The 57,671-nt window shown below is 44.1% G+C and carries 58 protein-coding genes and 2 tRNA genes (2 of these 60 cut by a window edge); 24 read left to right on the top strand and 36 right to left on the bottom strand.

The window, feature by feature from the left end:
• Together ydiJ and GZN30_RS06100 are read left to right on the top strand one after the other, a co-directional pair.
• Positions 1–186, top strand: the 3' portion of a protein-coding gene (gene ydiJ, locus GZN30_RS06105; protein WP_075649554.1) for a D-2-hydroxyglutarate dehydrogenase YdiJ. 2,841 nt of this gene lie to the left of the window's left edge; the window shows 186 of its 3,027 coding nt (coding positions 2,842–3,027); its start codon lies beyond the left edge, outside the window; the stop codon is at positions 184–186.
• On the top strand, positions 186–647 hold the full coding sequence (locus GZN30_RS06100; RefSeq protein WP_075649553.1) for a methyltransferase family protein: 462 nt from the start codon (positions 186–188) through the stop codon (positions 645–647). The genes ydiJ and GZN30_RS06100 overlap by 1 nt, the downstream gene beginning before the upstream one ends.
• Positions 648–665: 18 nt before the next feature.
• Here GZN30_RS06100 and GZN30_RS06095 read toward each other — a convergent pair whose 3' ends face one another.
• From GZN30_RS06095 to GZN30_RS06010, 18 genes are all read right to left on the bottom strand, one after another.
• Positions 666–1,517 (bottom strand): helix-turn-helix transcriptional regulator, encoded by an 852-nt coding sequence (locus tag GZN30_RS06095; RefSeq protein ID WP_075649552.1) that lies wholly within the window; start codon positions 1,515–1,517, stop codon positions 666–668.
• A gap of 522 nt (positions 1,518–2,039) precedes the next feature.
• Positions 2,040–2,678 carry a sugar transferase gene (locus GZN30_RS06090; RefSeq protein ID WP_075649551.1) on the bottom strand — a complete coding sequence of 213 codons (639 nt, stop codon included), beginning with the start codon at positions 2,676–2,678 and terminating at the stop codon, positions 2,040–2,042.
• Between the two features lie 11 nt (positions 2,679–2,689).
• Entirely contained in the window at positions 2,690–3,871 is a 1,182-nt protein-coding gene (locus GZN30_RS06085) for a glycosyltransferase family 2 protein (RefSeq protein WP_075649550.1), read from the bottom strand.
• 1 nt (position 3,872) lies between these two features.
• Complete coding sequence (locus GZN30_RS06080) at positions 3,873–5,024, bottom strand: glycosyltransferase (protein WP_075649549.1); 1,152 nt, start codon at positions 5,022–5,024, stop codon at positions 3,873–3,875.
• Positions 5,025–5,129: 105 nt separating this feature from the next.
• Positions 5,130–6,569 (bottom strand): GumC family protein, encoded by a 1,440-nt coding sequence (locus GZN30_RS06075; protein WP_075649548.1) that lies wholly within the window; start codon positions 6,567–6,569, stop codon positions 5,130–5,132.
• Positions 6,566–7,696: a glycosyltransferase family protein gene (locus GZN30_RS06070; protein ID WP_075649547.1), complete on the bottom strand. Its 1,131-nt coding sequence runs from the start codon at positions 7,694–7,696 to the stop codon at positions 6,566–6,568. The genes GZN30_RS06075 and GZN30_RS06070 overlap by 4 nt, the downstream gene beginning before the upstream one ends.
• On the bottom strand, positions 7,689–8,405 hold the full coding sequence (locus GZN30_RS06065; protein ID WP_075649546.1) for an acyltransferase: 717 nt from the start codon (positions 8,403–8,405) through the stop codon (positions 7,689–7,691). The genes GZN30_RS06070 and GZN30_RS06065 overlap by 8 nt, the downstream gene beginning before the upstream one ends.
• Before the next feature lie 108 nt (positions 8,406–8,513).
• Positions 8,514–9,878 (bottom strand): O-antigen ligase family protein, encoded by a 1,365-nt coding sequence (locus GZN30_RS06060; RefSeq protein WP_075649545.1) that lies wholly within the window; start codon positions 9,876–9,878, stop codon positions 8,514–8,516.
• Positions 9,875–11,323 carry a lipopolysaccharide biosynthesis protein gene (locus tag GZN30_RS06055; RefSeq protein ID WP_161987036.1) on the bottom strand — a complete coding sequence of 483 codons (1,449 nt, stop codon included), beginning with the start codon at positions 11,321–11,323 and terminating at the stop codon, positions 9,875–9,877. Before GZN30_RS06055 ends, GZN30_RS06060 begins: the two co-directional genes overlap by 4 nt.
• Before the next feature lie 5 nt (positions 11,324–11,328).
• The gene (locus GZN30_RS06050; RefSeq protein ID WP_075649543.1) at positions 11,329–12,513 is read right to left on the bottom strand and encodes a glycosyltransferase family 4 protein; all 1,185 of its coding nucleotides are present in this window, start codon (positions 12,511–12,513) and stop codon (positions 11,329–11,331) included.
• Complete coding sequence (locus tag GZN30_RS06045) at positions 12,485–13,717, bottom strand: glycosyltransferase (protein ID WP_075649542.1); 1,233 nt, start codon at positions 13,715–13,717, stop codon at positions 12,485–12,487. The genes GZN30_RS06050 and GZN30_RS06045 overlap by 29 nt, the downstream gene beginning before the upstream one ends.
• Positions 13,718–13,898: 181 nt before the next feature.
• On the bottom strand, positions 13,899–14,918 hold the full coding sequence (locus GZN30_RS06040) for a glycosyltransferase family 4 protein (protein ID WP_075649541.1): 1,020 nt from the start codon (positions 14,916–14,918) through the stop codon (positions 13,899–13,901).
• A complete protein-coding gene (locus tag GZN30_RS06035; RefSeq protein WP_075649540.1) occupies positions 14,896–16,392 on the bottom strand; it encodes a sigma-54-dependent transcriptional regulator in 1,497 nt (498 codons plus the stop codon). The genes GZN30_RS06040 and GZN30_RS06035 overlap by 23 nt, the downstream gene beginning before the upstream one ends.
• 38 nt (positions 16,393–16,430) lie before the next feature.
• On the bottom strand, positions 16,431–16,787 hold the full coding sequence (locus GZN30_RS06030) for an Hpt domain-containing protein (protein ID WP_075649539.1): 357 nt from the start codon (positions 16,785–16,787) through the stop codon (positions 16,431–16,433).
• Positions 16,788–16,890: 103 nt separating this feature from the next.
• Entirely contained in the window at positions 16,891–17,577 is a 687-nt protein-coding gene (locus GZN30_RS06025) for a P-loop NTPase family protein (RefSeq protein ID WP_075649538.1), read from the bottom strand.
• Entirely contained in the window at positions 17,577–19,646 is a 2,070-nt protein-coding gene (locus GZN30_RS06020; RefSeq protein ID WP_075649537.1) for an SLBB domain-containing protein, read from the bottom strand. The genes GZN30_RS06025 and GZN30_RS06020 overlap by 1 nt, the downstream gene beginning before the upstream one ends.
• 13 nt (positions 19,647–19,659) lie before the next feature.
• Entirely contained in the window at positions 19,660–20,487 is an 828-nt protein-coding gene (locus GZN30_RS06015) for an OmpA family protein (protein ID WP_075649574.1), read from the bottom strand.
• 102 nt (positions 20,488–20,589) lie between these two features.
• Positions 20,590–20,910 (bottom strand): STAS domain-containing protein, encoded by a 321-nt coding sequence (locus GZN30_RS06010; protein WP_075649536.1) that lies wholly within the window; start codon positions 20,908–20,910, stop codon positions 20,590–20,592.
• 357 nt (positions 20,911–21,267) lie between these two features.
• On the opposite strand from GZN30_RS06010, the gene GZN30_RS06005 reads away from it, so the two are divergent.
• The 8 genes from GZN30_RS06005 to GZN30_RS05970 all read left to right on the top strand — a co-directional run bounded on the left by GZN30_RS06005 (position 21,268) and on the right by GZN30_RS05970 (position 28,833).
• Positions 21,268–21,786 carry an Hcp family type VI secretion system effector gene (locus tag GZN30_RS06005; protein WP_075649535.1) on the top strand — a complete coding sequence of 173 codons (519 nt, stop codon included), beginning with the start codon at positions 21,268–21,270 and terminating at the stop codon, positions 21,784–21,786.
• Positions 21,787–21,811: 25 nt separating this feature from the next.
• Positions 21,812–21,949: a hypothetical protein gene (locus GZN30_RS06000; protein ID WP_161987035.1), complete on the top strand. Its 138-nt coding sequence runs from the start codon at positions 21,812–21,814 to the stop codon at positions 21,947–21,949.
• Positions 21,942–24,002, top strand: a complete 2,061-nt coding sequence (locus GZN30_RS05995) for a type VI secretion system Vgr family protein (RefSeq protein WP_161987034.1) — start codon at positions 21,942–21,944, stop codon at positions 24,000–24,002. The genes GZN30_RS06000 and GZN30_RS05995 overlap by 8 nt, the downstream gene beginning before the upstream one ends.
• Complete coding sequence (locus tag GZN30_RS05990) at positions 23,999–24,772, top strand: DUF4123 domain-containing protein (RefSeq protein ID WP_075647887.1); 774 nt, start codon at positions 23,999–24,001, stop codon at positions 24,770–24,772. The genes GZN30_RS05995 and GZN30_RS05990 overlap by 4 nt, the downstream gene beginning before the upstream one ends.
• Before the next feature lies 1 nt (position 24,773).
• On the top strand, positions 24,774–26,882 hold the full coding sequence (locus GZN30_RS05985) for a phospholipase effector Tle1 domain-containing protein (protein WP_075647888.1): 2,109 nt from the start codon (positions 24,774–24,776) through the stop codon (positions 26,880–26,882).
• A complete protein-coding gene (locus GZN30_RS05980; RefSeq protein WP_161987033.1) occupies positions 26,860–27,621 on the top strand; it encodes a DUF2931 family protein in 762 nt (253 codons plus the stop codon). Before GZN30_RS05985 ends, GZN30_RS05980 begins: the two co-directional genes overlap by 23 nt.
• A 91-nt stretch (positions 27,622–27,712) precedes the next feature.
• A complete protein-coding gene (locus tag GZN30_RS05975; protein WP_075647890.1) occupies positions 27,713–28,015 on the top strand; it encodes a type VI secretion system PAAR protein in 303 nt (100 codons plus the stop codon).
• 116 nt (positions 28,016–28,131) lie between these two features.
• Positions 28,132–28,833, top strand: coding sequence for a hypothetical protein (locus GZN30_RS05970; protein WP_075647891.1), 702 nt, complete (start codon positions 28,132–28,134; stop codon positions 28,831–28,833).
• 77 nt (positions 28,834–28,910) lie between these two features.
• On the opposite strand, the gene GZN30_RS05965 is transcribed toward GZN30_RS05970, so the two are convergent.
• Positions 28,911–29,426, bottom strand: coding sequence for a macro domain-containing protein (locus GZN30_RS05965; protein ID WP_075647892.1), 516 nt, complete (start codon positions 29,424–29,426; stop codon positions 28,911–28,913).
• Between the two features lie 393 nt (positions 29,427–29,819).
• On the opposite strand from GZN30_RS05965, the gene GZN30_RS05960 reads away from it, so the two are divergent.
• The 4 genes from GZN30_RS05960 (at position 29,820) to GZN30_RS05945 (ending at position 33,400) form a co-directional block, all read left to right on the top strand.
• The gene (locus tag GZN30_RS05960) at positions 29,820–30,356 is read left to right on the top strand and encodes an outer membrane beta-barrel protein (RefSeq protein WP_075647893.1); all 537 of its coding nucleotides are present in this window, start codon (positions 29,820–29,822) and stop codon (positions 30,354–30,356) included.
• A gap of 86 nt (positions 30,357–30,442) precedes the next feature.
• The gene (locus GZN30_RS05955) at positions 30,443–30,898 is read left to right on the top strand and encodes a hypothetical protein (protein ID WP_075647894.1); all 456 of its coding nucleotides are present in this window, start codon (positions 30,443–30,445) and stop codon (positions 30,896–30,898) included.
• A gap of 52 nt (positions 30,899–30,950) precedes the next feature.
• Entirely contained in the window at positions 30,951–31,448 is a 498-nt protein-coding gene (locus GZN30_RS05950; protein ID WP_075647895.1) for a hypothetical protein, read from the top strand.
• A gap of 176 nt (positions 31,449–31,624) precedes the next feature.
• Entirely contained in the window at positions 31,625–33,400 is a 1,776-nt protein-coding gene (locus GZN30_RS05945) for an ABC transporter transmembrane domain-containing protein (RefSeq protein ID WP_232060463.1), read from the top strand.
• Between the two features lie 87 nt (positions 33,401–33,487).
• On the opposite strand, the gene GZN30_RS05940 is transcribed toward GZN30_RS05945, so the two are convergent.
• From GZN30_RS05940 to GZN30_RS05930, 3 genes are all read right to left on the bottom strand, one after another.
• Positions 33,488–33,564, bottom strand: a tRNA-Val gene (locus tag GZN30_RS05940).
• A 41-nt stretch (positions 33,565–33,605) separates the two neighbouring features.
• Positions 33,606–33,682, bottom strand: a tRNA-Val gene (locus GZN30_RS05935).
• A gap of 242 nt (positions 33,683–33,924) precedes the next feature.
• Positions 33,925–35,010, bottom strand: a complete 1,086-nt coding sequence (locus tag GZN30_RS05930; protein WP_075647897.1) for a glycosyltransferase family protein — start codon at positions 35,008–35,010, stop codon at positions 33,925–33,927.
• A 490-nt stretch (positions 35,011–35,500) separates the two neighbouring features.
• Between GZN30_RS05930 and GZN30_RS05925 the strand changes: the two genes are divergently transcribed.
• Positions 35,501–36,352, top strand: coding sequence for a DNA ligase (locus tag GZN30_RS05925; protein WP_075647898.1), 852 nt, complete (start codon positions 35,501–35,503; stop codon positions 36,350–36,352).
• A 2-nt stretch (positions 36,353–36,354) separates the two neighbouring features.
• Here the strand turns inward: GZN30_RS05925 and GZN30_RS05920 are convergent, their stop codons facing one another.
• Both GZN30_RS05920 and GZN30_RS05915 read right to left on the bottom strand, forming a co-directional pair.
• Entirely contained in the window at positions 36,355–37,335 is a 981-nt protein-coding gene (locus GZN30_RS05920; RefSeq protein ID WP_075647899.1) for a DUF3080 domain-containing protein, read from the bottom strand.
• Positions 37,336–37,447: 112 nt separating this feature from the next.
• Positions 37,448–38,818 carry an MATE family efflux transporter gene (locus tag GZN30_RS05915; protein ID WP_075647900.1) on the bottom strand — a complete coding sequence of 457 codons (1,371 nt, stop codon included), beginning with the start codon at positions 38,816–38,818 and terminating at the stop codon, positions 37,448–37,450.
• A gap of 156 nt (positions 38,819–38,974) precedes the next feature.
• On the opposite strand from GZN30_RS05915, the gene GZN30_RS05910 reads away from it, so the two are divergent.
• Positions 38,975–39,589: a riboflavin synthase subunit alpha gene (locus tag GZN30_RS05910; protein WP_075647901.1), complete on the top strand. Its 615-nt coding sequence runs from the start codon at positions 38,975–38,977 to the stop codon at positions 39,587–39,589.
• A gap of 71 nt (positions 39,590–39,660) precedes the next feature.
• Here the strand turns inward: GZN30_RS05910 and GZN30_RS05905 are convergent, their stop codons facing one another.
• Both GZN30_RS05905 and GZN30_RS05900 read right to left on the bottom strand, forming a co-directional pair.
• Positions 39,661–39,864 (bottom strand): CPXCG motif-containing cysteine-rich protein, encoded by a 204-nt coding sequence (locus GZN30_RS05905; RefSeq protein ID WP_075647902.1) that lies wholly within the window; start codon positions 39,862–39,864, stop codon positions 39,661–39,663.
• A gap of 231 nt (positions 39,865–40,095) precedes the next feature.
• The gene (locus tag GZN30_RS05900; protein WP_075647903.1) at positions 40,096–40,962 is read right to left on the bottom strand and encodes a fructosamine kinase family protein; all 867 of its coding nucleotides are present in this window, start codon (positions 40,960–40,962) and stop codon (positions 40,096–40,098) included.
• 362 nt (positions 40,963–41,324) lie between these two features.
• On the opposite strand from GZN30_RS05900, the gene GZN30_RS05895 reads away from it, so the two are divergent.
• Positions 41,325–41,669 carry a DUF3802 family protein gene (locus tag GZN30_RS05895; protein ID WP_075647904.1) on the top strand — a complete coding sequence of 115 codons (345 nt, stop codon included), beginning with the start codon at positions 41,325–41,327 and terminating at the stop codon, positions 41,667–41,669.
• A gap of 15 nt (positions 41,670–41,684) precedes the next feature.
• Here GZN30_RS05895 and GZN30_RS05890 read toward each other — a convergent pair whose 3' ends face one another.
• The 4 genes from GZN30_RS05890 to GZN30_RS05875 all read right to left on the bottom strand — a co-directional run bounded on the left by GZN30_RS05890 (position 41,685) and on the right by GZN30_RS05875 (position 45,435).
• Complete coding sequence (locus GZN30_RS05890) at positions 41,685–42,197, bottom strand: C40 family peptidase (RefSeq protein ID WP_075647905.1); 513 nt, start codon at positions 42,195–42,197, stop codon at positions 41,685–41,687.
• A gap of 175 nt (positions 42,198–42,372) precedes the next feature.
• Positions 42,373–43,758, bottom strand: coding sequence for a TRAP transporter large permease (locus GZN30_RS05885; RefSeq protein WP_075647906.1), 1,386 nt, complete (start codon positions 43,756–43,758; stop codon positions 42,373–42,375).
• Positions 43,745–44,287: a TRAP transporter small permease subunit gene (locus GZN30_RS05880; RefSeq protein WP_075647907.1), complete on the bottom strand. Its 543-nt coding sequence runs from the start codon at positions 44,285–44,287 to the stop codon at positions 43,745–43,747. The genes GZN30_RS05885 and GZN30_RS05880 overlap by 14 nt, the downstream gene beginning before the upstream one ends.
• Positions 44,288–44,361: 74 nt before the next feature.
• Positions 44,362–45,435, bottom strand: coding sequence for a TRAP transporter substrate-binding protein (locus tag GZN30_RS05875; RefSeq protein WP_075647908.1), 1,074 nt, complete (start codon positions 45,433–45,435; stop codon positions 44,362–44,364).
• A gap of 211 nt (positions 45,436–45,646) precedes the next feature.
• Here GZN30_RS05875 and GZN30_RS05870 point away from each other — a divergent pair, with 211 nt between their 5' ends.
• The 5 genes from GZN30_RS05870 (at position 45,647) to GZN30_RS05850 (ending at position 51,050) form a co-directional block, all read left to right on the top strand.
• Positions 45,647–47,023: a cache domain-containing protein gene (locus tag GZN30_RS05870; protein WP_075647909.1), complete on the top strand. Its 1,377-nt coding sequence runs from the start codon at positions 45,647–45,649 to the stop codon at positions 47,021–47,023.
• Entirely contained in the window at positions 47,020–47,649 is a 630-nt protein-coding gene (locus GZN30_RS05865; RefSeq protein WP_075647910.1) for a response regulator, read from the top strand. The genes GZN30_RS05870 and GZN30_RS05865 overlap by 4 nt, the downstream gene beginning before the upstream one ends.
• Positions 47,649–48,581: a LysR family transcriptional regulator gene (locus tag GZN30_RS05860; protein ID WP_075647911.1), complete on the top strand. Its 933-nt coding sequence runs from the start codon at positions 47,649–47,651 to the stop codon at positions 48,579–48,581. Before GZN30_RS05865 ends, GZN30_RS05860 begins: the two co-directional genes overlap by 1 nt.
• A gap of 114 nt (positions 48,582–48,695) precedes the next feature.
• A complete protein-coding gene (locus tag GZN30_RS05855; protein WP_075647912.1) occupies positions 48,696–50,270 on the top strand; it encodes an acyl CoA:acetate/3-ketoacid CoA transferase in 1,575 nt (524 codons plus the stop codon).
• Between the two features lie 45 nt (positions 50,271–50,315).
• The gene (locus GZN30_RS05850) at positions 50,316–51,050 is read left to right on the top strand and encodes a beta-ketoacyl-ACP reductase (protein WP_075647913.1); all 735 of its coding nucleotides are present in this window, start codon (positions 50,316–50,318) and stop codon (positions 51,048–51,050) included.
• 97 nt (positions 51,051–51,147) lie between these two features.
• On the opposite strand, the gene GZN30_RS05845 is transcribed toward GZN30_RS05850, so the two are convergent.
• A complete protein-coding gene (locus tag GZN30_RS05845; protein ID WP_075647914.1) occupies positions 51,148–51,936 on the bottom strand; it encodes a sterol desaturase family protein in 789 nt (262 codons plus the stop codon).
• An 84-nt stretch (positions 51,937–52,020) separates the two neighbouring features.
• Here GZN30_RS05845 and GZN30_RS05840 point away from each other — a divergent pair, with 84 nt between their 5' ends.
• Together GZN30_RS05840 and nagK are read left to right on the top strand one after the other, a co-directional pair.
• Entirely contained in the window at positions 52,021–52,743 is a 723-nt protein-coding gene (locus GZN30_RS05840) for a tRNA-uridine aminocarboxypropyltransferase (RefSeq protein WP_075647915.1), read from the top strand.
• Positions 52,744–52,992: 249 nt separating this feature from the next.
• Complete coding sequence (nagK, locus tag GZN30_RS05835; protein ID WP_075647916.1) at positions 52,993–53,901, top strand: N-acetylglucosamine kinase; 909 nt, start codon at positions 52,993–52,995, stop codon at positions 53,899–53,901.
• Between the two features lie 255 nt (positions 53,902–54,156).
• Here nagK and GZN30_RS05830 read toward each other — a convergent pair whose 3' ends face one another.
• The 5 genes from GZN30_RS05830 to GZN30_RS05810 all read right to left on the bottom strand — a co-directional run.
• The gene (locus GZN30_RS05830) at positions 54,157–54,423 is read right to left on the bottom strand and encodes a DUF2960 domain-containing protein (protein ID WP_075647917.1); all 267 of its coding nucleotides are present in this window, start codon (positions 54,421–54,423) and stop codon (positions 54,157–54,159) included.
• Between the two features lie 64 nt (positions 54,424–54,487).
• Complete coding sequence (locus GZN30_RS05825) at positions 54,488–56,266, bottom strand: bifunctional molybdopterin-guanine dinucleotide biosynthesis adaptor protein MobB/molybdopterin molybdotransferase MoeA (protein ID WP_075647918.1); 1,779 nt, start codon at positions 56,264–56,266, stop codon at positions 54,488–54,490.
• Entirely contained in the window at positions 56,263–56,850 is a 588-nt protein-coding gene (gene mobA, locus GZN30_RS05820; protein ID WP_075647919.1) for a molybdenum cofactor guanylyltransferase MobA, read from the bottom strand. Before mobA ends, GZN30_RS05825 begins: the two co-directional genes overlap by 4 nt.
• The gene (locus tag GZN30_RS05815; RefSeq protein ID WP_075647920.1) at positions 56,828–57,544 is read right to left on the bottom strand and encodes an energy-coupling factor ABC transporter ATP-binding protein; all 717 of its coding nucleotides are present in this window, start codon (positions 57,542–57,544) and stop codon (positions 56,828–56,830) included. The genes mobA and GZN30_RS05815 overlap by 23 nt, the downstream gene beginning before the upstream one ends.
• Before the next feature lie 8 nt (positions 57,545–57,552).
• Positions 57,553–57,671: the end of an ABC transporter permease gene (locus tag GZN30_RS05810; RefSeq protein WP_075647921.1), read on the bottom strand. 580 nt of this gene lie beyond the right edge of the window; the window shows 119 of its 699 coding nt (coding positions 581–699); the start codon falls outside the window, past its right edge; its stop codon occupies positions 57,553–57,555.

The raw sequence follows: 57,671 nt of genomic DNA, 5'->3' as shown, positions 1-57,671 counted from the left end.
TTTGGTCATGAGGTCGACAAACTTGAGATGTCGAAAGATATTTATGGCTTGAGTTGGAAACCTCGCTTAGAAGAATTGCCTGCTGAGCGCTGTTTGGTAACGGGCTATTCATGCCGCAGTCAGGTGAAGCGTTTTGAGCATGTGAAAACTAAGCATCCACTGCAAGCATTACTAGAGATTATTTAATGGAAGTATTGGAAAGGAAAATTCCACCAGTCGCACTATTTATCATTTTTATCGTGGTAATGGTGCGATTTGACGGTGCTTTGGAGAGTTTCGCGGCTGTGTTGCCGTTTCCTTGGACGGTATTAGCTTGTTCTGTGCTTGTTTCGGGGTTCATTGGTCTTGCTGGCGTTAATGAATTTCGCAAAGCAAAGACCACGGTCAACCCGGTAAAGGTCGATAGTGCCAGCTCGGTGGTTGATACTGGTATCTTTGCTTATAGCCGCAACCCAATGTACCTAGCACTTCTGATTTTATTATTTGGTATCGGTTATTGGCAGCAAAACATGGTGTGTTTGCTGCTTCCAATAGGCTTCGTGTTCTATATGAACCGTTTTCAAATTTTGCCAGAAGAGCGGGCTTTGGAGAAACTATTTGGCGAGCAATACCTAGCATACAAACAGCGTGTGCGTCGCTGGCTATAAATAGTGCAAACCAAGTGACTAGGCGACCGCAACGGGATGACGCAAAGTGCGAGCAGTCAGGCTTGTATTACTGCTCTTTGATTGAGTGCGAAACTCTTGCGGCGTCATAGCAAATTTCTTCTTAAAACTGGTGCAAAAGTAAGGAGCGCTATTAAATCCACTGAGTTCACCAACCTTGAAAATAGTGTGGTTAGTAAAGGTCAGTTGATTAAGTGCAATTCCCAGGCGAACATCGGTCAAAATAGTGGAGAAGGAGTTACCTTCTCTGGCTAAGTTTCTTCTTAGCGTCGAACTACTGGTAAATAGGCGCTTAGCCGCGTAAGCGAGCGTCCAGTTTTCGCGTGGTGCATCCATAATTAACTTAGCTAACCGTTCTGAAGTGGTTAGATGTTGAGGCTGTTGAAACAAGACACTAATGTCATGACCATAGATGTGTAGTGTCAGCAACAGACTGAAGACATGATGCTTTAGTGCTAACACCTTAGTCTGTAGATCAAATGGCGTCGTTTGAATTGCACTAGTGAGTAGAAAGATCTCACGTATCTCATCATTTTCGCTTACAACTAATGTCTGTTTTTTCTTTCTGCTCAGCAGCGAACCATCAACCTTGAGTAGTTTGGTCTTTAGCTTTTCTTTGTCTTTGACATTGAGAGAAATTAACTCCAATTGCCCTTTGTGCTCTTGCTTGGAGATATGACATTGTACGGTTGCATTTTGCGGAATGAAAATTAGCGTATCTTTAAGGTTATTAACCTCTAATCCGTTGATTGTTATCGTCCCTGCCGCATCACAGATTCGGGCAATATAGGCTCTTTTACTGTGAAACTGTTCCAAGTTGATAATGTCGAAATTGAGTTTGTGAAAAATCATGCCTACTGCGCAATGCGTCCTGTTAAGCACCCGCGACATCTATTGCTTGGTTAACGACTCCGATGCCCAGCGCGCTATGAAGAATTTTTATCAGATTATTTTGTGATCAAGATAACAAACAGAGTGGGAAGTGTCATTGCGATTTCTGCGCGTAATATTCTCAAATTAGCTCAAAACGAAAACGGATTGCTCTCAAGCGGTGGGAATTGAAAGTCGCAAAGAATCCCGCATAAAGCGGTGATTCTGCCGATTATGAGCTCGTTGAGTCGGTTGAACGAAAACTAGAATACTTTGAGCATTGATTGGATTGAGCCGATGGGCACATAGCAATACTATGCACGGCGAAACAGTTAGAGCGTTAACGCTTGACCTTTTTCTTAGATTGTCTTCCTAACACATTAAGCACAAAGTGTACCCAAGCACCGTGAGGTTACATGGGTATAAAACAATAAGTTCCTCGGGCGACTCCTGCCTGACTATTAGCCCACTTACTTCGGTAGTGGGCTATTTTTTTAAACTCAACTATTGTCCGCGACCATTAAACATGACGACCAAAGTTTGCGCGATGATATTCATGTCCATAACAAGCCATGACTTGGTAGAGCGAAGCGATAATGCATAACAGTGATCGAACCCAACCTTCTTACGCACATCGTCGATACAGGTATCGTAACCTTGATTAACTTGTGCTAAGCCTGTAATGCCAGGCATTACGCCGTAAGTTCTATCGGCAAAATAAGGGATTTCGTGTTCAAGCTTATTATAAAAAGAAGGTCGTTCAGGTCTTGGACCAATCAAAGACATCTCTCCTCTGATCACGTTGAACAATTGCGGCAGTTCGTCCAAACGTGTTTTTCTGAGAAATCGACCCACTGGAGTGATACGTGGGTCGTCTTTGGTCGCCCAGACGGCACCAGAACGGCTCTCGGCATCTTGGTACATAGTGCGAAACTTGATAATGTTAAAAAATTCCATGTGTTGCGGGGTTGATTTACCAACGCGCTGTTGTTGATAAAAAACTGGACCTTTAGACGTTGCTTTAATCGCGATGGCAATAATTGGCAAAATTGGCATAAATAACAGCAGAGCAAAGCAAGCACCAAACAAATCAAACAGACGCTTCGCGAACCAGATAGGGTAGTTGGCAATGATATGTGGCATGGTTGATTTCCTTATACACGTTCCCAGCGACCAGTTTCGCGACCCAGTATGTAGCGTAAGCCTCCATACAAATTGGCGAAATGCCCTGCAGTAAAGTAACTGATTAATTTAATAATTCGATGATTAAAGATGGTTGGTAGTAACAGACCGAGTGCAGCAATCGAATAGAAAGCGATTTGCACCCCGAGCGCAGTGAGAAACAACGTATGATAGCTAAGGGCGATAGACGTAGCGAGGCAGATAATTAGCAAGTACGGAGTAAGTAGGCGAAGCGTTTTTCCTGAGCCAAAGGTAAAGGCGACCGCTTTATAGCGAGGTCGTAGAAGCTCAGCCAACATTAACAGTTGCTGCATGTTACCGGCGGATATGCGGAGTCGACGTTTAAAGTCTTTGCCCAAGCTAGCGTTCTCTAGTTCAACCGCAACGACATTGGGTTCATATATTGCTTGGTATCCATTGCGCACAATTTCCATTGGTATAACAAAATCGTCATTGATCGTGTCGAGCGCTAGTGGTGTGAATAGCTCTGTACGAAAGAAATAGAGTGCACCGTGTGCGCCGATATTAGCGCCTAGATTGGCTTCACCTTGCTGAAGCATCGATTGATACTGCCAATACTTCATTTCTCCGGTGTTTTGGCTGTCGAGAAGTTGATAACGGCTGTTCACCACGCCTACATTGTTTCGCTGAAAGTGCTGGGCAGCAAGCAAAAGGGCATCAAACGAGACGAGTGCAGAAACATCACTCATTGCAGTAATATCACTATTAATGTCTTGCATGACTTGATTAACAACCGCAACTTTCCCTCTGTTTTGCTCAAATTGGATAATCTCAAAATGAGTTTCGCTACAAATCGCTTCTTGAATCGTCGCTTCTGCGATTTCTACGGTGCTATCGGTACAGCCATCACAGGCAATGACAACTTTTAATTTATCTTTTGGGTAATCCAAGCTAGATAGGTTACGTATTTTTTGTGCTATCCATTCTTGCTCATTGTAAGCTGGGATTAACATGGTTATAGATGGCAGAGAACGATCGGCTTTGGTCACGCGATAAAGGCGCTTGAAGGATGCTTTCTTCTCTAATGGTGTTTTCTTCGCGACTAATTTAAGCAGCAAAGGGTAGCCAATATGGTGATAGACAATTAAAAAACCGGAAACAGAAAAAAGAAGTATTAGAGCTAATTCCATCATACTAACGCGCCTCCACTGCAAGGATTCTATATTTCTCGATCATTTGAGTGAGATCGTTATTGTTAACAACGAAATCTCGAGGAGTTTGAGCTTGGCTATTTGATAACGCTGTATTGAGCGCATCAGCGAGAACGAGCGGATTTTCAGCCATGACAATCTTTCCGCTTGTAGGGCACAAGGTTTCTCTCACACCACCAACATTGGTAGCCACAACGGGAACGCCCGACGCCTGAGCTTCTAGTGTGGATAGCGGGAACCCTTCGTTGCGCGACGGTAAACAAAACAGGTCAAGGGATTGGTAGAAGCGCGGCATGTCCTCAACCAAACCTAACCAGGTTATTCGATCTTCGATGCCAAGGGTTGTTGCTAACTCTTGCAGGTTCTCGCGCTGACTGCCTTCACCTGCAAGCGCTAAATGAACGTTGTTATTCAGCATTGATAGCGCATGCAGCAGTATGTCTTGCCCTTTGACAAACTCGAGTCTTCCAGCACAGCCGATGATCGTTTTATCTAATGGGAGTTTGAGTTTCTGCCTTGCTAGAGCTTGGCTGCCCGGTTTGAAGCGTTGGCAATCAATACCATTTTTGATGACGTGAAGGTCGTTGTAATCAAACTTGTCGATCAATTGTGTTGCGACAAAGTCTGCGTCAGCGACCAGTCGCGGCTTAACAACGGTTAACACTAAGTTTTGCAGTCGAGCACGTTTCGCATTCTCGAAATGCCAACCATCATGTTCGGTATGAATAACACATTTAATCCCAGCTAATCGGGCTGCGCAGCCAGCGTAGAGTAATGGTCCTATATGATGTGTGTGTACCGTATCAGGTTTTAAAACGGTAAATAACTTGCGCAGCTGATGAATGACAGAGGGTGAAATACCTTCAGATTTGTTGAGAAAAAGGATTTGATGGCTAAATTGGGCAAGCTTGCTCCAGGCTTTAATCGAAGTGGAACGGTTACCCTCTAAACTGACGACTAAACTTTTATCATTAGCATTTGATTGTCGCAACATCTCTAAAACCATAGACTCGATGCCGCCTGGTTTAAGGTGCTGTACAACATGGATTGTTAATACTTTTTCGTTTCGCCCTTGGCTCGCAACGCGAGCTGTTAACGTTGAGTGCTGACGGTTATTTATATTAGTAGGCTGCATACACATTCTCCGTTTTTATATTGTGATTGCATTAAGCGTGCCTGTTTTTATTCTCAATAATTACAATGGTTTATTTGTTTTGGTTGGAAGTTGAGTGTCTGTTTTTTATTTTGAGAATCGGTTTGAGATTCGAGGAATAGTAGACAGTACTGGCTGATGAGTGAGCTCAGTAATGCGTTGGGCGGTGCGAATGGATGAGTTGCTTAACTCAAAGATGATTGCCAGCCCAGAACCGAGCCCGATGCCACCGATTAGACCAGCAAGAATAAAAATAACAGCAGGTAGGTTACTCGGCGTACTGGGTGTGTAAGGAAGGTCGATTATCTTCACACGCTTGTTTTGTTCAAATACGCCAAGAGAGCCAGTAAGTTGCGCCATTTCGTAGCGCTGTAATAACTCATCGTATTGCTGGCGCTTGATCACTGCATCACGTTCTAAACGGCGCATTGTTTTCGCGGTGTTCCCAAAGCTTTTCGCCTCTTGCTCGATCGAGCTGATCATGTTGCGTAAGCTTTTGGTTTCTTCCGTTAACGATTCATAGCGACTTCTGACCAATTGCAGGCTGTGTAACTGCGTAACAAGTAGAGGTTGAATGGTATCGAGATCGGAGAAAGTACTATTGCTGGCAATATCCCACAGCTTATCGCTGCCGAGGTTGGGTTGTTCCACCTCTAGTAGAAGGGTGCGTTCATTTTCGAGTCGGCTCAACTCACGTTTCTTCGCTTGAACCGAACTGTGATTGTCGGTGTATTTAGCTTGCAGCAGAGTGAGTTGGCTGCGGATATCGATGATTTTTTCTTCTATTTTACCGATAACTGGGTTGGTTTTAGAAAGCTGCTGATCAAGCGAGCCAAGACTCTTTTCAACACCGGCAAGCTCAGCTTCTTTTTCTGCTAACGTCTGTTTAAGCCTTGCCAATTGAGCAAGACTTTGGCTTTGCATTTCTGGTGTCACTGCTAAGTGCTGATTACGGAAATCTGCCAACGCATTTTCGGCTTGCTCAAGTTCCTTTTCTCTTTTTTCGATATGGATATTGAGGAACTCGCTTGAGTCGCGAATCGAAGATCTTTCAGGCGCAAGCAGTTGCTCGATAAAGTGATGGCTGATCGAGGTAAGGAGAGACTCAAGCCCATCCGCTTTTGGTGCGCGCAATTCTATTTTGAGGAAATCTTTGCCTTGCTGACTCACGGTTAGGTTTTGTGATAACTGACGAATCACACTTTCTTGCTCTTTTCCCGACATATCATCGTTTACTAAGCCTTGCTCTTTGGCAACGGAGTGAAGAATATGGCGACTTTTTAGTAACGTAGTCAGGTCGTTGAGTCGCTCTTTGAGCATGGTTGAAACAGCAATGTCTTCAAGAAACGGGTTCATTTTCGCTGTTTCTTGAACCAGCATACTGGTATGTGATACGTAAACGGTTGGGGCTAATTTTGCTACGCCCATACCGACAAAAGGAAAAATAAGCGCAGGCAGGGCGATAACGTAACGTTGTCGCCACGCTGCATTAAGCAGTTGAATTATGCGAAACGGTAAACCACTCATATCAGCTCCATGATTTTACGCACCCACTCACTTCGACTTTGCCAGCTTTCACCATTGACGATTCCTGACGGTAAGCGCTGCTTTGTCGTCGGTAAGTTAAGAGCAGAACACATCTGTTGCACATCGTTGACGATATTGATGTAGCGACTATAAGGAGCTAATGCTGGGAAAGGGGTGGCGATCACAGGTGAGCCCGCCGCTAAATATTCTCGTAATTTGAGCGGATTGCACGCTTCAATTTGACGATTGTGCTTAAAGGGCAACAAGCTAGCTTGCCAGTGTTGACTATAACTAGCGAGTGAGTGATGGGGCTTAGGACCCAAGTAAAAGACATTATTTAAGTTGGGAAGAGGATTATGTTGAAGTTCGTTTGGACCGATGAATACAAAATCCCAGTCTGGCATCTCAAGTGCAACTTGTGTGATCAATGGGTAGTCGAGCCAATTAGACAAACTGCCGTAAAAACCCGCGATAGGTTTGCCTCGGTTTGGGAGATCTTTGGCTCTCTCTGTAGGTGTCGAAAACAACTCGACGTCGACACCATGTGGTAACAACATCGTTTTGCAGCGGGGGAACATTTCTGCGATCTTCTCACTGGCGGCAAAGACAACATTCGCTTTATCGACGAGTTTTGCTTCATGCTCTCTTACAGTGTCATGATCAACGCCTGCAAGCGCAGAAAAATCATCGCCACAGTAGTAAACGATACCGGATTCATCTAGATGTCCGCAGAGATCGGCAGCAGTCGGCAGTGAACTCCATAAAATAGGCGAAGAAATTTTGTGCTTGCGCAAAATAGGTGTTAACTGCTTTAGCATCATCGAGCGTGCAAGTTTACGGCTTAATATGCTGCTAGGCGCGGGAATGGTGCGTAAATTGACCACTTCTATTTGATTGGCAGCTGTCGAGTCCGCAAGGGTTACATTTGGTTTATTGAGACGATTTTGATTACTCGCAAACAGTTTTGTCATTGCCCGAGCGCAGTCATGTCGAGTCAATCGAGGTTGGCGTAAACCAATGGAGTTAACCCAAATGATTTTGCCCATATCAGGAAGATGTTTGATTAGGTGTTGAGTGCTTGATGGTAAACCACCAAAGTCTTCGCCAAATACAATCATATCACGCATGATGGCTCTCCTTTAGATGACGCACTACGCGTGCGGGATTACCAACGGCGACAACAAAGTCAGGTAAATCATGAGTGACGACACTGCCGGTACCAACGATGGTTCCTTGACCAATGGTAACATTGGGACAAACGGTCACGTTGGTGCCGAGCCAAGCGTCACGTTTGATAATGATATCTCCGACATCAACGTCCGCGTCAGGCGCACCAGTTGCTCTCGCCTTTGCATCAGTAGCGTGTCCTGAATAACCAAATAGGAACACACCACCAGCAAGTCTTACATTGTCTTCTAAGACAATTCGTTTTCCGACGGCTATTGTGTTCTGCCAGCCCACATCAACGTTGTTACCAATTTCAAGCGAAGGATTCTCCGTTTGAGAACGCCCAGAAAAGGTCGTGTGTCCTGAGATACGGCAGTTGTCTCCGACTGAGATAGAAAGTGGTCCCGATACATAAGGTACCCCTCCAAACAGATATAAGTTTTTACCACACTGATCGAGGCGACCTTTAAATGCTGGTGTTTGGATGAGTAAACGTAACGATGTGTGCCACGCACCTGCCAACACCGAATGTAGATAGCGGATTGCGACGTTGTAGACTTGGGGGGTCGGTAATCCCTGAGCTCGAATCCGCTTTAACCAAAAGAAGAGATGGCGAAAACGAGGATTAGGGTGGTTTTGTAACCAAATTTTGAAGGTAGCAACTGACATAACAGACCTCTATATTTTATTTCGCTATTTTGGTCTTTTCATTTTGTATGCCAGAAATAAAATAATTGTTAATCAATGACTTATGTTTATTGTTGTCGCTTGGGAATATTAGGTCTTATTTTGAGAATCATTTTGCACGATGTGGTTACAGGCGACAGTTAGTGCGGCGAGGATGTATATTGGCCAATTAAAGCCTTGAGTCAGGAAAGTACCAGAAACAATGGTACCAACGGTACCGGAAAAGACGGCGTAGGTTGTTGCGTGGATATATGGGGAGAAATTTTGTGGATTGGCGTCGATAGTTCGAATGCTTTGACGGCAGGTTTTCAATATGCAAACAATTAAGCCAATAAAGATAATTAAGCCGAGAAAGCCAGTTTCCGCTAACACGCCAAACCAAGTACTGTGGACCGCGTGGTTAAGCCCATCCCAATGCGGGCTGTAGTAGAAATAGTTGACGTAGAAATTATCGATACCTACGCCTGTGATAGGGCGCTCTAACGCCATTTTAAATGCCGCTTCCCAAGCGTACAAACGTCCCATCGCTGAAGCATCAAGCCCTTCTTCAGCTGCGCCACCAGATTGGCGATCTGAAATGCCGGCGACTGCAAATAATGCCAAGCCTGCAACGACACCGATGGTAATGAGCAACGTTTTGGATTTGATGTGTTTAAGCCCTAACATACCTAGCACTGCCACGCATCCAAGTAATCCACCTCGGCTCTGAGTTGCGATCACCGCAAAGAGCGCGGTTAGTGAGCATATCAATCCGATTACTCGCATTATCCCTAACGATTTGGTCATCATTAAACTGAGCGAGAAGGCAAGAGGGAACATTAATACTAAAGATAGGTCATTTGGGTCACCCAGCATTGAGCCGAGATCGCGACCTATTGTTACCCGTGTTCCTTCGACAAGACCAATGCCATTAACTGAGTTGCTGATAGCGACAAAAGCAACCAATAAACCTGCCAGCACAATCAAGATTGAAATACGTTTGATGCTTTGAGCACTGTTTACCAGCCAAGTGATGGCGAGGCACATGATCATAATTTTCCAATAGATATTTTTGAAGTACTCGATAGCGATCCCACGGTTTGCGGCAAAGACAATTCCGATAATAACCAGAATCCAAAACGCGCTCATCCACGAGAGGACCGGGTGCCAAAAAGGTTTAAGCTCTCGAGTAATCAACACATGCCACATGAGAGCGGCGAGCGAACCCATTGAAAGAAGCAAAGGGATCCTTAGGTTATAAAGTGCAGGCAGTGCTTCATGAATGCGGAAAAAAGAAAAAATCACAAATAGGCTAACTAACCAGAAAGTCTGGTTGATGACAAACAGTCCCCCTAGTGGTACAAGACACAATACGATAAGCATCTTAGGGTCTGGTACAAGAAACCAGCCTAATGTCAGTAAACCGCATAAGGTTAAGACGAGAAACAAATGAGAAGTCGGGGTAGCGTGCCTCATACGCGAATTCTCCGAAGTACTTTGCGTAGGTCTTGCACAGGTAGATGCAGTAAGCCGTGGAAGTGTGCGATCAAAAGCAACGCAACAGACTCAATCAGTAACAGAGTCATGCTTGGGATAAGTTCGTTGGTTAGCCAATTACTGGCTAACAGCGCGATGGTGAGTAGGATGAAAGTAACCAGCTTGCTAGTCTGATAGGGCAGCGGGTTTGAGCGTTGACTGGCAATCGCAATGATGAAGCAGCGAATTAACTGCGCAATGGCAACACCCAAACAGACGATCCACAAGGTGTGTTGGCTGAACAACGCATTAACTGCCCAAATAATCATAAGAGCACTAATCGTCACTATCAGGTTAATCAAAAACAGTGCTTGAGTCTGTTTTGATTTAAGCAACCCGATATTGGTTATTTCCGCAATTTCTTTAAACAGCATTGCCATCACGGCAAGCGCAACTAGGTTAGCTGCCATTTGATATTGATTTGGCAAGAACAGCTCAATAAATAATTTACCACCCCAAGTGACCAGCACTGCCAAGACACACGCATAGACAATACCGTATTGGCTGATTCTACTGGTGGTTATCGCGTCTTTGTCTTGCCAATAAGCGAATCGTTTTGGCATCCACCACATATGGAAGGGTTGCAGCAGTATGCCGACCGCTAAGGCGAACTTAAGGGCTATGGCGTATTGTGCGAGAAACTCTAAGTTATTCGCTTGCATTAATAACCAACGTTCACCCCCATTGAGCCCAAAAGCGACTAATGCAGAAAACATAATAGGCGTACAGTATTTTAGATATCGCCCAAGGGTTTTGCCGTTAAGTAATTTCAAGTCAAAGCGGTTGTGATAGTGAAGGATAGCCAATTGGACGAACGCACAGAACGCGCCAACCATAAGTACCGCAGTAACAGATGGGACTAGATAAACGACCATAAAAATCAAGCTGACTTGTAGGCAGGTACAAAAAACGCTCAGCTTGAAGAATGTCCATGCTTTGTTTTGCAAGCGCAGCCAAGCGAGGCTGATCTCAAGACTACTTTGAATCACCCACACACTTGCCATAAGAGCGATTTGAGTTTGAGAGAAATAATGCCAAGCTCCCTCAATGTGATCGGAGCTGAACAACCAAACCGGTATAACAAGAACAATCACAAGTGCTAAAGAGAAAGTCAAAGCGGTTGTGTAGAGTCGGCTTACCATCGCTTTTTGATCGTCGGCTTGCTCTAAAGTTGCCACAAAGCGATAGAGGTTTTCGTGCATTGCTAAAGAAATCAAAAGCGCAAAGAAAGTTTGGGTAACGGCGATCAGCTCAAGCTGACCAATTTGCTCAACCGAAAGAAAATAAGTCATTGCTGGTAGAGTAGTCAGCGAAGCTCCACGTAGTAAAAGGAGAGCCACACCATAAAGCAGCATATCTTGAATTGGTTGGCTTAAAGGTTTCATAACGACTACTTAGCACTGTCTTGAGCAGGCAAAGTCATTGAATCACAAGAAGCAGAAACACATTCAACAATGGCGCGATATCGCTCGCTCGCGTGATAGCGTTCAGCGACTTCACTCGCATGGTGTTGAATGGATTGCAGAGTTGGTGGTTCTCTATCTAACCGCAATAGTACTTGAGCAAGATCTGCTTCATCTCCGGTCGTATATTTTAAACAGTTCACATCATCTTCAAGCTTTTGGTCCCAATAACTACCATCGCGAGGGATTACCACACACATGCCGGCAGCGAGTGCTTCTAAGATAGACAAGCCGAACGGCTCATTCTCGCTGGTTGAAACAAAAATGCTGCATTCACTTCTTAATCGGTCAAAGTTATCGGGATCTTGATACCAAGAGGTGTTGGGTAATGCGATGGGAGCTTGCGAGATTCCGAGTTGAATCTGTTTGGGTCTGATATAGCAAATGATACTGGTTATTTTTCGATGACGCTGTGCTAGACGAATCGCAGTGACAAACCGTTCCAAACCTTTCCATCTTAATAGTGACGCTGCCCAAAGGCATTTTGGCGTACCGATTTGACTTTGGCTGGGCCATTTATGACTAGCGATACCATTGACGAACGATTGAAAGTGTTCGCTTTGTAAAATTTGATTGGCACGAGTAACACTGTCTGCTTGAGTTAGCTTTTTACTTAGGTATCGGTGCAGCGCCGTTTGTAAACTGGAGTAGGTTGAGGGCAAGTAGAAGACGACATTAGCCTGAGTTAAACACCATCCAATTGAGCGAGAGCACGCTACATTACCGTGTATGATTTGCACTAAATTGCGCTTTAGTAGTTGATTAATCAGATACAACGGCATATCCACACCTGGTCCAGATGCTGCGATAAATTTGTCTGCACGTACTCGCCCCAGCAATTGCAACATCAGTATGATGCTGAAATAGAGTTGGTTGAGCCAGAAGAAAACCCCTTGAACTTGCTCGCATAACCATGGAATGGCATAGATAGTAGCGATATCGATTTGATGTTGTTTGGCTAATTCGCTTTGTTGCCAGTAATCAGGGTTAACGGTAATTACCGTGAAACGAGCGGTTTCATTTGAACAAAGGCTTAAAGCTTCGCTGGTGGCAATTTTCGATCCGCCTTTAAAAGGAATAGGATCAAAGATGATGTTGTGTTGACGCTTCATTGTCTCCTCCTTTGTTCTTACGGTTCGCAATAGCCGTTTTTAAGGGTTTAAGACCGCTTTGTAGTGAAGGGAAAACCACATTTTCTTGCTGCAATATTTGACGATAAAGATCTTCGATTTGGTTAACATAACGCTCAACGGTGAATACAGACTGGATATGAGCATGAGCGTTTTGTGCAATGGATTGACAGTCATCGCGATGATTCTGGACGCAGCGCATCATATTTAACAAAGGACCACTACCGTGATTTGCATAGAGCAGTGCGGTCTCACCGTGATGCACAATCTCAGGAATACCGCCTTCAAATGGCGCAACAATTGGAATATTGGCAACTGCCGCTTCAGTGATGACTAGACCAAATGCCTCTTCTCTTGCGGCACTGACAAACGCATCGCAGCCTTTAAGCCAGCCTACCACATTGGTTTTCTCACCAAGAAAGTGCACATGATTATCGAGGTGCAGCTTATGACACATCTGCTCGAGATTTTCTCTTTCTTCTCCGTCACCTATAACCACAAGATGACTGTTTGGATATTCCAGAGTTAAATGGCGTAGCGCCATTAAAATTCTATCTACACCTTTGCGATGAATAAGAGAGCCCACTGTCGCATAGAGGGTAGCGTTACTGTCGATCTTTAATTGTTGTTTAACATCGACCTCTGGTTGGGCGTCTAATGCTGCTATATCGATGCCATTATGGACGATGGTAAGATTGTCTTGTGGGTAGCCATCGTGAATCAGGTTTTGCGCGACAGCGTTACTTGCTGTTATCACGAATGGAGAGAGATGAATACCTAATGTGACTCTGTCGCGGCTAATGTAGTCACTGTGCAGGTGTGTCACCATCGGGCAGGAACACATTCGAGCCGCTAAAGACATCCATTGGCAGGGGGCAGCGCTGTTAACGTGAATCAAATCAATACCAAGCTGCTGGATGAGGTTTTTCCCTTTACCTACAAGTTTGACCCAACTACTGATATCGGCTTTTGGTTTTTGCCAACCTGCGAGCAACGGAAAGTTGTCGATACGATATTCAACTTGCGCCTCTTCAAGATGAGGAATCAGCATGGTGTTGTTGGTCCAGACAACGGCTTCAAAACGCTCCTTATCCAAATGGGTAATCAAATCGAGCAAGCAGCGTTCACTGCCTCTAATCCAATCCTCTCCGTAGTGTACGAATAAAATCTTTTTTATCGAATTCATAGTCTAGCCTTCCAATCGTTTAATTATATGGACTAGGTTGCAAAGCCAGTGCCAATAAAGGAAAGTTCTTATCTCACTGAAAATATTGAAATAAATGATAATAACCAAGTTGATTGCTGAGCTTTCTCAATATGAGAATCAAATCTATACCTAAGTTGCGGCGTGTTGCTTGGGTGCACATTCAATTAAAGTAGAGCTTTAGTATTTTTGGAATGATGGCTTGTTGAGAATAATTTTGTTGAATGGTGCTTATCGCATGTTGACGGGTGATCTGCTGCTCGACTATTGGGCTTGATACCCAATCAGTGAGGAGCGGCGCAAGATCCGACTCATTTCGTGCTAAATAGCCGTTTTGTCGGTGACGAATAAGTTGTGGAAGCTCACCCACATTGGTTGCGATGACCACGATGCCTCTTGCCATCGCTTCAAGTGCAACCATTGGTAGCCCCTCGTAATGGGAACAGATAATCAATACCGATATATTGGACCAAACTGTATCCATATTGGATTGATGCCCATGAAATTGGATGTTTTTGGGGGCGTTAGCTTGCAGTTGCTGTGATAGTTCACCCGTACCGTAGAAGTGAAAGTTGCGGTTGGGGAATTGTGTCGCAAGGGTAATAAAGCGTTCAGGCGCTTTTTCTGGGCTTAGTCGTCCGACAAACGCAATCTGTTCACCATAAGCTATATCGAGCCTGTTGGTGTCGATAAAATTTTCGATGTAGTGAGAGTTAGATGGAAGCTTAGCGCCGATAGCTTTACTGACCACAATCGAATGGTTTGCGATCCACGCTGACCATCGATCTAGCCAATCATAAAGCCACATTTTTCCTTTCGGAGTCTCACCAGCATGATAGGTAGAAACGAGTTTAACGCCAGTATAGAGTTTGGTGAGTTTAGCGATTAAGTTGGCTTTATAACCATTAGTGTGGAGTGCAAGCGGCGGAGATTGGCGAATTTTTTTATTAAGCTTTGTCAACGCATCAAATGTTGAACCACCAAGATATTGGTAGGGGATAGATAAGTTTTCGAGTTTTTCACATAGTGGTGAGCGTGGAACGTATTCGGTAATTAACAGCACCTTCACCGGTTGTTGATGCTCTATAAGCCCTTGAGCCAGTTGGACGACATAGGTTTCTATGCCGCCATACTGCCGACTGTCAATCAAAAGCCAAATCTCATTCGACGTAGGATTGCTCATCTTCCGCTTCCCAAGCTTGTTTCTTGCGGTAGACCGTCGAGGGGCTGAGTTCGAGAAGTACTGCTGCGTTAATCACATTGCCATCGCAATATTCAATCGCTTGTTGGATTGCTTCACGTTCTATTTGCCACATAGGGCGAATGACGACCTCTTTGGGAGACGCTACGGTTTCATTCGCTGCGTCCGCAACTTGAGCGTGCTCTGCACTAATATGTTGCTCATCTAGGGCTACATGGTTAACGTGCTCAGATTTTGGCGGGCTTGGTATTGTTGCCGTTGGAACAGAACGCTTATGAGGCGTTTTAGTTTGAGTAAATTGCGCCGGCAAATGCTCTGCTTTGAGCTTGGTATCATCGTTGAGCACAACAATGTTGCGAATGATGTTTTGTAATTGGCGGACATTGCCAGGCCACTTATAGCGTTTAAGCAATGATTCGGCATCCTTACCGATCGTACGGAACTGCTTGCCATCCTCTTTGGCATACTCCAGTAGAAAGTGCTTTGCTAAGGTGACAATGTCGTTACCACGATCACGCAGTGGTGGCATATCGACGGGAACAACATGAACTCGGTAGTAAAGATCTTCTCTAAAGCGTCCTTCTTCGACTTCAAGTAAAGGGTCGCGGTTAGTCGCACAGATAATACGTACATCCACTTTTTGCTCTTTTGATGCGCCAAGTGGGGTAAAGGTGCCAGTTTGCAGAAAACGCAGCAGTTTTTTCTGCATCTCTAAATCCATTTCACATAGCTCATCGAGAAACAACGTTCCACCATCAGCTTGGCTGGCAGCCCCTTTACGGTCAGTGGTTGCGCCGGTAAAGGCACCTTTGACATGCCCGAAGATTTCACTTTCCATTAGATCTTTAGGAATCGCGCCACAGTTGATCGCAACGAAGGGCTTGTCATGACGACGGCTTTCCTGGTGAATAGCATTAGCACAGACCTCTTTACCAGTACCACTTTCACCGATGATAAATACGCTAGCGGAAGTAGGGGCAACCGCATCAATAATTTTATAAAGCCCCTGCATGACGATACTGCCGCCAATAAAACCTTGGAAACGTTGGCGGTCAAACTTAGATTCGATGTTTTCGACTAAGTTTTCCAGCTTGGTGCGCTGTAAGTGGAGTTGAATTGAGGTTTTTAAGCGATCAGATTTGATCGGTTTTTCGAGAAAGTCTTTCGCACCTTTTTGCAGCAGCTGCACTGCGGTGTTAACCGAGCCATGTGCTGTCGCGACGATCACTGAGGTATTAAGTTGGTTATCTACGATCCAATCAAGAATCTCCTCGCCATCCATATCAGGAAGCTTCAGGTCTAATATTACTAACTCGGGCAGATTACGCTCTATAAATGCTTTCGCCTCTTTACCTGTCTCAACATGAAAAAGATCATACGGCTCATCCTTAACATACTGTTTATACAGAATAGCCAAGGAAGTTGAATCTTCTATCAGGAGCACTTTCGGTTTCATTAGATACATCCTTGTATGACGTTGTTTATTGTTATTCGTTAGGAAAATCCGAGTTCTTTACGTACGTTTAAGGCTTGGATTGAACGATGAACAAGATCGAGCAGTTCGTTGTGAAGTGCAAAGGCGGATTCTGTTTTCTGGCTTTCACACAACGCCTCAATTTTACGGGCTAGGGTTGCCAATTCCCGATTACCCAGCGCCAGCGAAGTGCTGCCTAAAGTATGGCTTTCAAACTTGATCACTTCGATATCGCGTCTGGAGAATGCTTGGTCAAGTATCTGAGCACGGTGTTGCGTTTCTTCAATGTAGTGGTCAATCAGCATTGGCATCACTTCACTGTCAGTGTCTTCGATCATTTGCTGAATAATGGTTTCATCGACGAGTTCTTGTTCCATTATTGCCTCCTTGGCAAACGCCTGATCTTTCCTTGTTCTTAATCACTAGAATAGATCAATTTTTTCAGTTAGTTGTGTTTATTAATCGAATTTTTTGCTTTGATTATGCGATATGTGACAGCCACTCGTTATTGAGTATCTTCTGACTCCATTTATCGCGCCAATTCTTAGGTATAAAGCGCAGACGATTTAACTCTCTGACCATCTCCTCGCCAAGAGAGCATTGGTTCATGTTATTAAGCACATAACCAATTAAGTCGGCGTTACTGCGTTCGAGTAGTTGTTGAGCATTGGCTAAGTTCGCTTCTGAGGTACTACCACCAAGTACAACAAGCAGAGTGTGGTCGCAGGCAGCCGCAACGCTTTGTGCTGGGATGTTGCCCATGTTGTTTTGCAAAATCGGCGATGTATCGATGACAATTTTGTCAAATTCTTCTAGCCATTGTTCTACTTGACGATTTAGATACTGGGGGTTTCGAAAATTATTGAGCACACTTGGGTGATTGGGCAAAGTAATGCCAGTAAAGACTTGTTTACTATTTGTCGGTTGAAGCCATTGGAATGATGAATCTGAACCCAAGTAAGGAAAGCTCTCAAAGCCCGGTTTGAACAGATTTAAGTCAACCAACAACGTTGAGTAGCCTGCGAGTAGGAACCTCTCTGCTAAGGAGGCGGCGACAGTTGTTACGCCGTCACCATACTGACAAGCGGTCACGCACAGTGAGCGGGTTTGTTTAGTTTCTGCCTCGAGAAAGATTTGTTCAATCTCATTAAGTGTTGCAGGAATCATTATAATGCTCCTATTAACACGATTGTTGTGGTTAAGCGGAGAATATCTTCTAACCCTACACGAGCTTTTTCCATAAAGCTATCGCGTCTATCGGGGATATAGATAGTGTCTCCGGCACGTAGCACCGGGAGTTGGTATATATTGGCTGTCTTGCTAAATTCCGACAAATTAAAGGTGCGCGCTTGTCCTTGGCAGCAGGACATATTGACCACCGTGATCTTCTCAACGTAAGCGTTGTCGCTGGGTCCGCCAGCTTCCGCCATGATGTCTAATATGGTCATGTTGTCATTGAAAACATAGCGCCCCGGTTTGTTAATGGCACCTAAAATTCGTACCGTTGATTCTTTGCTTCTATCCAACCAAATTTTGTCTTTTTCTGGGATATAGATGGTATCGCCCATGGTCACTTTGGGTAATAAAGATTCATCACCCGTTTCAAAGTAGAGTGAGAGATTAAGTTTACTTACATGCGCATAGTCTTTATCACGGTGAGTGACGCGAATATTATGGATGTCGGCTTCTTTAGTAGGACCGTCGGCAGCTGACAGAATGTCGAGAAAGTGCATGTCATCAGTAAAACGATAGCGACCGGGGGCGTTGACTTGTCCAAATACATAGATGGAGGCATCGGAGCTTTGTCTTACCCACTGTGACTTGTTGTCGGAAGGATCTTGAGGAAGATCGTGAATTCTAATGATTGAGCCTGCGGTGATAACAGGTAAGTCGCTACTTGGTGCACCATTTAGGATAAATTCATCTAGATTGAATTTGTGCAATTTGCCGCGTCCTGTCACCACCTCAATTTTTGTTGTATCTGCACGCAAAGTAGGACCGCCAACGTGCGCCAATAAATCCATCAAATCCATTTCATCAGACCATTCGACACGACCAGGGCGGACAACTTCACCAATCACTTTCACCGCGCGGTCAGGAGAGATTTTAAGCCATGACTTCTCGTTAAAGTCGGTTTTCTCCGGTACGAAGATCGCATCACCCGGTCCAATTCTCGGTGGTTTTTGCCCTGTTAAGCCTTCGGTGTAAGCGGTTAAGTCAAATTTAACCACTTGACCATTGGCTCTAATTAAACGTATTTGGCGTGATTCTGCGTAACGAGTTGGACCGCCCGCGTTAGCGAGAATGTCCATAAACGACGCATCTTGGCTGCCTTCATAAGCCCCGGGGCTAGCCACTTCACCCATGATGTAGACCACGTTCGCACCCGCTCTAATCTCTTCCTCTTGTTTAGGAACGAAGATTGTGGTGCCTTCTGCCAAACTCGGCAGTAAGTTTTCGTCACCGGAATCTAAATAGCGTTTTAAATTAAAAAGTTCAGGGTTGTTATTACTGATTACTCGGATTTGTTCGACTGAGGCAAAGCGTGTAACACCGCCTGCTCGCATTAAAATATCAACAAGGTTGGCATCCGGTTTGTAAGAAAAAGATCCGGGGGAGTTTACTTCGCCAAACACTTTGATCGCCGTACGTTGGTCCGCACTGTCGCCGGCGTTAGCTTGTTTAGCGGCATCGAATTGTTGTTCAATGTTACCAACCAGAGGGGAGGCAGGAACAAAAATGCTATCTAGTGAACGCAATTCGGGTAACAGAGATTCGTCACCACTATCAAGGAACGCTTTGTAGTTAAACGGTATTTTTTCACTGCCACGCTTAACCATCATATTGTTTAACTGGGCGCCGGCGCGCAGACCGCCCGCAGCATGGAGCGCACCTTGAATATTTGCGCTCTTAGATAGGGTGTATTCGCCCGGAGATTTTACATACCCTTGCACGGATATAAGCAGTTGTTGCTCAGCAATATAGACACTGGCAGAGGATAAGTCACGAAACACATCTTTTAGTGAGCTTAGTACCGCTTCAGCCAATTGCTGCTCTGTATAGCCTGCAACATAGACCGCCCCAACTTCCGGCAACTCAATGCGACCGCGTTTATCAACTTGAAAACCGCGGTTTAGAGTTTCTTCACCGGGAAGATTGATTTGCACCAAATCGCCAATTTGAACTCGGGTGGTTTCTTGATTTGCAATGGCGTTTGTTGTTAGAAACAGAGCCATTATCAACAGTAGCCTAATTATGTGCACGATAGCCTCCTTGCAAATTGCCTCCAGACAGTTCTTGCGTCGAGATAACTTCGATGCTCACACGTCGGTTGGTCAATCTCACACCATCACTACTGCCTTCATAAAGTGGCAGTGAGTCACCCAGGGATTTGGTGGTCATTCGATTAGGTTCTAAGCCAAAAATGATCAGATAGCGTTTAACTTGGTTGGCGCGTCCCATTGCCAATTTCTGATTATATTGTTGGTCACCCTTGGCATCGGCATGTCCGGTGATCGATAAGTTGAGCGTGGGGTTGTCACGCAAGATATTGGCTGCTCTTGCCAAGTGTCCCATGTACTTAGGATTCACTTCAGTAGAATTGAAGGCAAATTGGTTGTCGATGTTGAGCAGGTCGAACAACTGATCGATTAATGCCATTTGCTCGCGGAAAGTGTTCTCGTTAAGTGGCGGTACGCAATTGGCTTGTGACGTGACGTAGTCAAGCTGGCGTTCGAGCTCACCAAGGCGCTTGCGTTGAATCACCAGATCGTTCGCTGCATCAAGCAATAAACCGCCATCGAGTTCTCTCGCAATGCGATTCTGCTTCTCTAATGCTTGGACAACCGCGGCAGGAAAACACCATCGCGCACCTTCGCGGATCAACGAATCAAGATGGAGTTTTGTTAATTGCCAATCGAATCTTAGTCCATGCTCTGGCCCAAGAGGCTCGTCAGGCATTACTGGAGTAAAGCCGTTATCGATATGTTGTTCGGCTAGACCGCCGTTACCTGCTGGTGGGTAACTGGTACAGCCTTGAAGGATTAAGACCAGTATCATCGCGCTCAAAAACGACATCGAGCCAATTTGTGGTGCTTGGATAATGTTGAGTTTTTGAGTTAGCGTTTGTCTACATCCCTGTAATCTCGGGTCACTAACCATACTGACTGCCTTTTATTATTAATAATCATGAGAGTTCACTGGAATCGCTTGGTCAATACGAAGCAGGTTGATAATTTCAAGCGGTTGCCCACTTACATGCTCGATTCGTAAAGTCCGTTGCTTTTCAACTAGTCTCTTATATAAATAAACTAGTGCACCAACACCGGATGGATCAAGAAATTGCACGTTTCTAAAGTCAACTTTGACATCATTATGGCTTTGATTTGCAATCACATCGTCGATTTGAGGCTGTGCGCTTCTGCTTCCTGCTGCATCAAGATCACCATTAATGATTAAGGTCAGTGTTTCACCATTCATTTCTATTTTGTGTAGTTCCATGATTCTTCTCCTTGGTTTTGGGAAAGTAATACATAGAACGTGCCAATATTTAAATTGCTTAAATTCAGTGGCTTAAGTGTTAGTGATGTGCTGGAGAAAGTGATTTATGAGTCATTCTCATTTTGAGAATCAAATTACAAAATAAGAAAATGAGCGCAAAAATAGGGATTTAGTCAAGGGGGAATGTCTGAGCAAAAAGTTGCTCAGCCGAGCAAGATCTTGCCCGATTTGAGCAAGATCTTGCCCAGGAAATGAATACTATCAATATAAGTGATTGAATATTATATGTGCCATGTTTGGCATATCTTTTGATTAATTGGCATTGAGTTATTCACATTTAAATTTAAGGATAAAGCCATGCCAACTCCATGTTATATCTCACTAGAAGGTCAAACTCAGGGACTTATTACTGCAGGCGCATGTACTGCTGACTCGATTGGTGATAGCTACGTTGAAGGTCACGAAGATGAGATGCTAGTACAGCAATTTGATCACGTAGTGACAGTGCCTACTGATCCACAGTCGGGTCAACCTTCTGGTCAACGCGTGCATAAGCCGTTCAAATTCACGGTTTCTCTCAACAAAGCTGTACCACTACTTTACAACGCACTGGCATCGGGTGAGAAGCTAAGCAACGTTGAGCTTAAATGGTACCGCACGTCACTCGAAGGTAAACAAGAGAACTTCTTTACCACCCGCCTAGAAAATGCGTCTATCGTCGACATTCAGTGTGAAATGCCACACTGTCAAGACCCAGCAAAGGCGGACTTCACGCAAAACCTCGTGGTATCACTTGCTTACCGTAAGATTACGTGGGATCACGTAAACGCAGGTACATCAGGTTCGGATGACTGGCGTCGTCCTATCGAGGCGTAATCCTCGTCTGAATAATCACGATTTGATGTTCAGTGTAACCAGTGGCAGAGGAAACTCTGGCGCTGGTTTCTGCATGTATACCCAAGTGACTTTAAAAGAGACTACCTCGCATCATGAGGTTACTTGGGTATATGACGGCAAAGAAGGCGCAATGGATGGCTAAGCTAACGTTTACTCTGACTGTGGAAGGATTACCCGAAGAGACCTTTGTGGTTTCGGGTTACCAAGGTAAAGAGTGTTTATCACAATCATCATGGGAGGGTGGCGAACCCTATTTTGGTTTTCGCTATAAAATCGAGCTTGCGAGTCGGCAGTCTAGTATTGCGGCGCAGGACGTAGTGGATAAACCCGCCCACCTGATGATGAGTATCGATGGCGAACCCGTGCAGTATGTTCATGGTATTGTGCGCCAGTTTGCTCAGGGCGAGATTGGTCATCACCACACCTTGTATTCCCTAGTGTTAGTGCCCGCCCTTGAGCGCCTCTCCTTACGCCAGAATAGCCGCATCTTCCAACTCAAAACCGTACCGGAGATCATCTCTATTTTATTGCAAGAGATGTGGATCGAAGACTTCAGCTTTGCCCTTACCGGAACGCCGGCTTCGCGCGAGTTTTGCGTGCAATACCGTGAGACTGATTTAGAGTTTGTACAGAGACTCGCGGCAGAAGAAGGGATCAGTTATTACATTGAGCAAACTGACACGAAACACTCGGTAATTTTTGTCGATGATAGCGATTTGATTGCTAAATACGCCCAGCCTGTGACACACAACAGCATGGCAAGTGGTGTGATGAATGAGCCATATATCTCACACTTTGCGATTGCCCATCAAACCGAGCCTAGTCATTTAGAGCTAAAAGATTACAGCTTTAAAAAGCCCAGTTATGGCTTTGCCCAAACGAAAACGAGTAGTGATTTAAGCTTTCAACACAGCCAATACGAACATTACGACTTTCCCGGGCGTTATAAAGACGACGGTAGCGGTAAAGCCTTTAGCCAATATCGATTAGAGTATTTAAGGCGCGAATCCCATACCGCACACGGTAAGAGTAATCATCCAGCTCTACACGCAGGGGTGAAGTTTGATTTGATTGAGAACTTAGAGCTCACAGCGAACCGAGACTGGTTAGTAGTAGAAGTGAGCCACCAAGGTACGCAGCCACAAGCGCTGGAAGAAGAGGGCGGCAGCGGCGCAACCACCTACAGCAATCAATTCAAAGTGATCCCCGCCGATAAACCATGGCGGGCAGAGCCACAACCGAAACCACAAGTGGATGGTCCAATGATAGCGATTGTTGTAGGTCCTGAAGGTGAAGAAATTTATTGTGACGAGCATGGGCGAGTTAAATTACATTTTCCTTGGGATCGCTACTCCGCCGGTAATGAGCAAAGCTCTTGTTGGGTACGCGTGTCACAAGGTTGGGCTGGCGCGCAATATGGCTTTATGGCGGTGCCGCGTATTGGGCATGAAGTGATTGTATCATTTCTAAATGGCGACCCAGACCAACCTATTATCACAGGGCGTACATACCACGCCACCAATACGCCACCTTATGCTTTGCCAGAGCACAAAACGAAAACGGTGCTGCGCAGTGATACCCACCAAGGCGAAGGATTTAACGAACTGAGCTTTGAAGACCAAGTCAACACAGAGAAAGTCTACCTGCACGCGCAAAAGGACTTTGCGGCCGATATTCTTAATGACCACAGTACCCACATTAAGCGAGACAAACACTTAATTGTTGAAAACGATCGCTTTACTCAAATAGATAACAACCAGCACCTAGTAGTGACTGGCGAAAGCCGCGCAAAAGTCGCCAAAGATCTGACCGAGGTGATAGAAGGCAGTACTCACCAAAAAGTAGGCAAGCTCTACGCTCTTCAATCTGGCAATGAAGTTCATATCAAAAGTGGGGCGAAAACGGTGATTGAAGCAGGCAGTGAAATCACTTTAAAAGTTGGCGGTAACTTTGTCCGTATTGACGCCGGTGGCGTTCATTTCATTGGATCAGTGATTAATCTTAATTCAGGTGGTAGCGCGGGCAGTGGCAGCGGATTTGGTGGACAAATGGCAGCCTTGCCTTTGGGGGTTGAGTCGCCACCAGCACCTATAGTCAACTATTACAAGATTGCACCTAGTGTTTTAGCAAATGCAGAACTTTCGCATGTTCCGGCGGTAAAAGCCTGCCCGTTAAAAGATGAGGGTGAAAAATGAAGAGTTGGTTAGCTCAGCAACAGCACCCTATATATTGGCTGGTATGTGCCAATGACTATTATTCGACCATGGCGAAGAGTTTTTGTCTAGACGGCGCGCGCCCACTTTTTGACGGGGACGCATTTTCTGATGTGATGGAGTTGTCACCATGGTTTGTGCCAATTTCCGCAGACTGTCCTTATAGTGATGAGGAATTGAGTAAGGGATTATTTCTAGTATCGAACTACGATAGTGCGGATGTGTTGGCACATTTGCGCAGTCTATTAATGGCTGGTTTGGAAGGTGAAATGGTTCTATTTCGATACTATGACCCCAAAGTCATTACACCCATGCTTAAGCGAATGAATCAGGAAGATCTCAAAAAATTTCTCGGAAACTTGAGTAGTATTTCATATCAGGAGGAAAACGCCGTAAAGACTATGGTGAATCCGGCTCCGAACCTATGTGAAATCCCACCTGACCCTTGGTGGATGATAAAGCCTGAACACCTCGATGATTCGATGAATCTAGAGCAGCTTGCGTGGCATATTGAAAGACGGCTATGGGCAAAAATCCCGATTTTGATGAACGCACTAGATAATCCAGCGGAAGCGATCAAAAACGCACTGATTTATGCAGATGAGAATAGCTTCAAGGACAGTACCCGAGATTTGTTAGTGCTGGCATCCATCGCGCGAAATAACCCGTCTGATGGTGAAGATATATACAAAGAATTCAGATTATCAAGCACGGAACAACAGCAATTCGAGCGTTTCTTGGGGGAACAGTAGTATGAGTATTATAGGAACAAACAGTAACTGCGCTCCGTGTGAGAAAACTGATCACTGGATTGAGGTTTTAATACGAGATGAGCATAACCAACCGTTTGACAACGTAAAAGGAACATTGATAGACGGGTGCTGCCAAGAATTCTCGATAACGGTTGGTGAGGCGCCGATATTACTGACTGGCTTAGCTGCGGGACGCGTAACCATCAAATTAGACGGTGAACCTTGGACTTCTCAAGCAGAGACAAGAACACCATTTGATGGTGAAGAAGCACCGACTGAAGTGTGGCTAGGAGAAAATCGAGTTGGATATAACGGCACGAGGAGAGAACTACATAAATTGACCTATGGCGATTTTCTTGATGAAGAGAAAAATAAATCGCTACCGACACGACATCAGTTAAAACAATTAGGGGAACCAAAACTAGCAACAGATAAAAGTCATGTTGTGGTTATTCAGGGAGCGAGGTTTATAACGCTTCGTTTGGGAATGTTTTTTGATGGAACGGCAAATAATACATACAGTGCATTATGGGGTAAGCAACGTCTTGATGATAACTATGCTAATTGGAAAGCATCCTATGAAGCTTCAAAAGCATTGGCTGTCGAAAGTGGGAAATCGCCAGATGATCTTTTAGGCGTTGATTTGATAGATAGTTGTTTTGACTTTCCTGATATCGAGAGTAGTGCGACTAATGAGATAACCAATATTCAAAAGCTATATGACTTATATGCGAAAGACACTTTTGACTCGAGTGAATCGGTATTTAATCATGCTGAATATATTACAGGCATTGGTACGGGAAATAGCACAGACATTGCAATGGCGGACGAGAGTGGTCTCAGAGGGTTGGCTCGAGGGGTTGGCGCTTATGGTGTTGAGGAAAAAGTAAACACTGCAATCGGACAAATTTGTAACAAACTTGAAGGGATGGTCGTAAATATGGAAAAAATTCATCCTAAACTGGATGGATTTTGTTCTATAAAGCTTGACGTATTCGGTTTTAGCCGAGGTGCTGCGGCAGCGAGGCATTTTATCAATGTCGTATTAGATGGTAAACAAGGTTATTTTGCTCAACAAATTGAAAATGAAGTTAAAAAACAAGATATCGCGTGGTCTAATAGTTTTAACTGGGACGATTCCAGCTATTGCGAAGTCACTTTTGCTGGTCTGTTTGATACAGTTGCGGCAGTAGCTAATTTCATGGAGGGTGATTTCTCTGTCGATGATGATGATAATGACCCTGTGAGGTTATGGTTGGACCCTACCCGTGTTCGTAACGCTGTTCATTTAGTGGCTAACAAAGCAACAGAGTATCGAAATAATTTTTGCTTGAACAAAATTAACACTGCTGCAAACTTTGAGGAAATAGTCTTACCGGGTGCACACTCCGATTTAGGTGGGGGGTATCACTCACAAATGGCATTCAGTCAGCAGGATTACCTTCTTCCTCTATTAGAAAATAAGTTGATTAAACGGCGAAGTAAAACAACCAAGAAAAAGCGTAAGTCCGAGCATAAAAAGATAAGTGATGTTTTGGTTAAATGGCTAAGTCGCTCTTTAGAAAGAGAGGTTAAACAAGGTTGGTTACGCCAAGATTATATAATACCGAAAGCAAAAGTGACGGAACAGTGGGATACTGGTTATGTCAAGAAAGTCGTTGGTTACAAAATTAGAGTCGAATTATTATACCGTAAAGTGACGCCAGGTGACTTGTCACGTCTTTATTTAAGAGCGATGTATGGTCTTGCGCATAGCTATGGTGTGCCTTTAGAAGAAGAACAGAATGGTCAGAATGTTTGGTTATCAAGAGAAGGTTATTTTGGGAAATATTTTTCGATACCAACAGTACTTAAAAATAGAGTGCTAGGGCAAGATTATGAATTTGGCAGTTTATGTCACTCTGTTCTCGAAGTTGCAAAATCAGGAAATACTGAGAAATTAAAAGAAATATTATGTACGGATAAACAAAGACAGATTTTTATGGATTTGGGGCTAATTCATCACTCATCTGATGAGAGTGAAGCTTTAGGAGGTGTCCGACCAAATAAACCAAATGAAGGGCCAGGTATTTATGAGCGTAAAGAATATGAAACGAAGAAAAATAGTTAAAGCTCTATCATATGCTGGGTTGCTATCTGCAGGTTTTTTGGTGGTTTTTTTTTCAAATTCCTCCCAGCCAAAATACATCGAGGATGAGAGATTTAGACCATGGCGCATTGGTGCTGCCATTTCCTACCATTTTCCAGCATTCGTTTATGAGGCATATGGTGTAAATTACAGTGAAGATTGGACAAGTTTAATGCTTAGTTATACGAGCTTAACCGCAGGCTCTAGGTTAAACTTGGACAAGATGCGACGTTATTCCACAGAAGAGTATGAAGGTTTTACGTTACCGTTGCATCCACTAATCAATTATACACCAAGTCAGTTAGGGCTAGGCACTAAAACATTACCTGATGAGATCTATATTTATTGGGAGGTTACGAATAGTTATATTAAATATGCTACTTTAGTGGAAGTGACTGATGAAATTAAAGCTGCTATGACAAGAGCATATCCTCATCCTAGCTGGCGTTTTAAAGGGCAAAATTGTTATCAAACGGATTTTTTATTTGGACTATTACCGGATGGTCGCGCGAAATTGTGGTTAAGAGGTTGTGATATTTATACCTATATAGGTACCTATCAGCCTTCAAAATCTATGCCAACTCCTTATACGAAAAAAGCAGAAAACAAGTCTATTCCATGGGATAAAGTAGATAAAGTTTGGTACGACAAAAAAAGGGATAAAATGCAAACTCTTGCTGATGTAACTGAGGAATTAGCTCAAGAGCGCGCTGCTCAATAGTACAAACCTTCAAGTGGTTGTATGGGTTTATAATATCATTCACGAATCAAAATAGCCTCTAAATAGGATAGATTAACAAAGGACTAATTACATGCCATCAGCAGCAAGACTGGGTGATATCGCCTCAGCACACGGATGTTTTCCACCTACACCTATCGTTGCCGGTAGCGGAAATGTGTTCATTAATGGTAAGCCAGCAGCAAGACTAGGTGATGCAGGTGCGCCACACGGTTGCCCTTGCCCAAAAACACCGCATGGTTTTCACGGACGTGCAATAGCTGCAGGTTCAGGAACCGTGTTCATTAACGGTATTCCAGCTGCGAGAGTAGGCGACGCCATCTGTTGTGGTGGAGTTGTCGCCACCGGTTCTGGGGATGTGAATATTGGGGGATAGCAGTAGAAGTTTCCCGTACCGCAATCAGAATCTAAAACACCAGAATTGTTCCATCCGGATAGTTTGTTATTTGGTGATGAAACACTTAATAAACAGATAGTTAAGGAATAATTATTGTGAGTATAGTGCTTAAACTTACTCTTGCTTTTGTGGCAAGTGTGCTAGTTTTTTTTCTTACTGTCATATTTGTCCTTAATCCATTAATGAAATGGCAAACAGAGAATAAACCGCCAGTAGGTGCATCTGATAACGATCATTTTATTCGGGTTCAAGGTCTTAAGCCTATTGATGCTCAAGTTACAGCAACCGCGATTTTTTACGGTGGTGGAGAAGAGTGTCGTTCATTTTTTTGGAGTGCTTCTGATGGTAAAAAAAGGCAGGGTGCAAAAGCTGTATTTAAAATTGAGCATGATTTCTCGCCAGTTCCAGATCGTTATGAACTGAGGATACCTTATAAAAACTACCAAGCATCTGGGTGTGACATGACTTTATGGCAGATCAATGTCGGCGCTAAAAATGCTGTTGATGAGGTGGGGTTCGCTGATCTAAGAATCTCTCCGCCAAGATTGGAGTTGGATAATGTAATGGCGTTAAACTCGAAATTAGAAGCTAAAAAATGTGAGCCATATTATTCTGAAAAGTATGATCGATGGACTAATGGTTTTGGTTGCTACTTTTACTTTAACGGAAAGAAAGTATCTAAAGAAGCTGAATTTAATAGAGAAAGTATATATTTTGATTTCTATCAGTTTAATGATGAAACCATAATAAATTATGATATTTTACCGGGAGATCTTTATCTCAGCGTCCCTTTATAACCCAAGATAGGTGTTATTCTTTATAGGCACATCTGGAGTCACGGTGAAGTAATCAAGCCAAATGAGCATGTACGATTCTATCTTTGCTTTACCAACTCATTTTGCCAAATTGACAACATATCTTCACCCCAAAGGTAGAAAGTCATTTGCAGACTTTTATATTCCTTCCGTTGACAAACTTTAATGGCGATCTCAGCGGCTTCGTGTGGAGGATAACCATAGACTCCGCATGAAATAGCGGGCAGAGCGACCGTAATACAATTATTTTGTAGGGCAAGATTCAGCGCCTGTTGATAGGCGGATTCCAAAACCGCTTTAGGATCAGAAAAGTTCGCATAAATGGGACCCACAGCGTGAATCACATATCGAGCTTTAAGGTTACCAGCAGGTGTTATTCTGGCATCACCATATCCGCATCGTTTGCCATTTAATTCCTCGATCGCAAAACAAGCTTTTAGCAGCTCACTTCCAGCTGCGCGATGAATTGCGCCATCAACACCACCGCCTCCGAGAAGTCGAGGATTGGCAGCATTAACTATAGCATCGACGTTAGCTGTGGTGATGTCCTGACTGACAATATAGATATTCGACATAGCAGAGATACAAGTAGGGCGATGCTTATATCTTAGCCGACTTGGGGAGTATTAAAACAGTTAGAAATAGTGTTAATGGTCAAAGCTAATCAGTTAGGTTCATATTAACGGGCTATCCATAGTGAATAGATTCTCACCAGTGTGGAAGAGGGGCGTTGTGTCAGGTTACAGGGCTTGCGATTAAGTTAATGAATTATCAGGGTTTATGTAATTACATCAAATGTAATTCGATTGTAATTCTTGATTTGACGTATTATCCGCGCCCCTTAATTCACCTATACGCTTGCAAGTTTAATCAACCTTTGTGTATTAAATGTAGCATTCGCATCGTGTGGCATTGTTTGTTCGGTGATTCTTTTAGAACCGCCAGAAACTCGAACTCGGATAAATTTAATGAAAAAAGCTATTGCTCTAACTGCTCTCATGTTAGCCGTATCTTCGAATGTCTTTGCACAAGAAAACAAAGACAAACGTGGTTTTGGAATCTCTATTGGTTACTCATCTTTTGTTTCTGGTGATCTTGACGAGCTTGATGGTGCTCCGTTTACGATTGGCGGCAATTATACGCTAAAGAATGGCGTGTTAATTGGTTTCGATTTCACTCCAAATCTTATTGATGACTCGGACTCAATTTACATTCTAGGTGAAAATATTCGCGGAGATATCGAAACATCTCTGTTCACGCCATATATTGGTCTAGAGCTTGAAAATGGCTTGCGAGTTATGGGTGGTGTTGCTTTTGCTAACAGTGAAGCAACGTTATCTTCAAATCATAATTCAGTTTCTGAAGATGAAACAACTGCAGGGTTAATGGCAGGCTTAGGTTATGTCGCAAACAATGGTTTGACTGTGGGTGGGAAATTATCATTTGTCGATGTGGGCGGCTTTGATGGTGTCGTAAGTTCGGTGTCAATTGGTTATAAGTTTTAACTATCTAATGAATACCTTTCATGGATGAAAGGGTCTAATAGAACTTCTTATTTGGATGTTGAGAAAATTCTACTTTAGGTCAAGCAATGAAAAAATTTGTTATTGCACTTTCATTAGTGTCAATGATGTTTGTCTCTGGTTGTTCATTCATCAACTCGACGATTGACGATGATTTAGTTGTATCGTGTGATGCGACAAACCCAGTTATTACCATTAATGGTCAGCGTTATCGTCAGGAGCTAATAAGTGTTTCTGTAGATAAAGGCGAAAAAGTTGCTGTTTCTTGCCGAGCAGATGGTTATTACACAGCACATAAAAACATCGATACTGAATTGAGTACAACAGGTGCATTGGATATTGTTGGCGGCTTCTTTTTCTTATTTCCGTGGTTAGGACTGCTGTCTGATGGCGCGTGGACGATTGAAGACGACGAGGTTTATATGAGCTTAGAGCATCGTCCCCAAGTTCAACAGTATGTGGCACCAATACAGCCATCTCAACCAACATCAATCATTATTAATAATCACGCTAGTAAGCAATAAATAGTTTTAGATAAGACATCGACTCGCATGTTCTATCGCTCAGGTCATCTATATGAAAAAATCACTTCTTACACTTTCTTTGTCATCGATTCTTTTGGCTTCGGGATGCAGCACTATTATTAATGGCGACTCCCAAAGGATGATCGTTTCGGCAGAGCCTTATGGTGCATCAATTGTTCTGAAAAATGATAAAGGATTTGTACTTGCAGAAGCTACAGGCTCGATGAATCACAAGTTAAAAAAAGGTGACGGGTATTTTGATGGTGCTGATTATTCGCTAGAGGTATCTCATATTGGTTATGAGACCCAAACAATCAACCTTAATTCAACGTTAGACGGCTGGTACGTTGCAGGTAATTTTTTGTTCGGTGGTTTAATTGGTTGGTTAATCGTCGATCCAGCAACTGGTGCCATGTGGGTGATTGAGGCTGATCAAGGACATGATGCAGAAAATATTCGCGTAACTCTGCGTCAAGACGCGACGGCTGAAATGATGGAACAAGCGGTTTCGGTACAACCTATCAAAGTCGAAATTAACAACTATCAGTAACTCTAATTCGGCACCATTGGCTCGGTTAACGATTTAAGTTAAGGAAGCTAATGCTCTTATACCCGCTATATGCGGGTTTTTTACATCGTATAAAAGCCACCTCATACTTCGGTAGTCTGCAGTCCACTCGTGTAGCATAATAGGATTATTGTCGGCAAAGCATGGATAGCAGCGCGATGGCTAAAGAATATGACACAAAGGAACAGCATCAGAAGAGCATACGTATTTTGTTCAGGCTTGGTGTTTTTATCAAACCATACAAGCTAAGAGTTGTCGCAGCACTCATTGCGCTGATATTTACCGCAGGACTCACGCTGACAGTCGGACATGGTGTCCGGATTTTAATTGATCAGGGCTTTGCACAGCAATCAGCACAGCAACTTAGTCAAGCAATCCAGTTTATTTTGCTCATCACCATTTTAATCGCATGTGGTACTTTTTTCCGTTTCTATCTTGTCTCTTCTGTGGGGGAACGGGTTAGTGCAGATATTCGTTTAGCTGTGTTCAATCACGTTATTCGACTTCATCCTAGTTATTTCGAAACTAATGGCAGTGGTGAGATTATGTCACGTATCACTACGGATACGACATTACTGCAAAGTATTATTGGCTCTTCCTTCTCAATGGCAATGCGTAGTGCACTAATGTGCGTTGGTGCCACGATCATGTTATTTGCTACCAACATTAAACTGACCCTAATAGTCCTTATTGCTGTGCCGTTTATTTTAGTGCCAATCTTATTTTATGGTCGCAAGGTAAGAGTGCTATCGCGAAAAAGCCAGGACTCCATGGCGACAGTGGGTAGCTATGCGGGTGAGGCGATTGAGCATATAAAAACAGTTCAAAGTTACTCGCGAGAAGCCGAAGAGTACTTGGCTTTTTCAAAAGAAGTCGAAAAAGCCTATGAGATTGGTCGCCAGCGAGTAAAACAGCGGGCTATTTTGATCTCGGGTGTGATTGCAATTGTATTTAGTGCGATATCGGGAATGCTCTGGGTCGGTGGAAGCGATGTATTAAGTGGTGCGATGTCGGCAGGGGACCTCGGTGCTTTTGTTTTTTATGCGATTATGGTGGCATCGTCGATCGCAACGATTTCTGAAGTTATGGGAGAGTTACAGCGAGCTGCGGGTGCGACGGAACGTCTAGTTGAAATTCTTGCGGTAGAAAATCATATATTTGCTCCAGAAGAAAAAATGCCCTTGGAGCGGATTCCAGCACAAGTTGCTTTTAGTAACGTTACTTTTGCTTACTCATCCCGACCAACGCAACCGGCAATCGAACAGCTTAATTTAATTGCTCAAGAAGGTAAGGTGCTGGCTTTAGTCGGACCTTCAGGAGCAGGTAAGACAACCTTATTTGAGCTACTTCAGCGTTTTTATGATCCTCAAAAAGGACAAATTACCCTAGGCGGAACAGACATTCGCTTGTTTGAACCTTCAGAACTTCGCCACACAATGGCGCTAGTGCCACAACAACCAGCGTTATTTAGTAACGATGTCTACCACAACATTCGATATGGCAGCATGGAGGCGACCGATGAACAAGTGATTGCGGCAGCGAAAAGTGCTCATGCTCATGATTTTATAATGAAACTGCCGCAAGGCTATCACAGTTATCTGGGAGAGCGGGGCGTACGCTTATCTGGTGGACAGAGGCAGCGTATTGCAATAGCGAGAGCAATTTTGAAAGATCCCAGTATTTTACTTTTGGATGAAGCCACAAGTGCACTGGATAGTGAAAGTGAGCATCACGTGCAACAAGCTCTCGAAGAGTTGATGCGAGGAAGAACAACCATCATCATCGCTCATAGACTTTCTACCATTCAACATGCCGATCAAATTGCGGTATTGGATCAAGGTTGTTTGGTTGAAGTGGGAACACACAGTGAACTGATAGCAAAGAGCCAGCTTTATAAACGATTGGTTGATTTACAGTTTAAGCAATTACAGTGAAACGAAAATCAATGGGAAGCTATCTTTAGCGCAGATACAACAAAGCCCGCGAAAGCGGGCTTTGTTGTTTGTTCCGAAGAACTAATTTGGTGGGTCTAGGCGAACTCGAATCGCCGACCCCTACCATGTCAAGGTAGTACTCTAACCAACTGAGCTATAGACCCAAATTTTTTGTTCTCGATAAATCTAGCCAAGCTAGAAGGGATGGTGGGTCCGACCAGATTCGAACTGGTGACCCCTACCATGTCAAGGTAGTACTCTAACCAACTGAGCTACGGACCCATACCTTGAGAACGAGATGGATATTACCCAGAGTTTATGGCGGGTGCAAGGGTAAATTCTTGTTTTTTTAATCGTTTGCTGAGGTTATGTACTGTTTGTTTGAATTTTATTCTGCAATGGCTATTAAACGTGCAGGCTATCACATTTGTATGTCTCGTGGTTGCGCTTCAATAAAAACTCTGCGTCCCTCAATTGGTTTGGTAAACACCGCCATGCTTTAGAACACGAGTCATAGTTGAGTTTTACCTTGGTATTACTTGCAGGACGCTATCGACAAATCGGCTTCGAACTTGCCAACTGTCACTAAATACGAGGTCTGCTGAGCGTTTTGGTTCGTATACTGCCGCTTGGAGTGCTTCGCTCATCTCATGGGCACTCTGTACTAAGTTAACGTATTTTGAAAATCGCCCGATGTTGTAGCGGTCAGTCGTAATGATCGGAGCGCCGACAGCAAGATACTCTAACAGTGTTTGCTGCGCAGCTGCTGAATAGCAACCAGTCGATGCAAGCGGTAAGATGCTTGCTTGCCAGTGTTGGCTATAGCTTGGCAAAAGTCTGTGCTGTTTTGGTCCTAAATAGTACACGTTGTTCAATCGGGGTAATGGGTAATGAGGTAGCTTGTTTGCGCCCAGAACAGCAAAATTCCAATCTGGACGGCTAAGCGCAGTCAAAAAAAGTAAACGGAAGTCAATATGCGTGTCTAGGTCGGCATAGAACCCGGCGGTTGGCTTTCCATTGTTTGGTAAATCTACCGCTTTTGGCGCGGGTGTACAAAACAGTTTCAGGTCGACGCCTTGTTGCAGTAAAAATGTCTTTTTTGCAGGAAACTGCGCACACAAATTTTCGTTTGCGGCGAAAACAACATCGCTGCAGTTGACCAGAAGTTGCTCTTGCAAAAACGCAATGTGAGCATGTTGTACACTCTGGAATGTTTCTTCTTTATCACATAGATACACGAGTGAAGTTCGATCAAACTGGTCGAGAAGATCCGCGACTATTCGCTCTGAAGTCCATAAAACGGGTCTACTAATTTGGTGAGCGTATAAAATGGGCATCAAAGCATCGAGAATGATCTGCTTAGCTCGTTCGCGCTTGTTCTGGGTATCGGTAACAGGCACGTCCGCTATATTTAAGTAAATGTTTTCGCCTCGTCCAGCATGCAAAAGAGCGGGACATTGATGCTTCGGAAATACATGCTTACCACTCCGCTGGGTATAATCGAGATTAACCCAGATCACGCGCTTGAAATTATCCAGGCATTGAACAATCTCGACCGAATTGTTTGGTTTCGATTGCTTGTAACTGGTAAAAACAATCAGGTCTCGCATTTACACTCCCCCAAGTAGTACCGCAAGGGGAGAAAAACTATAGCCCATTGACGACTGTGGCTGAGTTTTTATGCTTCTTCTGGCTTGTTTGCAGCGAACAATTACGCATCCTTGTCGATCTAAATCATATGGGGATGTTGTTAATAGTCTTAATTTTGGTCGACGTTTGTAAACAAGGGTGTTGTGGTTAATTCTTACCGCAGCTTGTGATGACATAGCTCCTCCCGCGACTAACCTTATGAAACTGTTTATCTTCCATAAAGCCTTTTCATAATCTGTGCCATAAAATTAATCTATATTAATCAGTCTATTAATCGCTTGTTGATTAGGTCTGAAGTATCAATTCTCAAAATGAGAATGAAATTTGAAGCGTCGCTTGACCGCAATTTTGTGAGTCACTCCAATACAGTTTCATACTCGTTCTCAACTTGATTGCGCTAAGTTGATAGCTCTCATCAGTTCCATCAAGCAGAAATATTGGGGGGGCAGAATGCTATTTAAACTAACGGCAATTGCGAGTAGTTTGATGTTCGCATCAAGTGCAGCCGCAAGTGAAACTATCACTCAGACCGAGATGTTACCTGTGTTACTTGCGCAAACTTATCAACAAGGAATCGATGTCACGCATTACTGGCAAAGTGAGAAGCTAGACGGGATTAGAGCCATTTGGGATGGTACTAAGCTTAAAACACGTAAAGGGCGAGTGATTAATGCACCGAATTGGTTTGTTCGCTATCTTCCGGAGTTTGCAGTAGAAGGTGAGTTATGGGCAGGTAGAGGTAACTTTCACCTTGTTCAGCAGACCGTTTTAGACAAGCAACCTAATGATGAAGCATGGGGAGCGATTGACTTTATGCTTTTCGATTTGCCTCATGCTGCCGGCGACTATGTGAAACGCTATGCTAATTTAATCTATCTAGTGAATAAGCTTAATAAGCCACATATCAAATATGTTGAGCATCATCCAATAGGATCGGAAATCGAACTGCTGGCGCACCTCGATGATGTTTATGATGGTGACGGCGAAGGGATAATGTTGCGTAAAATCACCAGCCACTATCAGGCGGGGCGAAGCTCAGATCTGCTTAAACTGAAGCGCCACCAAGATGATGAGGCGCGAGTGATCGGCTATAAAGTGGGGACAGGTAAGTATAAAGGGATGCTTGGAGCACTATTGGTGGAATGGGATAGTGGCAAGCAGTTCTATATAGGAACTGGGTTTACCGATCAACAGAGAAAACATCCACCTTCTATAGGGGCAATCATCACTTTTCGCTATAACGGTTTAACAAGTGGCGATTTACCAAGATTTGCGCGTTTTATTCGAGAGCGACCAGACTAGCGTTAACGGCTAACTTTCACTCCGCATCGTTCGAACAATCCTTGCCAGTATTTTACGTGCGAGAGTGTTGCCTGACGAAAATCAGCATGAGTTTTGCGTATTGGGTAAGTGTAAGTTGGGTGGCTATTTTCAAGAAGCGTTACGTAAGGCTCTAATTTAAAGTAGTGAGCATCGATTCGCGCTAAATAAGGTTGAATCTGTTCAACGTAAACATGATTAAATACATTATTCAGATAGCGAAAGCGGGTCGTATCCCGCCCTGATTGGCAAATGATTTTGTGGTCGTGTTGATGTAACTGTTGTGTGATGACGCTGAGCTTGTCGATAGCGTTGCGCATTGAAAACCACAATTCTCCCATTAAATTATTTTTTTCTAATATTTCCTGATAGGACGCAAGGTCTAACTCTTTGACGGAGTTTTCTGGCTGGTAAGCGAGATACAGCGTGTGAAAGCTGCGTAGTAATTCGCTGTTGGTAATTTGATTATCCATTGCCAACCAAGTGCTGCTGGTCAATTGAGCGCGCATTGCGTCACTGGTGAAGAGCAGATTACCAAAATAGCTGGGTAATTGAGTCTGTTTTTTCGAGTAGATGCTGCTTAGCGTTTGTTTTAACTCTACAGATATTCGCTCATTGGTTAGGCATTGTTGCAATCCCGCAAACAAGGCAAGTTGGAAATCGAATTCACGAAACTGATCCTGAACTTTACCGAGTACCGAGTTTCGCTCTGCGATGATGCTGAACAGCCCACATTTGCGCAATTCATAGCTATCCAGGAGTCCAATTGTTACTGGTTCGATTGCTAAAGTAAGTTCGCTTTTATCTGGCAGTTGAGTCGTTTGAGTCATTGGAAGGGGAAGGGCTTGTTCGTCTTGAACATTGGCAATCCGACCCATGTAGTCATCAAACATACTATCAACAGGATGTTGGTTTAGGTCGCATCCACCGAGTGCTAAACATAACAGCAGTAAGTAATATCTCATATTAAACCAGGTTTGGATTGTTCATCCTCTTGAAAGTTATAATTAAGTATACGCAACGGGTACAAAAAAGGTCAGCAGTGCTGACCTTTTAAAAATGTTATCTTAGAAAAAACTATCGCTCTAATGAACTAAGCTGATATTCAGCTGGTTGTTTGTGCATCCAGCTTAAACGTGCGCACAGCATGATTGCCGCAGCGGTTAGACCGGTTAGAAAACCGTACCAAAAGCCGTGCACACCGAGTGGTTCAACAATCCAATCAGTCATACCTAAGATATAGCCACTTGGTAAACCAATAATCCAATAAGCAATGAATGTACGTTTGAAAATCGCCGCCATATCTTTATAGCCACGCAGAGCGGCTGCACCAACTACTTGTAGAGCGTCTGTACATTGGTAAATTGCAGCTAACAGCAGCAGCTGTAGTGCTATATTGATTACTTCAACATTATCAGTGTAAAGCTCCGCAATATGCTGGCGCATCACAATGGTAAATACTGCTGTCATCAGCGCCATACCCAGAGCCACAAACAATCCAACGCGAGAGGCAACACGCGCTTTATCCACATCATGCTCACCCAATCGGTAGCCAACGCGGATACTAGTAGCAACACCAATACTCATTGGTAACATAAATACCAACGATGAGAAGTTAATTGCAATTTGGTGAGCGGCAACAATCATTGGTCCAAGTGGTGCGATTAATAGTGCGACTACTGCAAATAGCGTTACTTCAAAAAACAGGGCTGCCGCAACAGGGAAACCAAGCTTAAATAGGCGAACTTGGGCTTTCAACTCAGGTTTATGGAAGGTTGCAAATAGCTTCACGTAAGCCACGCGTTTAGCCGTTAGTACATAGAGCAGCATCATGCTAAACATCAGCCAATAGACGATAGCGGTGGCTACGCCACAGCCGACACCACCGAGTGCAGGTGCGCCAAACTTGCCGTAAACGAAGATCCAGTTAAGTGGAATGTTACATAGTAAGCCAATGAAGCCGATAAACATCGCTGGCTTCGTTAACGACAATCCGTCAGTAAAGCAGCGCAATGCTTGAAACAGTAAATATGCTGGTACGGCAAACATTACAGCGTTCATGTAACCGATGGTTTTATTGCCCATGGTTGGTTCAACATCCATCATTTGTAGGATGTACTGAGTCTGGAAAAATACCCCAATGATTGGTACTGAAATCATCAGTGCCATACAGATGCCTTGTTGCACCTCATAAGGGATGTTTTGATATTTGCCCGAGCCATTTAGTTGAGCAACGACAGGAACAAGTGCCATCAGCAAGCCGACACCGAAGAGAATAGATGGCAGCCAAATGCTTGATGCGATAGAAACCGCTGCCATATCGGTTGCGCTTACGCCACCCGCCATAACAGTATCAACAAAGCTCATGCCCGTTTGCGCGACGGACGCGATCAACACGGGGGTTGCCAACTTAATTAAAGTATTGGTTTCTTGTTTGTAACGATGCACGAAAAGGAACTCCAAAAAGGGAAAAGTACAACTATTTCTTTCATCAGTAGGAGCGAAAGACAGCGCATTATACAGAAACTATTCGAATCGTCTTTTATTTTGAGCTAGTTTAAGCGTAGTTAAGTATATAACGAGATATAAACAAGAGGAGTGACCATGTTTACTGGGATTGTAGCGGGCATGGCGAGAGTCGTTGCCATTGATAAAAAACAGAACTTTCAAACACATGTAGTCGAGCTAGAAGGCGCGCTTGGTGAAAACCTAGCGATTGGCGCTTCGGTTGCTCATAACGGTTGTTGCTTAACTGTGACTCAGATTGAGGGTAATAGAATTAGCTTCGATTTGATGCAAGAAACACTTCGTTTGACTAACTTGGGTAGTTTGGCAGAAGGCGATTTGGTTAATATTGAACGCGCCGCAAAATTTGGTGATGAAATTGGTGGTCACAGCATGTCTGGTCACATTGCGCTAATGGCAAAGGTCGATCAAGTGATTACTACTGACAACAATCGTACCATTTGGTTTGAGCTACCAGAATCAGCAATGAAGTATGTTCTAGCGAAAGGCTACATCGGGTTAGACGGATGCTCGTTAACGATTGGTGAGGTGAAAGGGAATCAATTTAACGTGCACTTAATTCCCGAGACATTACAACGTACTCTATTTGGTCAGCGCAAGGAAGGCGATCTCATCAACGTTGAGTTTGATCCTCAGACACAAGCCATTGTTGATACCGTTGAGCGAGTCCTAGCAGCCAAAAACCTCGCTTAAGCCAAGCTGCCACAGAACACTAACACGAATAAAAAAGAGCGTTTCAACGCTCTTTTACCCGCCAGAACAAACTAAAAAATTTGTTCGTCATCTGCATCTATTGTTAACTCAATGGTATCCATCTGTTCGTTAACCACCATATTAAAGTGTATGGCGTTACAACATGCAGGACAGTCATCGTAAAAATTTTGATCACCATTGGACGCGTCGAGGGTAATGCCAATGGAGTGCCCACAATGAGGGCAAGAAACCATTTTATCCTTGAAATTGCGCATAGACTTTCACCTCGTTTACCACTTAGTGTGACGGTCGAAGATTAACGTCACTTAAGTAAATATTAGGTTTATAAGTTACTAATGGTTGTGAATTAAGTGCAAAGTTTGATTACACGCCAAATTTCAACCAGAAAGAGCGCAACAGCAGGAAAAATCAATGTCTGCTGTCGCATTACCAAGTTGAAATTGTCTTTTAAGCTTTTGTAATCACAGGCTTATTGTAAGCAATCATTAATAGGCTTGTATGCGGTCTATCAATTGCTGAGCTTCGTCTAAGTAGTGCCCGCCAAACAGATTATAGTGGTTTAGAATATGGTAAAGGTTGTAGATATGTTTACGATCGCTATAGCCCAAATCCAGTGGTGCGATACTTTCGTACCCTTGGTAAAACTCCGGCTGAAAACCACCAAACAGTTCTGTCATTGCAATATCACACTCTCGGTCGCCCCAATAGCAAGATGGATCGTAACAGATAGGACCAAACGCGGTATTCGCGACGTTACCATGCCATAAATCGCCATGTAGCAGCGAGGGACGTGGCTGATGGGAGTTGAGCAGATCTTGGATCAAGTGAGTAAAGTCGGTAATGTCCACCAGCGTGACACCTTTCTCTTTGATCAACTGTAACTGCCAGCCGATGCGTTGCTCGGCAAAAAAGCGTGCCCATCTTCTGTCCCAATGGTTGGGTTGAATGGTATTACCGATAAAGTTGTCTTGGTCAAAACCAAACTCTTTCTGTTCACCCCACTGGTGCAGTTCTGCTAACTGACGTCCAAAAGTATAACTGGCATCCGCGCTTTCGAGTGGTTTGGTAGGCAGGTAGTTGAGGATCAGAAATGAGTTATGCTTTGAATGACCAATATCGACCAATTCAGGGACATAAACTGTGCGTGTTTCGCGTAGCGTGCGGATGTTGTCTGCTTCAATTTCAAAGTTGGGCAAAAAGTCGCGGCTGTTGAGTTTGACAAAATAACGTTGCTCTCCGTCACTAATCATGTAGCTTTCGCTTATATCGCCACCGGTTAGTTTGACTTTTTCTTGGATAACGAAAGAGAACATGAGTGTCTCTGACAATTGCTCTGATATCGCTTGCCACATAAACCAACTCCTTGCTTTGCCCATCGCTTGTTTCATTGTAGGAGATAGAACGGCTTAATTCCGACTCATACAGCAAAGAATTCAATCATTTGTCATTATTTAGTGGCTAAAATGCTAATTTTGTGACGCTTATCGTCGCTGAGTTGTGGTGATTAATTTCGACGAATAATGGTTAAAGTTGAGTCATTTGATCACTTACAACGAAATGCATTCCTATCCCTCGATAGAGATCGAATTGATTGTTAATCAAATTGTCGACCGGACGACAATAATCATGACTTTCGCGTGTAACTGTTGTTATTCGCTAGTTAGATACTTTAGTATAGGTGGTGTTAATAACACATTTGATTTTTGGAGAGAAAATGGTTGTTGAGACAGAGGGATACTTGGCTCTAATCGAGTATCTAGCATCCAATCTCGATGTTTTTTCTAACGAGGACGGCGATACAGGGGATGAGAGTATCGAAGATGTTGTCACTGATATGATTGCATCAAACATCATGGCGATATTCGAACAAAACCCTGAAATGCATTCTAGCGTCCGTTTCAAACTGCTCAAAGAAGCAGATTCTGTAGTCGCCGATTTAGGCGAAGTGCTTGCTGGAGTATGGGGACGACACGCAACAAATGAACAAATCGCATTTCTTGATGAATACGTCGCCTTGGTAAAAAATTTGTTCGATACTGCTGTGGCAAAATACGACTAATTGATATTGACTCTACTAAAGGCGAGCATCGACTCGCCTAATTTGCCAAAATACGCCCGCCCAGTAGGGATTATCCACCCTTGAAATGATCACCCCTTTAGATGTTGATGCATGCAAGAATTGCTTATTGCCTAAGTAAATACCGACATGTCGTGTGGTTCGAGATGTTTTAAAGAAAAACAGATCGCCGACAAGCGCATCTTCATAATCCACCTCATAACCTAGCTTAGATTGTTGCGCCGTCGTTCGAGGCAGATTCAACATTGCAGCCTCTTGATAGGCAAGTTGCACCAGCGCTGAACAGTCTATGCCATTTAATGAGGTGCCGCCTAAACGGTATGGAACACCTTGCCAAGTATGGTAAAACCCCAAAAATGCGCGGCGTTGATTCTGCTCTACGTTGGAGAGGGGCTTAATATAGTTGCTGTCAGTTACAGAGGGTGAACTGCTGCAAGCACTCAGTCCAAGCATCAACACTATCGGCATTACGCTTTTACAGCAGAATGCGACAACTTCCTTATGATTCATATCTTTGTTAGGGCGGATTGTTTTATTCAAAGACTATGCAACTTAGAAAAGCGGTGCAAGTAATACCTTTAAGGTTTTCAACATTGAACAAATAAAACTGAGTTTAGTTAAGAACCAGCATAGCGGAGCAAGGTTCCACTATGCTGGTTGAAGGGTATCGGTTGCGAGCAGGAATTTAACCGTAGGCGACGCTCGGGAACCAAAGAACTAACTGTGGCCACATTACTAATGCAATGAGAGCCACTAATTGAATGATAATAAATGGAATGACACCGCGATAAATATCTTTCAGCGCGACGCCGTCAGGGCAAACACCTTTGAGATAAAACAGCGCAAAGCCGACCGGAGGGGTTAGGAAGCTAGTTTGCAGCGCCATCGCGACTAACATAACAAACCAAACTAGGCTTGGGTTATCTACCACGCCATGACCATCCAACTCAATTCCTAAACTCGCGATAACCGGAGCTAATAGCGGTAATGCAATGAGTGTGATCTCAATCCAATCAAGGAAGAAACCGAGTAAGAAGACGATCAGCAAAATAAACGCAATGATGCCGTAAGGACCAAACGGTAAACCACTCAAGAATGACTCAATCAGTTCATCACCACCGAGTTCACGAAGTACTAGGGCAAAACACGAAGCGCCCAAGAAAATCATAAAGATATAGGCAGTAGTGCCGTAAGATGCAAGCAACACTTCTTTAAGTACTTTTAGGTTGAGTTTGCGGTTATAAGCCGCGAGTAACGTTGCGCCTAAAGCACCAATACCCGACGCTTCCGTTGGCGTTGCAATACCTGCAAAAATCGACCCTAACACACAGAAAATCAGAATGACGGTTGGCGTAATGTCTTTGAATACTTGCAGGATCAAACTCCAATCGACAGGCTCAACATTCTCTGGCACGGGTGCTTTGTCTGGATTCATTTTTCCCACGACCAAGATATAGCCAATGTACAAGCTACCGAGTAACAAACCAGGCATGATTGCCCCCATAAAGAGGTCACCGACAGAAAGTCCAAGTTGATCAGCCATGATCACCAGCATAATCGATGGCGGCAGCAGAATACCCAAAGTGCCGGCGGATGCGACCGTGCCAAGCGCAAGTGGTAGGTGGTAGCCTTGACGCATCATGCTAGGCAATGACATTACGGTCAGTAGTACTACTGAGGCGCCGATAATCCCCGTTGATGCGGCGAGAATAATCCCAATCGCCATCACCGTGATCGCCAAGCCACCATGTACTTTGCCAAACAGTGCTTGCATTGAAGACATCAGCTTTTCAGCAATGCCTGACTTGTCTAGCATATTGCCCATAAATATGAACATTGGCAGGGCAACCAAGATCCAGTTGTCCATGATTTTAAAAATACGGTTTACCACTAAACCAAGACTGGTGTAATCAAGTCCAGTAAAGGTGTCAAGATAGATATCGGCATAGTAACCAACCGCGGCAAACACGACCCCAATACCGCCAAGTACGTAAGCAACTGGAATTCCGGTAAACAGTAACAGGATAAATGAGCCAAACATGGCAATTACGATCCACTCATTCGCTTCCATGCGCAGCTCCTTTAATAATGGTGTCGATGTTCTTAAGTAGCGTGGCTACCATGGCACATAGCAGCATCACAAAGCTTAAAGGGATCACGCTTTTAATCAGCCAACGATAGGGCAAACCTGATGGTGACGCGGAGCTTTCGTTAACACGCCAAGATTCATAAGCGAAATCATAGGAGTGCAGAATGACAACAATCACAAAAGGCATGGCTAAAAACAATAAACCAAATGAATCAACGATGGCTTTTTTACGCGCGGAGAATTTTTGAAACAGAATGTCGACGCGCACATGTAAATTCGTTACTTGCGCATAAGCAGTACCAAACATCACGGCGGTTGCGTAGAGGTGCCACTGCAACTCTTCTAGGGCAATCTGACCATTAGAAAATACTTTTCGTAATACGACTTGGATAATGATCACCGCGACTAAAGCGAGGTTGGTCCATGCAAGAACTTTACTTGCGGATTCAATCGCTTTCTCTATATGCGTATAGAACGGCGTCGTGGGGGTGGAATATAAAACCTTACTCATTGGCAACTCCTTACTGCCAATGGTCAATGCCAATCGTTAAATCGACACTGACCATTTTCTATTGCTACAGTGGGTTATTGATTTTGAGTTGCGCGAGGTAAGAACGCATTGGCTTCCCAAAGTGCATAACCGTTACGGAATTCAGTTAGGTCACTCCAAACTTTATCGAAGAATGGGTCAGCTTTTTTCTTCTCATCGACCACTTCCATCCACGTGTTTTCGAATAGCGTTAGCATTTCTTCGTTCCAGTAACGGATCTCGACACCGTTTTCTTTCGCTTTCTGCATTGCCGCGTACTGCATTGCTTCACCTTCAGCGATTGAGTAAGTCATGGTCGCCATACATGTTGTTGAAACCGCAGATTGTTGCGCTTCACTCATTTGACCCCAAGTGTCTTTGTTGATCAGCAATTCAAAGACGGTTGATTGTTGGTGCCAACCTGGGAAGTAGTTGTACTTCGCCACTTTGTGGAAACCTAGGCGCTCATCAATCGCTGGTTGTGAGAATTCAGATGCGTCGATAGCACCTTTCTCTAGCGCACCAAAGATTTCACCACCAGGCAGTTGAACCGTACCTACACCAAGTTTTTCCATTACCGATGCACCAAGTCCAAAGAAGCGCATGTTGAGACCTTTAAGATCTTCTGGCTTCTCAATTGGCTTACGGAACCAACCAGAAGTTTCAGGAGAGATAATCGCACATGGAATCACTTTGACGTTGTAACCGCCTTGATCGTACATCTCTTGATAAAGCTTTAAGCCATTACCAAAGAAAAGCCAAGCCATGTATTCGCCGGCTTCAGGACCAAATGGTACCGCTGAAAACAGCGCCGATGCAGGTAATTTACCTTGCCAATAGCCCGCAGTCGCGTAACCAGAGTTAACTTTACCCGTTGATACGGCATCTAAGATCTCAGCAGGGTTTACTAGCTTGCCCGGCTCATAGATCTTCATCTTGATTGTGCCGCCAGAGGTTTGCGTAATGTGGTCTGCGTACCATTGAATTGGCGTACCAAGCGCCGGAAGGTGGCTACCAAATGCAATCGGCGTTTTGAGTAGAATCTTCTTATCCGCCGCTTGGGCAGTAAATGCGATACAAGTTGTTGCGAGTGCAAGAGTAGAGGCGAGGGCGACCTTCTTTAGTTTCATTGGATATCTCCTTATCAGACGGGTCCTTTTGAATGTCGAGAAATGTGAACATCGCGGAGTAATTGTTGTTAATGCAATGTTACATTTAAGACTGAGTCTAGAGATCGGTTACCGGACTCTCTATTGGCAGAAGTGCGCAAATTGTGTCGGTAGTCTATGCAAATAGCGACGCGAACATTCAGTAATACTACGTAACGAACAGGGATGTGTTATGGGATTTGTAAGCAACAGAAGGCTAACGATCAATATCATTTTACTCTCTATCGTACCTTTGATAATTGTGGTCTTGATCGTTGCAAGTATATTATTTAATCAAGAAAAACAGCTACTTAGTGAGCAGGTTTCTTTAACTCGCAGCAATGTAATGGCAGTCAAAAAGCAAGAACTTCAGCAGTACGTAGAAATGGCAGTCAAAAGTATCGAGCCTTATTACTCCGATGAGTCTTTAACGCCTGAACTAGCCCAGCAAATAGTTGTTCAAAAATTGAGCCAGCTCACGTACGGAAAGGATGGTTACTTCTTCGCTTATACCTGGAAAGGCGACGCTCTGGTTTTGCCCTACCAGCCAGATCGTATCGGAAAAAACTGGTGGGGAGTGGAAGATGTACAGGGTAAAAAGCTGTTGCAGGCACTTATCAATGTTAGTCGTCAAGGGGGCGGCTTTGTTGATTACTTATGGCAAAAGCCTTCTGCTCAAGAGCCTCTGCCCAAACTGAGTTATGCGATTTCTTTAGACAAGTGGCAATGGATGATAGGGACTGGTGTCTATCTTGATGATATCGAGCGTCAAATATCCCATATGCAAAATGGCTTCAATCAGAACATTGATAAAACCATTACTGCATTGTTTGGCGTTATGTTTGTCGCCGTTTCAGTTATTGCTGCGCTTGGCGCGTCACTGAATTTCAATGTAAGGCGTTTGGCAAATGAACAGCTTAGCGTTTTGAATCAGCAAATCATCGATTCACAGGAAAATGAACGTCAGCGCGTGTCGCGAGAACTGCATGATGGGGTAAATCAACTGTTAGTGGCGGCTAAATACCGTCTCGATAATGTTAGCAAAGAGCAAAATAGTAGCAAAAAAGACGTTGAGCTCGACGCGAGTAAAGTCGCGATGGAGCAGGCTATCGTTGAATTACGTAGGATCTCCCAAGATCTTAGACCACCTCAGTTAGACGATTTAGGTTTGGTTGCTGCCATAGACGCCTATGTCAAAGGATTAAAAGAGCGCACTCAATTAGAGTTGGTGTTTGAGCATGATATTGACGGCGAAGAGTTTGTACCGGAAGTTGAAACAACCTTATATCGAGTCGTACAAGAATCACTACACAACGTTGAGAAGCACGCTAACGCGCAGGGTGTGGATGTCATTTTACAGCGTGAAGGACGAACACTGCTGCTAACGATTAGTGATGATGGAATTGGTTTTCCGACTAATCATGCCAAATCAGCTATGTTAGTGCAGGAAAAAATGGGGCTACAAAATATGCGCGAACGTATCCAAGCGATTGGTGGTACGTTCAGTGTGACAAGTGAACGTGGCGAAGGGACTGAGGTTCGCGTGAGTTTGAACATGGAGTTTATATGATTAGATTGGTTTTAGCCGATGATCACCGTCTGATGCAGGACGGTTTAAAGTCGCGCCTGGAAATGGAAGACAATCTCGATATTGTCGATTGTGTCGGCACGGGGAGTGATGCTTTAGAAAGTACGTTAACTCACAAGCCGGATGTATTGCTGCTCGATATCAATATGCCCAATCTAAACGGTATTGAGGTATTGGAAAAGCTAGAGAAAAGCCGCTCTAAGACCGCAGTGATCATGCTGTCGATGCATGATACTCGTGATTATGTCGTACGCTCTGTAAAAGCCGGCGCGAAAGGTTATGTACTTAAAGACGTTGGCTCAGAAGAGTTAGTCATGGCAATTAATCAAGTGGCTGAAGGGCGCTCTTACCTCTGTCCACAAGCATCGGACCGACTACTGGAACAATTGACTGAGCAACCTGAGCCAGAAGACGACACGCTATCAAAGCGAGAGTCAGACGTACTAAAAGCGATCGTTAACGGCGCATGTAATAAAGATATCGCTGATACCCTGCACATCAGTGTCCGCACAGTGGAAACACATCGTTTAAGAATTAAGAAAAAACTGGGCGCGACATCGACAGCAGGTTTAGTCAAATTAGCATTGCAAAAAGGTTTGGTGAGCTAATGACCAATAGTTTGCTTTCTAGCCGCCAACCGATTGTTGATAAAATTGTCTTCTTTTGTGCGGTGATCCAAACCGGTTCTTTTCGTGAAGCATCAATTCAACAGGGGATTTCGCCCGCGGCAGGCAGTCGCTGGGTGAAAGAGCTGGAAGATGTAATGTCGGTGGAGTTGATAAAGCGTAGTACCCGTCAGCTGGTGGCAACACAAGCTGGGCAACTGTTGTTTGAGCGTTTCTCACCGTTATTAGTCGACATCAATAGCGTTTGTGAGGAAGTACAAAACTTAGCGCAGAACCAATTCGGTGAAATTCGTATCTCATCGACACCATTATTTGCTCGACAGTATCTCACCAAGATAGTCGCGGAATACATGCAGATGTACCCGAATGTGAAATTTCGCATATTCATAGAAGCGGGAGATTTTGACCCACTCACTATTGATTTTGCGTTACGTGCCAGTGGTGGTTTTGACCAAAGACCTACGCCAGATTCGCTATTGGTTCGGCGCTGTTTGTTGCAGGAACCACTCTACTTATGCGCTTCTCCTGCCTATTTGCAAATGCAAGGCACGCCAGCCTCGCCAGAAGATCTCAATCATCACCGCTGTCTCTACGCAAAAACACTATTGGGTGGCAATCGTTGGAGCTTTGATAAAGACAATAAGCATGAAATTGTCACGATTAAAGACACGTTAGAATGTGATAACAGTGAAATGTTGCTGGATCTCGCGCTAGAAGATGCGGGTATTGCCTACCTGCCACATTCATTGGTCCATCAATTACTAAGTCGCGGTGATCTCGTTCACCTGTTACCAGAATACCAATGTGCGACCTTTGACATTGACCTTTACTACCGACCGCAAGCACCGATGCCTGAGAGATGTGGTCGATTTAAACAGTTTCTTTTTCAACGTGTGGCAGAAATGACGCAATAATTTCATATTTGAAATACACAATCTCTATATGCGTAATTAACAATCACTATTTCAACGCCTAAGCTATTTCTAACGCAAAGAACAAACACTAACGATAACTAAGGAAGGTGAATTGTGGTGGTTCAGTTAACACCAACAGAGGCGGCAAAATGGATAGAAGATGGTGACTCTGTTTTGTTAGGTGGTTTTATTGGTGCGGTTGTTCCCGAAGCCATTGAAAGTGCGATTGGTGAGCGATACGCGCAAACGCAATCACCCAAAGACCTGACTTTGGTATTCGCCGCTGGTCAAGGCGATGGCAAATCACGGGCAATTAATCACTTAGCTCAGCAAGGATTAGTGAAGCGAGCAATTGGTGGTCACTGGGGACTGGTGCCAAAGCTACAACAGCTAGCGGTTGATAATCTCATTGAAGCTTACAATCTACCTCAGGGCATAATTTCTCACTTGTTGCGTGATACCGCGGCAGGTAAACCTGGCACAATCAGTAAAGTTGGTTTGGGCACATTTGTCGACCCCCGTATTGAAGGTGGGAAAATAAACGCGTTGACCACAAAAGAGATGGTAGAAGTGGTTGATTTAGCGGGAGAGGAGTATCTTTTTTATCAGAAAATCCCCGTAGATGTAGCGATTTTACGCGGAACAACAGCCGATCAGAACGGCAACATCACCATGGAAGACGAGTGCCTAATCGCTGAAAGTTTAGCGGCGGCGCAAGCGGCAAGAAATAGTGGCGGTCGCGTCATTGTGCAAGTAAAGCAAGTGGTGGAGAACGGCAGTTTAGATCCACACGCGGTTAAGATTCCCGGCATATTTGTTGATGCCGTCGTGATATGCGCTAATCCACAGCAACACATGCAAACATTCGCTACTATGATGAACCCTGAGTTTGTTGGACGTGGAAGAAACTTAAGTGACAATGTCACTAATATTGATGTATCCAAAACACCAGATGCTAAAACCATCATTGCGCGTCGAGCGGCGATGGAGCTTATTCCTGGTTCAATTTTAAATTTAGGCATTGGTGCGCCAGAATATATCGCTCAGGTCGCTCGCCAAGCTGCTGTTCTAGAACAGTTTACTTTAACGGTTGAACCAGGTGCCGTTGGCGGTGAACCACAAAGTGGCTTAGATTTCGGTGCATCTCGTCTACCACAAGCTATTATTAGTCAGGATCAGATGTTCGACTTTTACGATGGTGGTGGCGTTGACCAAGCATTTCTAGGACTCGCCCAGTGTGATAGCCAAGGCGATATTAATGTCTCACGGTTTGGTAGCAAAATCGCAGGATGCGGTGGATTTATCAACATTACTCAAAACGCTAAACGGGTCTATTTTTGCGGAACATTTACCGCACAAGGATTACGTGTGCGAGGTGTTGACGGTGCACTCGAGATAGCAAGTGAAGGTCAGCAACAGAAATTTATTGAACAAGTAGAACAAATTACGTTCAGCTCAATACAAGCGAATAAACAGCATCAACCAGTGATGTATATCACCGAGCGGGCAGTCTTTAAGCTTCAACCTTATGGATTGGAACTGATAGAAATCGCGCCTGGCGTTGATCTAGAGCGAGACGTAATTAGTCAGATGGAATTTGTTCCTATAATTAGCCCATCACTAAAGCTGATGGAAGAAAAACTATTTACTAATCAATTTGATTTAACACTGATAAACAACGAGACGTAAGCGTTGTGATGACTTAATTTTGCATAGCCCAACAAGGAAACAGATATGTTTAGCAACAAAATCTGCGTAGTGACAGGCGCAGCTCAAGGAATTGGTCGTACAGTTGTAGAAAGATTTGCCCAAAATGGTGCAACTATGGTGTACGCCTTAGATATGAATGAGGAAGTGCTATCTAAGGCATTTATGGGGACAGACAATGTCAAACCCATAGTGGTCAATATCTGCGATCGCGCAGCAGTGGCGAATTTGATCAGTCAAATTCAAAGTGATTATGGGCGAGTGGATGTATTAGTCAATAATGCCGGAATTACCCGTGATGCGTTGATCGGCAAAATGACCGAGCAAGAGTGGGACATGGTGATTGATGTCAATCTGAAAGGGGTGTTTAACGTAACGCAAGCAATAGCGCCGCTGATGATAGAAAACAACTATGGATCCATCGTGACGATGTCTTCTGTGGTCGGCACGGACGGCAACATTGGGCAAACCAACTATGCCGCGACTAAGGGTGGCGTTATCGCTATGACCAAAACGTGGGCGAAAGAGTTTGCTCGAAAAGGTGCACAGGTCCGGGCAAACTGCGTCGCGCCAGGTTTTGTTGAAACCCCCATGACCGCAGACCTACCCGAAAAAGTGCTGGATATGATGAAAGGGAAAACGCCACTTGGTCGAATGGGGACACCAGACGACATTGCAAATGGGGTGGAATTTTTAGCCAGTGATAAATCAAGCTTTATTACCGGGCAAGTGCTTAAAATCGACGGTGGTTTAGTGTTGTAATCAAACTCGATAGTTAGGATTAGGCGCGTTTATCGCGCCTAATTATTTTGTCATCCGGAATGATTTATTTAGAGACGAGTGCCGATTGACGGCGAGGCTACTCCTTTCTAAACGGTTGACTCAACATTTTATCAAGCCATTGTTCTCTTGACGTTCTAAACAGTGGAATACCGATTTGTACTTTGTCATGCCCGAGTGTTGGTTGGGCGCGGTAGGTACTAAAAATGCGGTCCCAAATAGAGAGGAAAAAGCCAAAGTTAGAGTGGGTTTCTTTGGTGATAACAGAGTGATGCACGCGGTGCATGTCAGGCGTGACGATTAGCTTACGTAGGATGGCATCCAGTTTAAGCGACAGCTTGGCGTTGCTATGATTGAACATTGCGCTGGCATTGAGGATGATTTCAAAAATTAATACTGCGACGGGTGAAATACCGAAACTCACCACAATAGCAATCTTAATCCACATCGAGAGTAAGATTTCGATTGGGTGAAAGCGCGCGCCGGTAGTGACATCAATATCTTGGTCGGCATGATGCATGCGGTGCAGCCGCCATAGCCAAGGAATGCGGTGAAACACTAGATGCTGGGCGTAAATAGCCATATCAAGTATTAGCACGGCAATAATGATTTCGACGAGGCTCGGCAGCGCTATTGAGTTAAACAGTCCGATTTGTTGTTCCGTAGCCCATATTGCAGACTCAATGGCGAGATAGGGCATTAATAGCGCCAAGCACACAGAGTTAAAGCCAACGAGACCGAGGTTGTTTAACCAGCGTGTCGTTTTGCTTTGTGTCAGCGTTTTACGTGGCGTAACCCATTCCCAGATGGCACATAGAACGAGCACCGAGATAAAAAAGCTCAAGCGGATCATATCTGGGTTTTGCATTCAGTCTCCTTACTGTTTGACCTTGCAACCTAGGCTTAGGTGAGTAGAATCAGTCGCCTTCGACACTATTATCATTGAATCGGCATGAGAATCCACGCTTTTCATCACTTATATCAACAACGTCAGGCACTTTCGACCAAGGCGTTTAATGCGCGCGGCAGTAAAGTAGACCGTTGTATTTACTGCCAAGTTGCAAGCAAAAACTGTATTTGTGACTTTCAACCGAATATCGATAGCGATGTCGCTGTGATGCTGATCGTTTCCGACAACGAAGTGTTTAAACCAAGTAATACTGGTCGCCTCATTCTTGATACGTTAAAGGAGGGCTATGCGTTTCAATGGAATCGTACCGAACCTGATCCGCAAATGTTGTCACTATTAGACAACCCAGCCTATCAGCCACTGTTGGTGTTTCCTGCGGATTACGTTGAGGATCAAACTCGCGTTGTGCAAAGTGCGCTGCCTACGTTTTGTGGCGACAAGAAACCACTGATCATACTGCTTGATGGTAGCTGGCGAGAGGCGAGGCGAATTTTCCGTAAGTCACCCTACCTGAACCATCTACCAGTGGTCTCGATTGAACCACAGGCAATATCTCAGTATATGATGCGCAAATCGGATAACGAGCAGCACTTAGCCACCGCCGAAGTGGCTATTTTAGTGCTTGAGCAATTAGGTGACACTCGCGCATCAACAAAGCTAGACAGTTGGTTTCGCGTTTTTCGAGAAGCGTACATGTTAAGTAAAACTCAAATGAAGCCAGATCAAACTCGTCCAGAATTAAAGCGCTATCAGCTCGAAGATTGATAATCTAGTCGTTGATATTGTCGGATAAACTCGCTTCAATGAGTAAATTAGCGATTCATGATTGATTCAAACGGGCGATAGTAAGCATTCTGCTGGTCATTATTTATGCTGGTTAGTTGTATAAATTACCCGTTTTTCAACATCTTGGCTTCATTTGCCTGCATAGGTCACGGAACGCACTTAGGGTGTTGTGGATAATAACGCTAGATTGATTTGGAATTTATGAATTACATTCTGGGAGAGAATAAGATGTACTATGGCTTTGATGTTGGCGGCACTAAGATTGAGTTTGGTGCTTTCAATGAAAAATTAGAGCGTGTTGCTACCGAGCGAGTTCCAACGCCGACGAGTGACTATCAAGAGCTACTTGAGGTGATTGCAGGCTTGGTAAGCAAGTATGACCAAGAGTTTCAATGTGAAGGCAAAATTGGTCTTGGTCTTCCAGGTATGGAAGATGCGGATGATGGTACGATCTTAACCGTAAATATCCCTGCTGCGAAGGGCATGCCTCTACGTAAAGATTTAGAAGCAAAAATTGGTCGTTCGGTGCGTATTGATAACGACGCTAACTGTTTTGCGTTATCTGAAGCTTGGGATGATGAATTGAAAGACTCACCATCGGTAATGGGCTTGATCCTTGGCACTGGTTTTGGTGGCGGTCTAATTTACGAAGGAAAACCATTCTCTGGTCGTAATAACGTTGCAGGTGAAATGGGGCATATGCGTCTACCTATCGATGCGTGGTTCCATCTAGGTGACAATGCGCCGCTGTTGAGCTGTGGTTGCGACAAGAAAGGATGTATCGATAACTACCTATCTGGTCGTGGTTTTGAGCTTTTGTATGCTCACTACTATGGTGAAGAAAAGAAAGCGATTGATATCATCAAAGCGCAAGCAGAGGGTGAACCTAAAGCGGTAGAGCATGTTGAACGCTTTATGGAATTGCTGGCGATTTGTTTTGCTAACCTCTTTACCGCTAATGACCCACACGTCGTTGTACTAGGTGGTGGTCTATCTAACTATGATCTGATCTACGAAGAAATGCCAAAACGTATTCCAAAGCATCTGCTTTCTGTTGCGAAATGTCCGAAGATCGTAAAAGCCAAACATGGTGATTCAGGCGGTGTTCGCGGCGCAGCGTTCTTGAATATTAAATAATACCAATCAGCATAAGTCTTTGATCATTCTTGCTGATTAAAATCGCTGATAACGTTGTTGCAGATTTTGTAATTAGAATAACTAGTTAGCAGCAATCTGCGCCTAGTTCTAAGCGATTTTCCTTGCGCAATTTTCTGACCACTTACTTATCCTGATTGGTATAACGGCTAAGTTTGAATTAAAAACAAAGGGCTTCCATCTGGAAGCCCTTTGTGTAGGTAACGGTTCGCGCGACTGCTTATCGTAACCAGCGATTTACTTGTTCTTTTTGCCCACACCTAAATTTTCTTTAGGTTTTAGTGTGATTTTACCAAAGCCAAGTTTTTTGAAATGGTTATCACGGTAATTGCGTACCGCTTTAGTGTCAGAAACCATTTCTAGCTGGAGTTCCATTTTTAGAAATTCAGTAAGGTCGATACCTTCCGCTTCAGCTACCGCTTCATGAATATTGCGATGTTGCTGGTAAGAGAACAACAGTTCTTTCTCAACGTCTTTGTAGGTATAAAGAATTGTACGAGCCATAATAGGTTACTTATTTGCTTTACTATCAAATGAAAGGCCAGCTAACAAGCTTGCCTCGAATGGGTTAGATTCTGCCTTGAAGTGGGATAATTGTCACGCTTTCTCCCACTTTTACTGTATCTACAGCAGGAGAAATTTCAATTAAACAGTTCGCCTCGCTCATTGAGCGCAAAATACCAGAGCCTTGTTTACCGGTTGTACGCACAGTCAGGCGACCAGCGCTATCTAATTGATAGACGCCACGACTAAACTCGGTACGTCCTTGTTTAGATCGCAAATCTTCGGTCGCAATCGCATTGACTTTCAATGGTTGCCAGTTCACTTCACCTTGCATCTTACGCAGTGCAGGCTCAACAAAGTTGACGAACGAAACCATTACCGCCACAGGATTGCCAGGCAGACCAAAGAATGGCTTGTTGTTGATTTGACCAAACGCTAAAGGGCGCCCCGGACGCATGTTAATGCGCCAAAAATCAATTTGACCAAGCTTATCCAGTGCAAGTTTGATGTAATCCGCATCACCAACCGACACGCCACCAGAAGTAATCACGACGTCAGCTTGTTGGCTGGCTTTTTCAATCGCATCAATCATCACTTGCTCGTTATCTTCTAAGATCCCGAAATCGATGATTTCACAGCCAAGCTTCTCAAGTAGACCCATAATAGTGAAGCGGTTTGAATCGTAAATGGTATTCGCTTTTTGTTCACTGCCCGGTGCTTGTACCTCATCACCGGTAGAGAATAGGGCAACTTTCAGTTTACGATAAACAGTGGCGTCACCAAAACCGAGTGATGCTAACATCCCCATCTCAGCAGACTCGATGCGTGTCCCTTGGGTAAAGACATCGGCGCCGAGCGACAGATCTTCACCTGCCTGACGAACGTTTTGACCAGCTTTAATGCTAGCACCAGCAAAAGTAACGTTGTCACCTTCTTGACTGGCTTGCTCACGCATAATCACAGTATCGGCACCTTGTGGAATCGGTGCACCTGTCATGATTTTTACCGTTTGTCCTGGTTGTAGTTCTTGCTCATAAGCATGACCTGCCAGCACTTCGGCAACCACTTGGTAGTGGTCACGTTGTAGATCGTCACCACGAATAGCGAAGCCGTCCATCGCAGAGTTTGTATACTGCGGTACATTGACCGGAGAAACGACGTTATTTGCTAGTACGCGGTAGTAGCTTTGCTGCATCGGACACGCTTCTGTCTCTGCAACTGTGTTAACCAGCGACAAGATCTTTTCCTGACCTTGAGCAACAGATAAGAAAGCAGGAGATAGGGTGTCACAACAGGCAGCACCGGTGATCTCGTTACCGATTTCACCTTTACGTGCAACAAAGTCTAATACGAACTGCTTGATTGACTCTAAATCGTTAATGTCGATCTGTGGTAGTTCGGTATCGTCTACTTTAGTATCTGCGGCGATCGCGACAATATTGTCATCATTTGGGTATAACCATGGTTTGCCCACTTCTTCGCGATGTAGTTCAATTTTCGGGAAGGCGATGTTTTTGCAGCCTTCAACCAAAATAACATCCAATTTTTGTTGGTCAAAACGGGTCAATAGGTAATGAAACTCAGACTCTTCTTCTGGCGTTTCAGTCATCAACGCATAGCGATTGCGCGAGGAGATCAGCATTTGACTTGCGCCCGCTTTACGTAGGCGGTAGCTATCTTTACCTGGCTTATCCACATCAAAATTATGATGCGCGTGTTTTAACATACCAATGCGTAAACCCGCTTTGGTTAGTTTTGGTAACAGCGCTTCAATAAGCGTTGTTTTACCTGTGCCAGAGTAGGCTGCAAAACCAAGAATAGGGACTAAATGGCGTGATTTCATGATTCTAGTGTTCCAAATTGTGCCAACTCTTCAGGAGTATTCAGATTTACAAAGCAGTTAGGCTCATCGCTAAAGTCAACGTAAGAGGTATTACACTCTTTGTATAGTAGGATGATTTTACGGTCGCCGCGCTCTAAAAAGGCGGTCAGTTTAGGCAACACGCGTTTGTGATACAGGGTAAATACAGGTTGTTGATGATCACCATCGTGCGCAACCAAAATATCGCTGTCTACGTTTACTTGGTTGCAAAAGCGCTCGACCAAATCTGTGCTGATTTGTGGGCTATCACATGGCACAAAACCAACCCAATCGGTTTCAGCGTGAACTAAACCAGCGTGAATGCCACCCATAGGACCAGGATAGTCAGAAAAATGATCACTAAACACGCGCCCGAACTGAGCGTAGGCTTCTTGATTGCGGTTCGCATTGATCAAAATTTGGGGTGTTTGTGGCGACAAGCGTTCAATAACGTGCTGAATTAGCGGCTTATTATTTAATTCGATAAGACCTTTGTCTTTGCCGCCCATGCGGCTGGCTTGACCACCAGCCAATATGACCCAACTAGTTTGCGTTGGATTTAGCATAGGAATTCTCTTGTTCTTTATCAGAAATGATTTGTAACAGTGGAGACTCTATCAGAGTTGATTCTTTTATCCACCATTGTTTGCGACATAAATCAGTTAACGCATTCTTTTGGTGACTGGTGATAACGATACTCGAGCCTTTTTGCAGCAGATCTTTTGCGAGCGTCACTAAACGATCAATTGACTCTTGGTCGAGAGATGCGCTTGGCTCATCCATCAACAAAATTGAAGGTGTTAAAATCCATGCTCTCGCCATAGCAACGCGCTGCTTTTCACCACCAGAAAGGACTGAAATATGTTCATCCGCTAAGGTTTCTAGCCCAACACGTCGCAGTGCATTGATCACTTTTGCGCGCTTATCTTGCGCTGGAATTTTTTGGAAACGAATACCATACGCGACATTTTCATACACAGTGCCATCAAAAAGATAAGGAGATTGGTGGAGATAAACCACGTTGCGACGACCACTGCGAGGAAATAAGCGTTGGAAGAAGTTATCGTTAGGCGCAAAGACTTTTCCCGTTGTTGGTTTCAACAAACCGGAAATGATCTTCAGTAGGGTGGTTTTACCCACACCGTTATCGCCTCGTAAATAGATCGCGTCATTAGGACCGATCGACAACTCAGGTATGTGGAACAATACCCGGTCTTTGAACCTCATCGAGACTTGCTGAGCAGTTAATTTAATTGTCATAGTTGCCCTTAAGTTCTCAAATAACCACGTCCGCGCATGCTGCTAAGGAAGAAGTTTAGTAGCAAGGCTAAAGATAATAATACAATTCCAAGTGCAACACCTTGCGCAAAAGCGCCTTTATGGCTTT

This window comes from Vibrio ponticus (assembly GCF_009938225.1).
Taxonomy (GTDB): Bacteria; Pseudomonadota; Gammaproteobacteria; order Enterobacterales; family Vibrionaceae; genus Vibrio; species Vibrio ponticus.
This window is presented reverse-complemented; position numbering and strand designations above follow the sequence as displayed.

Coding starts and splice junctions, on each gene's coding strand:
- GZN30_RS06100 (WP_075649553.1), top strand. CDS start 186: ATGGAAGTATTGGAAAGGAAAATTCCACCAGTCGCACTATTTATCATT.
- GZN30_RS06095 (WP_075649552.1), bottom strand. CDS start 1,517: ATGATTTTTCACAAACTCAATTTCGACATTATCAACTTGGAACAGTTT.
- GZN30_RS06090 (WP_075649551.1), bottom strand. CDS start 2,678: ATGCCACATATCATTGCCAACTACCCTATCTGGTTCGCGAAGCGTCTG.
- GZN30_RS06085 (WP_075649550.1), bottom strand. CDS start 3,871: ATGATGGAATTAGCTCTAATACTTCTTTTTTCTGTTTCCGGTTTTTTA.
- GZN30_RS06080 (WP_075649549.1), bottom strand. CDS start 5,024: ATGCAGCCTACTAATATAAATAACCGTCAGCACTCAACGTTAACAGCT.
- GZN30_RS06075 (WP_075649548.1), bottom strand. CDS start 6,569: ATGAGTGGTTTACCGTTTCGCATAATTCAACTGCTTAATGCAGCGTGG.
- GZN30_RS06070 (WP_075649547.1), bottom strand. CDS start 7,696: ATGCGTGATATGATTGTATTTGGCGAAGACTTTGGTGGTTTACCATCA.
- GZN30_RS06065 (WP_075649546.1), bottom strand. CDS start 8,405: ATGTCAGTTGCTACCTTCAAAATTTGGTTACAAAACCACCCTAATCCT.
- GZN30_RS06060 (WP_075649545.1), bottom strand. CDS start 9,878: ATGAGGCACGCTACCCCGACTTCTCATTTGTTTCTCGTCTTAACCTTA.
- GZN30_RS06055 (WP_161987036.1), bottom strand. CDS start 11,323: ATGAAACCTTTAAGCCAACCAATTCAAGATATGCTGCTTTATGGTGTG.
- GZN30_RS06050 (WP_075649543.1), bottom strand. CDS start 12,513: ATGAAGCGTCAACACAACATCATCTTTGATCCTATTCCTTTTAAAGGC.
- GZN30_RS06045 (WP_075649542.1), bottom strand. CDS start 13,717: ATGAATTCGATAAAAAAGATTTTATTCGTACACTACGGAGAGGATTGG.
- GZN30_RS06040 (WP_075649541.1), bottom strand. CDS start 14,918: ATGAGCAATCCTACGTCGAATGAGATTTGGCTTTTGATTGACAGTCGG.
- GZN30_RS06035 (WP_075649540.1), bottom strand. CDS start 16,392: ATGAAACCGAAAGTGCTCCTGATAGAAGATTCAACTTCCTTGGCTATT.
- GZN30_RS06030 (WP_075649539.1), bottom strand. CDS start 16,787: ATGGAACAAGAACTCGTCGATGAAACCATTATTCAGCAAATGATCGAA.
- GZN30_RS06025 (WP_075649538.1), bottom strand. CDS start 17,577: ATGATTCCTGCAACACTTAATGAGATTGAACAAATCTTTCTCGAGGCA.
- GZN30_RS06020 (WP_075649537.1), bottom strand. CDS start 19,646: ATGGCTCTGTTTCTAACAACAAACGCCATTGCAAATCAAGAAACCACC.
- GZN30_RS06015 (WP_075649574.1), bottom strand. CDS start 20,487: ATGTCGTTTTTGAGCGCGATGATACTGGTCTTAATCCTTCAAGGCTGT.
- GZN30_RS06010 (WP_075649536.1), bottom strand. CDS start 20,910: ATGGAACTACACAAAATAGAAATGAATGGTGAAACACTGACCTTAATC.
- GZN30_RS06005 (WP_075649535.1), top strand. CDS start 21,268: ATGCCAACTCCATGTTATATCTCACTAGAAGGTCAAACTCAGGGACTT.
- GZN30_RS06000 (WP_161987035.1), top strand. CDS start 21,812: ATGTTCAGTGTAACCAGTGGCAGAGGAAACTCTGGCGCTGGTTTCTGC.
- GZN30_RS05995 (WP_161987034.1), top strand. CDS start 21,942: ATGGCTAAGCTAACGTTTACTCTGACTGTGGAAGGATTACCCGAAGAG.
- GZN30_RS05990 (WP_075647887.1), top strand. CDS start 23,999: ATGAAGAGTTGGTTAGCTCAGCAACAGCACCCTATATATTGGCTGGTA.
- GZN30_RS05985 (WP_075647888.1), top strand. CDS start 24,774: ATGAGTATTATAGGAACAAACAGTAACTGCGCTCCGTGTGAGAAAACT.
- GZN30_RS05980 (WP_161987033.1), top strand. CDS start 26,860: ATGAAACGAAGAAAAATAGTTAAAGCTCTATCATATGCTGGGTTGCTA.
- GZN30_RS05975 (WP_075647890.1), top strand. CDS start 27,713: ATGCCATCAGCAGCAAGACTGGGTGATATCGCCTCAGCACACGGATGT.
- GZN30_RS05965 (WP_075647892.1), bottom strand. CDS start 29,426: ATGTCGAATATCTATATTGTCAGTCAGGACATCACCACAGCTAACGTC.
- GZN30_RS05960 (WP_075647893.1), top strand. CDS start 29,820: ATGAAAAAAGCTATTGCTCTAACTGCTCTCATGTTAGCCGTATCTTCG.
- GZN30_RS05955 (WP_075647894.1), top strand. CDS start 30,443: ATGAAAAAATTTGTTATTGCACTTTCATTAGTGTCAATGATGTTTGTC.
- GZN30_RS05950 (WP_075647895.1), top strand. CDS start 30,951: ATGAAAAAATCACTTCTTACACTTTCTTTGTCATCGATTCTTTTGGCT.
- GZN30_RS05945 (WP_232060463.1), top strand. CDS start 31,625: ATGGCTAAAGAATATGACACAAAGGAACAGCATCAGAAGAGCATACGT.
- GZN30_RS05930 (WP_075647897.1), bottom strand. CDS start 35,010: ATGCGAGACCTGATTGTTTTTACCAGTTACAAGCAATCGAAACCAAAC.
- GZN30_RS05925 (WP_075647898.1), top strand. CDS start 35,501: ATGCTATTTAAACTAACGGCAATTGCGAGTAGTTTGATGTTCGCATCA.
- GZN30_RS05920 (WP_075647899.1), bottom strand. CDS start 37,335: ATGAGATATTACTTACTGCTGTTATGTTTAGCACTCGGTGGATGCGAC.
- GZN30_RS05910 (WP_075647901.1), top strand. CDS start 38,975: ATGTTTACTGGGATTGTAGCGGGCATGGCGAGAGTCGTTGCCATTGAT.
- GZN30_RS05905 (WP_075647902.1), bottom strand. CDS start 39,864: ATGCGCAATTTCAAGGATAAAATGGTTTCTTGCCCTCATTGTGGGCAC.
- GZN30_RS05900 (WP_075647903.1), bottom strand. CDS start 40,962: ATGTGGCAAGCGATATCAGAGCAATTGTCAGAGACACTCATGTTCTCT.
- GZN30_RS05895 (WP_075647904.1), top strand. CDS start 41,325: ATGGTTGTTGAGACAGAGGGATACTTGGCTCTAATCGAGTATCTAGCA.
- GZN30_RS05890 (WP_075647905.1), bottom strand. CDS start 42,197: ATGAATCATAAGGAAGTTGTCGCATTCTGCTGTAAAAGCGTAATGCCG.
- GZN30_RS05885 (WP_075647906.1), bottom strand. CDS start 43,758: ATGGAAGCGAATGAGTGGATCGTAATTGCCATGTTTGGCTCATTTATC.
- GZN30_RS05880 (WP_075647907.1), bottom strand. CDS start 44,287: ATGAGTAAGGTTTTATATTCCACCCCCACGACGCCGTTCTATACGCAT.
- GZN30_RS05875 (WP_075647908.1), bottom strand. CDS start 45,435: ATGAAACTAAAGAAGGTCGCCCTCGCCTCTACTCTTGCACTCGCAACA.
- GZN30_RS05870 (WP_075647909.1), top strand. CDS start 45,647: ATGGGATTTGTAAGCAACAGAAGGCTAACGATCAATATCATTTTACTC.
- GZN30_RS05865 (WP_075647910.1), top strand. CDS start 47,020: ATGATTAGATTGGTTTTAGCCGATGATCACCGTCTGATGCAGGACGGT.
- GZN30_RS05860 (WP_075647911.1), top strand. CDS start 47,649: ATGACCAATAGTTTGCTTTCTAGCCGCCAACCGATTGTTGATAAAATT.
- GZN30_RS05850 (WP_075647913.1), top strand. CDS start 50,316: ATGTTTAGCAACAAAATCTGCGTAGTGACAGGCGCAGCTCAAGGAATT.
- GZN30_RS05845 (WP_075647914.1), bottom strand. CDS start 51,936: ATGCAAAACCCAGATATGATCCGCTTGAGCTTTTTTATCTCGGTGCTC.
- GZN30_RS05840 (WP_075647915.1), top strand. CDS start 52,021: ATGAGAATCCACGCTTTTCATCACTTATATCAACAACGTCAGGCACTT.
- nagK (WP_075647916.1), top strand. CDS start 52,993: ATGTACTATGGCTTTGATGTTGGCGGCACTAAGATTGAGTTTGGTGCT.
- GZN30_RS05830 (WP_075647917.1), bottom strand. CDS start 54,423: ATGGCTCGTACAATTCTTTATACCTACAAAGACGTTGAGAAAGAACTG.
- GZN30_RS05825 (WP_075647918.1), bottom strand. CDS start 56,266: ATGAAATCACGCCATTTAGTCCCTATTCTTGGTTTTGCAGCCTACTCT.
- mobA (WP_075647919.1), bottom strand. CDS start 56,850: ATGCTAAATCCAACGCAAACTAGTTGGGTCATATTGGCTGGTGGTCAA.
- GZN30_RS05815 (WP_075647920.1), bottom strand. CDS start 57,544: ATGACAATTAAATTAACTGCTCAGCAAGTCTCGATGAGGTTCAAAGAC.